The sequence below is a fragment of the Streptomyces sp. NBC_01306 genome, from assembly GCF_026340465.1.
GTDB lineage: Bacteria > Actinomycetota > Actinomycetes > Streptomycetales > Streptomycetaceae > Streptomyces.
Map to the genome: position 1 here is coordinate 1 of NZ_JAPEPC010000002.1, position 57462 is coordinate 57462.

The following is a 57462-nucleotide window of genomic DNA, read 5'->3' on the forward strand; positions in this document are numbered from 1 at the left end:
GCTGTCGTCCGCCTCACTGTTCGCCCCTGGCTGCCCGGCCCTCGTTGACGTAGGAGGCTTCGGGGTGGTGGTGGACGACGACGACGGCCGGTGCCTGGCGCAGGGCGTCTGTCCGTCGGCGCCGGGCCACGCTCATGACACGCGCGCCAGCTGCGCCTCAAGGGCACGGGCGGCGTCGCTGCCGTACGTCTGGTCGATGCGGGTGATCAGATCCGACGGGGACAGCTTGTACTCCTGGGTGCCGACCGATTCCAGCACGGTGGTGGCCAGGGCGCAGCCGAGCCGGGCCGCCTGTTCCTGCGGCCAGTTCCATGCGGTGCCGGCGAGGAAGCCGGACCGGAAGGCGTCTCCCGCCCCTGTGGGGTCGGCGATCTCGTCGGTGAGTACGGCCGGTATCCGCAGAGTGGGCGTATCCGAGCCGGCCAGTGACACCCCGGCCTCGCCCCGTGTGGTGATCCAGGTACCGACCCGGCCCAGGAGGTGTTCCTCGGTCCATCCGGTGCGTTCGAGCAGCAGGGCGGCCTCGTACTCATTGGTGAACAGCCACCGCGCCCCGTCGACGAGTTGTCGGGCCTGATTACGGTCGAGACGGGCGAGCTGCTGGGAGGGGTCGGCGGCAACGGGGATGGTCAGACGGTGGGCGGTGGCGGTGTGGCGCAGCATGGCGGCGGGGTCGTCGGCGCCGACCAGGACGAGTGCGGGCGCCCCGGTGCGTTCCGCGATCGCGGCCAGATCGATCCGGGAGGCCTCGGCCATGGCACCGGCGTAGAAGGTGGCGATCTGGTTCTGGTCCTCATCAGTGGTGCACACGAAGCGGGCGGTGTGCAGGTGGTCGCTCACCTGGACTGCGGTGGTGTCGACGCCGTTCGCCCGTAGCCAGGCATCGTATTCAGCGAAGTCGATGCCCGCGGCGCCGACCAGGATGGGGTCGAGACCGAACAAGCCGAGACCGAAGGCGATATTGGCGGCGACGCCACCTCTGCGTACCTCCAGCCGATCGGCGAGGAACGACAGGGATACCCGCTCCAGTTGCTCTTTGATCAGCTGCTCGGCGAAGCGTCCGGGGAACACCATCAGATGGTCGGTAGCTATCGATCCGGTCACGGCGATACGCACGGAAAAGCACTCCTTGGACCTGATGAGGGCGGGGTTGGGCGGGCGGAACGGCTCGGGTGGCGGCGCCACGCAGGGAAGCGGTGCGCGGTGCGGTGCGCGGCCATGGGAAAGGCCGCGCCCCGGCGGCGGGAGTGCCCGGGCAAGCCCTGGCACTCCTGCCGCCGGGGCTCGCTCCGGGCGCTCTGCTGTCAGCCCGCTGCCGCTGCCTTGCGCAGAGCGTCGGCGCGGTCGGTGCGCTCCCAGGTGAAGTCCGCCAGTTCGCGTCCGAAATGGCCGTAGGCGGCGGTCTCGGCGTAGATCGGGCGCAGCAGGTCCAGGTCACGGATGATCGCGGCCGGACGCAGGTCGAAGACCTCACTGACGGCATTCTCGATCTTCCCGACAGCGACCGTGTGGGTGCCGAAGGTCTCGACGAACAGGCCGACCGGTTCGGCCTTGCCGATGGCGTACGCGACCTGCACCTCGCAGCGCTCCGCCAGACCGGCCGCGACGACGTTCTTGGCCACCCAGCGCATCGCGTACGCCGCCGAACGGTCCACCTTCGACGGGTCCTTGCCGGAGAACGCGCCACCGCCGTGCCGGGCCATCCCCCCGTACGTATCGATGATGATCTTGCGACCGGTCAGACCCGCGTCACCCATCGGGCCACCGATCTCGAAACGGCCGGTCGGGTTCACCAGCAGCCGGTAGTCCTCGGTGTCCAACTTGATTCCGTCGTCGGCGAGTTGTGCCAGGACGTGTTCGACGACGTGCACCCGGATGTCGGGGGTGAGCAGGCTGTCCAGGTCGATGTCACTCGCGTGCTGCGAGGAAACGACGACGGTGTCCAGGCGGACCGGCCGGCTGCCCAGGTACTCGATGGTGACCTGGGTCTTTCCGTCGGGGCGCAGGTAGGGGACGGTCCCGTCCTTCCGGACTTCGGTCAGACGGCGTGAGAGGCGGTGCGCCAGCTCGATCGGCAGCGGCATCAGGGTGGGGGTCTCGGTGGCCGCGTAGCCGAACATCAGGCCCTGGTCGCCTGCTCCCTGCTGGTTCAGCTCGTCGGTCTCCCCGCCGCCGGCGGCGCCCTTGAGCCTGGACTCGTACGCTGTGTCGACGCCCTGGGCGATGTCCGGGGACTGCGCGCCGATCGATACCGACACGCCGCAGGAGGCGCCGTCGAAGCCCTTGGCCGAGGAGTCGTAGCCGATGTCGAGGATCTTCTCCCTCACCAGAGTGGGGATGTCGACGTAGGCGGAGGTCGTCGCCTCGCCCGCGATGTGGACCTGACCGGTGGTGATCAGGGTTTCGATCGCGACGCGCGATGCGGGGTCGTGACGCAGGAGTGCGTCGAGGATGGTGTCACTGATCTGGTCGGCGATCTTGTCGGGATGTCCCTCGGTCACTGATTCCGAGGTGAACAGGCTGCGGGACATGACACTCCAGGACAGTGGTGGGCGGACACGGGCTGGTGGGTGCGGAGTTGGTACGGGGTTGCGCGGGTGCGGAGTTGCGGGGTGCGCCCTTCGTATATACGTCTCGTGGTGTTCTGGTCGCGGCGTCATCCGAGTACAGCGGCACGCGTGTCACCGGTCGGCGTGCGGGCCCCTGGTGGGCGGGGCTGGACTTTCGTTGTCCCGGTGCCACCAGGGGTTCGCGCGTTCCTGACGCCGGGCCGGTCCGGGGCGGCCGCGCGGGCGGTGTTATGTCGCGTACCGCATGCGTCGCGCGTTGCCGGAAGGGCCTCGGCAGCAGGCCGCCCCGAGCAGAATCAGCGGTTCGTGCCCTTTACTGCCACTGCACTACTACTGCGCTGTTACTGCATCGCTACTGCGCCGGTCCTGTCTTACGGAAGACCCAGTAGTCGGCTCCCTCTTCCGCGATGTAGTTGGCGTCCTTCAGCTTGAATTCCAGGGAAGCCTGCTCGGTGACCTCCTTCGAGCGGGAGAAGTCCTCAAAGCCTGTTTCAGTGGCATAGCTGCCGCGGGTGGACACCAGGATCAGCCCATGGGGCCGGGCGTATTCGATGAGCGTGAGCAACGCCGTCGGGCGCACATGGCCGAGGGTGAACACGCCGCTGCTGACGACGATGTCGTACTGGTCCAGACGCTCATCGCGTACCGGTGTCGAGAGGTCCACGCCGCCGTAGACCTTCCGGTAGGCGTTGGTCTTGATGGCCTCGGCAGCCATGTTCTCCGACAGGTCGACGCCGTCGATCACGTACTTTCCCAGAGTGCTCAGGACACTGCCGACGAGGCCGGTGCCACAGCCGGCATCGAGAATGGTTGTTCCCGGCCTCCCGTAGGCGGAGGCGAGCAGGTGAACGAAGTTGGCCGCGACCCGCGGCGCCACCCACTTCTGATCCGCCAGGTCCACGTCGTACCGCGTCGCCCAGTCCTCGTAGTAGCTCTTCAGGCCAGAGGAATTGTCGAAGAACACGTGAGACTGCTTGATGTTCGCGAAGGAATTACTCATGGAATTGACTCCCTGTCAGGATAAGCCAACGATCATGACCGTTCTTTTCTTGTCCCGCTAAGTCACTGCGGGCACATCTGATGCGTCCGATCTTTCGGTCCCGGTGCCCCCGCTGTCCCCACTGTCCCCTGTGCCGCTCGACCGTGAATTCTTCACGTCGAACACCATGTAGACGGCGATGCCGGTGAGGACGAAGAGGGCCCCGCCGACCTCCGTCCAGGTAGGCATCCGCTGTTCCATCGGCAGACTCAGGATCGCGCCGAAAATCGTCTCCGTGGCGAGCAGCGGTCCTACCAGTGGTACCGGGATGCCCTGTGCCGCCTTCACCCAGATGTATGTCCCCCACCAGGATCCGATGACGCCCAGGAACACGCACCACGCGATGATCTTGAAGAGCGGATACGGATCGAATGTCGCATCCGGTGTGGAGGCAATGGCGAAGGGCAGCAGCACCATGGAGGCACCGCCTGCTCCCATCGCCACCAGAGCGGCCCAGATCGTGGGGTCCGGCTTCGTCTCCCAGGTCCGCTGCGACTGGGCATTACGAACCACGAAGTAGGACCAGGTCAGCATGGCCATGATGGCCAGGCCTATCCCGAAGAGCGAGTCGCTCGCGCCACCTGAATGCTTCCCCTGAAGGAGATCCGAGACACTGAGGAGGGTGAGACCGACGAGAATCAGGATGACCGGTGCGACGAGCTCACGCCACGACATGCGCTTTTCTGCGAAGTTACCGGCCACCGCGATCGTGATCGGTGACGATCCCACGACGACTGCGGTGATGAATCCGCCGCTCGTTGTGGCGGAGTACGAGACACAGATGTAGAAGACGAAGTACCCCACGAAGCCGATGTAGAGGCCGAAGAGGGTCCGCCGGACGGGCATCTGCCTGAGCTGGCTCCAGTTTCTGCACAGGACGTAGAGGCCGCACAGGCCGAACAAGGAGTACCGGCCGGTGACCAGGAGCAGTTCACTCGCGGGCTTGACGGCGGCCGGAGCGACGAAGGCGAAGGCCCAGAGCAGGGCGGCCGTGAGCGCGGCGGCAACATTTTTTCGTGTACTTCCCATTACAGGGTCGGTTCTGGTGAGTGAATCCGACGGGTATCAAAGCCGTTCTGCATAAGCCAATCCGGGTTGTAGATCTTCGAGATGTACTTGTTTCCGCTGTCCGGCAGGACGGTGACGATCGTTGCCGGTTTCGTGAACGAACGGGCAACTTGCACCGCGCCCCACACATTCGCCCCCGAGGTGCCGCCGCAGATGAGACCCTCGCGCGTTGCCAGGTGCCGGCACGTGGCGAAGGCCTCGGCGTCGGTGAACTGAATCACGTCATCGACGACGGAAAAGTCCATGCATTTCGCCAGGTGGTCCTCGCCGGCGCCCTCGACGAAATACGGCGCGATCTGCGAAGGGTCAACAACGCCCTCATGGAAGTAGCGGTGATAGATGGAACCGGCCGGATCGAGGAGGACAGACCGCACGGACGGGTTCTTCTGCTTCAGGAACCGCGAAGTTCCGGAGATGGTGCCGCCTGTACTCCCTGATGCGACGAACGCCGTCACCGACCGTCCGAGTGCCTCCCAGATCTCGGGGCCCGTCGAACGGAAATGCGCCTCCGCGTTGAGCGGGTTGTCATACTGATTGAGCATGAACGAGCCCGGCGTCTCGGCGTGGATGCGCCTCGCGCACGTCACATAGTGCTTTGCCGAGTCCGGCGGGGCGGAGGTGGGGCAGACAATCACCTCGGCCCCCATTGCGCGCAGCGCGTCCTGCTTTTCCTGGCTGACCTTGTCCGGCATGGTCAGAATCGCACGGTATCCGCGTGTTGCCGCCAGCATCGCGATCGCTGCACCGGTATTCCCGGAGGTGTTCTCCACGATTGTTGCGCCCGGCCCGAGGAGACCGCGACGCTCGGCATCATCGATGATGTACCGGACGATTCGGTCTTTGATGCTGCCCCCCGGATTTACGAATTCGACTTTGGCGAATATCCGAACATCGGCCGGAACGTCAAAGGTGTTCAGTTCGACGAGGGGTGTCTTGCCAATGAACGACTGGATATTCATGCCGGCTCCTTAGTACTGCGGGAGGAATGTAGCCAGGCGTGCGGACGACACGAAAGGGTACGAACAGGAAAGCGCGCGGACGGCAAGGGGGTTCGGACACGGTGGGGAGAGGACAGCATGTGACCGGGAGCCGGCAGAGACCGGTGAGAATCCGGCAGTGCGGTGCATCGGGCCGTACACGGTCAGGACATGCAGTTGCTTCATCGATGACCGCGTGTCAGGACCACACCGGTGGTTGCCGAATTCCTGCTTCACCGTGTCTCCGCCAACAGGCCGCTCCGAAAAGGCGGTGAAACCGTGTCAGAGAGCAGAGTCAGGAATCTTGACAGAGTCAAGAATCGCGACCGTGTGACCGACCTTTTGGCCCTTCTCGACCAGTGCCAGGGCATCCACCGCCGATATCTCGTACGGCGACAACTCCTTCTCCATCTGGAGAGCCTGCGCACCGGCTGCCGCGGGGGACATTCCCGCGAAGGCATCGCGCAGAACGCTCACCGGGTAGAAGTGGAACGGCCCCATCCCCTCCTTCTCCCACTGGGCATAGCCGCCGACCACCTCGTGCGGCTCGGACTGGATCTTCCACGTATAGGTCAGGATGCTGCCGTTGTAACCGGCGGCCCCGGCCAGAGACAGGATCTCGGACAACGGAATCCGCGCACCGATCGACGACAGCACCCGGCCACCGACCCGAAGGACCGGATGTGCCTGCTGCAGGGCCAGATAGTGCAGCGTCACAAGGTTCTTCTCCGCGAAGCCGGCAATCTCCTCAACGCGCTCCGCGATGAACGTCGAACTGGTCTGGCCATCAGCCAGATCACCGCTCCCCGCCATCGGGATATTGGGGAGGTTCTCGTAGATCACATCGACCTGCGACACCTTGCCGGCCAGCGGGGAGAGAATGTCCCCGGCGCCCCCGATCAGTTCGACATCCTGATCCAGGAGGTTGCTCTGAATGTTTTCCCGGGCGTGAGCGAGAACATCTTCGTGAAGGTCGGTGAAGCCAACGCTACGCGCCTGCAAAATCTCCACGGCCGCCAGGGCATCCAGTCCCGCACCCGTCCCGATCGTGCAGAACCGCGGAGCCAGGACACCCATCCGTGCAAGCGTCTTGAACGCCGGCACAGCAACACTGGCGACCCAGTCGGCGCGTGGCTCATCCGCCTTCGGCAGGTATGAATGGTCCGACAGCCTGAGCCCGATGGATGACTTGATCCGCTCCGGCTCCCCGACCTGGAAAAACTCGCTCGGCGACACAACCAGTTCGGCATAGTCGATGTGTGTACCCATCTCGGCCTCCTTCGACGTGGCGACAGCGCTGCTTCTACGAGAACTTCCGGCCCGCCCGGGCCAGCGGACAGCCGAAGGGCACACGAGGCGTCCTGCAACCGAAGGAACCAGCAGCAACCGGATCGCGCCCTTCACGAGGAACGGCGCCCCTGCGGCGGAAGTGACTTCACTATCGTCAACTCCCGCAAAGCTGTACAGGGTTGCCCTGTTGCCTCTCCCGAGGCAACAGCAACAGGACCATCCAGGGCCTGAAACCCGGAGCTGCCGCACAAGTCCCTTGACCCGGATGTGTTCACCGGTGACAGACCACGCCGAACGGCCGGTGGGCGAAGGGCCGTCAGGACACCTCGCGCAGGGCTGCAATGGCGGTGCGGCGGGAAGGGCAGCGCAGCGAGGACAGCGGCGCGGCCGGCCCGGCTGTCTGCCGCCCCCGCATGCACTGCACTTCGGACACCCTGCGAGCCAACGTGTGCCAGGGCTCGGCCGCGTGCTCCTTCACCAGTCAGCGCCAGGCCCCGGCTGCAGGCTCCCTCGCCCCCTCGGAGGAAACCACCCCCGTCACTTACCAGGCACGTCGGAAGGCTGCAACTGGAAGGGCCTTTCCAGCCACCCGGGAAGTGGGCCGTTGACACCGGGAAAATCAACTCCGTAGCATGTAACTATACCGGTTGGTATAGCTCACCGTTCCGCTCACGCGAAGGAGATGCACGCGTGTCGCTCCATCAGTCCGGCCAGGCGACTCCGGGGGCCCTGAACCTCCCCGGACCGCGCGCTGTTGATCCACCGCAACGGCACCAGGAAGGCAGCCGGTGCACGAGAACAGACCCGTCGCCCCGCGCAGGAGGAGAGGGCCTGTGAAACCCGTATGCATCAGCGAGGATGCCGAGCTGCAGCGTGAACACCTCTCGGCTGCCTGCCAGTCCCTGTACCGGCGCGGCTGGATGCCCGGAACGTTCGGCAGCGTCTCGGTCAGGTCGGGTGAAGCGGTCATGATCACCGCAGGCGACCTGAGCAAGAGGGTGATGACCGATCAGGACACGGTGATGGTCGACCCGTTCAAAGGGCTGCCGCTGCTCGGAGAGAGCGAATGGCCGCCCGCCGAAACCCCGGTACACCTCGCGCTCTACCGGCGGCTGCCCGGCTGCGGAGCAGTGATCCACGCACACGCACCGTGGTCCACAGCACTTGCCACCCGGACCGCCGGCGCCGACCGCACCGGCCAAGTGGTCTTCGAGGAAATGGAAATGGCGAAGAGCCTCGACGTACCGGACCCCCGCCTGGTCGTACTGCCCATCGTCGCGAACCACCTGGACGCGTCCCTCATCGCCGACGACGTGACGGCCCTCCTCGATGATCCGGCCGCCGACACCCCGCCTGCTCTGCTCATCGACCGCGACGGCATGTTCTCCTTCGGCCGCGACATCGACGAAGCGCGCAACAGGCTGGAGTGCGTCGAGGAACTCAGCCACCTGCTCCTGCTGACGGGCGCCGACGAGCCCGGCACGGCCAAGGTGAGTGCCCGGTGACGCTGCTGCAGATCATGCCGGAGGACGCACCGCAGACGATCACCGTGCACAGCGACGACCTGGACGTCATCCGCAAAGAACTGCTCAGAATCGGTGTGCGCTTCGCGCGATGGCACGCCGCCCGCCGGCTCCCCGCCGACGCGGACGACTCCACCATCATGAATGCCTACCGGAGCCACATCGATCACGTCAGCGCCGAGAGCAACCACCGGGTCGTCGACATCGCACGCATGACCCCCACCTCGCCCGGTCCCGGCCAGCCCCGGCACAAGGAGCACTTCCACGACGAGGACCTCGTGCGCTTCGTCGTAGCTGGAGCCGGCTGCTTCTACCTCCACGTCGCCGGTCAGGTACACGCGATGCTCTGCACAGCAGGAGATCTGCTGTCCATACCCAGCCGGACGAAGCACTGGTTCGACGCAGGGACACGACCGAACTACACCGCGGTCCGCTTCTTCCAGGATGACAACGGCTGCGCCGCCCGGTTCCTGCCGGACAGCATCGCCGCCCGGTTCCCGGCCTTCGACGAACTGACAGTCGCACCATGAGCGACACAGCCGCCCTCCCAGCCGTCCGATGTCCCAGCCCCGAGCGGCACGAGCAACGTGACAGGCCCGCGCCGCCACATGGACGACGCAGAACCGCATAGCGGAACGCAGAGGACGCAGAGGAACGTGGGCACGATGTTCCGTCCCGGCATCTGCGCGCCACAGATGTTACCGGCGGACAACTCCCGGCCCCTGGGGCGGGGCCCGGGCTCTGACAACGTCGTCATCCGGATACCCACCAGCACATCCGACGCCGAGTGCGCCGGTGGACACCTGGATACACATAGGCAGCCCCGCCCGAGCCAGTTCGCAACCACGACCTGGACCACCGAGCCTGCAGCCCCCGCCGCCTGCACCGAGCGGGTCGGGAGCCCAATCAGCATCTGAAGTACGCACGGCATCCCACCAACTCCGCTCCGGAGCTGGCCGCTCTAGACGATCTGTACGATTCTGGGGGCTTGAAGTGGTACGGGAACCAGCGCAGGGATCAACAACAACCCGGCCTTCCCACACGGATGCCGGCTACCCGCCGCGTACCGGCGGTCCCGCAACATTCGGGCAACTGCTCCGGGCCCACCGCACACAGCGAGGACTCTCCCTCACACAACTCGCCGCCCTCGTACACTTCAACCGGGGCCACGTCAGCAAGATCGAAACCGACAAACGACCTCCCTCGGTCAGCTTCGCAGAGGCCTGCGACCGGGAACTCGACGTCGGAAACACCTTCACCACCATCGCCTCAGCCCTCGAAGCCGCCTCCCGCCATCAGCAAGGATGGATCCAGCCCGCCCAACTTCCCCCGGCCAAAAAGAACTTCGTGGGACGGCGTGACCACCTGACCCGCCTCGAAAGGTTACTCCCCGGCGACCAGCACTCCCTTGCCTTACCCGTCGCACTCATCAGCGGACCACCGGGCGTCGGCAAAACCGCACTCGCAGTACAAGCGGCACACCGGGCCGTCAACGACGGCCACTTCACCGACGGGCAACTCTTCGTCAACCTCCAGGGCCCCGAGCCAGGAACCGCAGCAGCCCCCCACGACGTCCTCGAAGACCTGCTCCGCGCCGTGGGCGTACCGACCGACCGCATCCCCACAGACCTGGACCAAAGGGCCGCCACCTTCCGGTCCTTCCTCCACGGCCGCGAAATACTGCTCGTCCTGGACAACGCCGCCAACGCCCAGCAGATCTATCCCCTGCTGCCCGGCTCACCAGGATGCGCCGTCATAGTCACCAGCCGCTCACGCCTGCCGGGACTCATGTCCCGCGTCGACGCCACCACCCTCCCACTGGCAGAACTGTGCCAGCCCGAAGCCGCCATGCTGATCCGCGCGATCATAGGCGACACACGCGCCGACGCCGGCCCCAGCGCCGTAACCGTCCTGGCAGAACGCTGCGGACACCTCCCCCTCGCACTGGTCCTCGCCGCCGAACACATCGTCAGCCACCAACACCACAGCGCCGACACGCTCGCCACCGAACTCAAACCCGAACACGCCCGCCTCAACCTCGCCGAAGGCGACATCGCACTCCGCAACGCCTTCGACACCAGCTACAGAGCGCTCGACGAACAGAGCGCCCGTATGTTCCGCCTCCTAGGCATACTCCCCGGCCACCTCATCGACGCCACCACCACCGCCACACCCGCAGGCATCACCCACAATGAAGCCGCACGACTCCTCCACAGCCTCGCCAGCGCACACCTCATCCGAAGCCAGGACGAACACCACTACCACATGCACATCCTCCTACGAGCCTACGCAGCCGACCTCGCACGGAAACTCGACACCCAACCCCAACCCACGAAGGCAATACACCCCACAGCCAAACCAGCAGCCACACCCACCCAACCCTCCCTCGTCGCCTAAGGGCTGTCCTGTAAATAAGCTTTGGCTCACCTCGGGCGTGCTTGGCCGCCGTGTGTCCCGCTCGTTGTCCGGCGAGAGCGAGGTTGTGCAGGCGGGCGATGCCGCGCATGGCGTGGTGGACTCCGTCGCCTTTGAGGCGGCAGTCGCGGAGGATCTTCCAGGTCTTCATGCGGGCGAAGGTGTGCTCGACGCGGGCCCGGCCCTGCTTGTGGGACCAGTAAGCCGCGACCAGCAGCGCCCGCTCCTCCAAGGAAAGGCCCCACGGCCGACCCTTGCGGACCGTGGTCGCACCCTCGCGCCGCAGCACGGTCACCAGCTTTACGAAGGCGCGCGGGCTCATCCCGGTGAACGGGGCTGTCCTGGACGGCTCCCACGCCGTGATCACACCAGCCACGCCGGGATCATCGCACCGTAGCGTGCCCCGCCAGCAAGCCTCCCCACCTCAGCGGAACTCGTGGACCAACTGGATCTCGCCGACGATGTGGGCGTTGAAGTCGTCCAGCTCCTCGGCTGGAACCCAGAGCTCAAGGATCGTCTGCCCGCCGGCCTGCTGGATGGGATACCGGCTCAAGAACTCCGACTCGACCTCGAAACGAGTGACGAAGCCTGCGCCGTCGTGCTTCACGTTCCAGTCCCGGGCGATCCTGATCGCGTAGTCCTCGTTCAGGACCGGGTAGAAGATCGGCTGCTCGGGCAGCCGGGGTGGCCAGGCACGCCAGTTCAGCTCCCGAACCAGATCCAGCTCCTTGGGGCCGGTGGGGCGCCACAGGGTCGTCGTTGCTTGCCGGCTGGTCATGTGCATCGCTCTCTGAACGTAGACCGCTGGTATGGCGGGTCGAGAGACCGGACGATACCGGCACCGCGAACTCAGTAGCTACACAGTTTCCGCAGCGTGGGCAGCTCCGTGACCAGCAGTTACGGGACAGTCCTCAGAGCCCACGACAGACAAACAAACGAGTCATCCAGCTCGGGACACGGACCACCGGTCCGACAGCACAACAGCCGCCCGACAGCCCCCATCGGACGGCAGAACCACGTCCGGGCAGCGGAGCGGCTTTCGGACGGCAACGGCAGGACGGACGCGCTGAGCTGAACCCGCCGTAGCCCAGAACAAACAACAAGAGCAAACTGAACACAAGATCATTTCAGTGAAGGGACTGAGCCCTCCCCCGCCAAGTGGCCGTGTCTCCGGTGACCGGATACCCCGGCACTGCTGAGCCGTCACGGGTCACTCGGCAAGTGCCCTCTCGATCAGAACAGCTGCCACCTGCTCAGCACGGTCAACAGCGTTATCCACCGACCGCATCGAATCAGCGATACAAGCCCCCTCATGAAGGATCAACACCTGCGCCGCCAGCGCAGCAGGATCCTGGGCACGGGCCTGCGTCGCGAGATCCTCCAAGTACGCAAAGAGCCAAGCCTTCTGATCACGGGCAACCTCTCGGCCCGGATGATCCTCAGGCAACTCCACAGAAGCATTGATAAAGGCACACCCCCGCGAGTTCCGCTCACGCATCCAGTCACGCAAAGCACTGAACGTCGCGAGGATCTTCTCACCGGGGGGAGCATCATCATCGTTCGCGTGCTTCACCAACGTAGAACGCCACAGACCATCGCGAGCACGCAGATACGCGACGATCAGATCTTCCTTCGAGCCGAAGCAGTCATACAGGGTCTTCTTGGTGACACCCGCCTCGTCCGCGATCGCCTCCACGCCCACAGCGCGGATCCCCTGCTCGTAGAACAGCCGCGACGCGGTCTCAAGGACCCTCACACCAGCCGGCGTCAGGTGCCTCATACCCCGCCGCTTACCTCTCCGGCCCACGGTCTCACTGTTAATAGTCACCACCGAACGGTACACCCAACGGTATACTTACGACAGTTGTCGCACCGCCCCGGAATCCCGGCACCAATAACCGGGGCGCCGGACGGAACCCGCCCTGCCCGGCGCCCCGAAGCGACGGAACCACACCACTCCCTCTGCACCCCGGCACCGGGACAGCTACCCCATGCGCCATCCATGCGCAAACCAATGGAAATTGGACACCCACCCGTCGGCGGCGGACTCATTCCCGCCGACTCCCAGGGTGGCGACACGCCGCCGACGGTGTAATGCCGTTCCCCGACCGCCGGACCCGACCAGGCTGTACACGGTCACCGCTCTACCGGAATATCGCCGGGCACGACCACCTGGGCACAACTCACCAACACCGTGCCGCAGTAAAACACTTCGGGCCACACCACACCCGATATCCACAATCCCGAACACCACAATGGGGAGGCCCCATGGACCGGGCGAACAACATCGAAGCCATCGTCTTCGACGTCCTCGGCACCATGGTCGACGAACCGGGCAGCCTGCGAACAGCCATCCGCAACGCACTGCCCGCAGCCGACGACACGACCATCGACCAACTCCTCACCGTATGGCAGAACCACGTCGCCAACGAACAGCAACGCATCCACGAAGGGACCCGCCCCTACGCCAACTCCGACATCATCGACCGCGAAGCAGCCCACCACGTAGCCGCCCGCTCCGGCCTCACCGACCCCGACACCATCGAACAACTCGCGACAGCAGGCCAGCGCATGAAACCCTGGAACGACTCCCCCACCGCGCTCGCCAGCCTCGCCGCGAACTTCCCGGTACTCGCCCTCACCCACGCCAGCCGTGCATGCCTGCTGCGCCTCAACGCGCACGCCGGTCTCCGCTGGCACCAAGCCCTCTCAGCCGAAGACGCCCAGGCCTACAAACCCGCGCCCCAGGTGTACCAACTCGCGCTCAACGCCGCGCAATGCCCACCCCAACACGTCCTCATGGTTGCCGCACACGCCTGGGACCTGCGCGGAGCCCAGAGCCACGGAATACTGACCGCCTACATCCACCGACCCACCGGAAACCCCCCGAGCAAGACCGACACCTTCAACTGGCACACGAACAACCTCACCGAACTCACCCACGCCCTGGCCACACCATAGAAGCACCAGCACTCACCAGTCGTGAACGGAACCGTCTCGCAAGCTGTTGACCGGCAGGTACTTGCGCTCGTACGGGAACCTCGCAGCTGCTGTCTCGTCGAACTCGACGCCGATGCCGGGCTCGTCGCCGGGGTGCATCAGGCCGTCCTCGAACGTCCAGGAGGTGTGGAACACCTCCTCGTAGCCCGGCAGATGGGCCATGTACTCCTGCATGCCGAAGTTCGGGACGGACAGGTCGACGTGGAGTGCTGCGGCGAGCGAGGCCGGGGAGAGGTCACCCGCGCCGTGTGAGCCGGAGCGCACCCCGTACAGCTCGGCCAGAGAGAAGATCTTACGGAGGTGGGTGATGCCGCCCGCGTGGGAGACGGAGGTGCGGACGTAGTCGATCAGCCGGTTGGTGATCAGGTGCTGGCAGTCCCAGATGGAGTTGAAGATCTCGCCGACCGCGAGCGGCGTCGTGGTGTGCTGGCGGATCAGGCGGAACGCCTCCTGGTCCTCGGCCGGAGTCGGGTCCTCGATCCAGAAAAGGCGGTACGGCTCCAGGGACTTGCCGAGCCGGCCCGCCTCGATCGGGGTGAGCCGGTGGTGCACGTCGTGCAGGAGCTGGAAGCCGTAGCCGAACTCCTCGCGGACAGCGGCCATGTACGTCGGCACGAAGTCCACGTAGGCGCCCGTGTCCCAGACTTCCTCGGTGGGAAGAGCGCCATCGGCAGGCTCGTACGTCGCACCGTCTCCCTTACGCATGCCGTAGACCCGCTCCAGCCCCGGCACCGCCGCCTGCGCGCGCACCGCGCGGAAGCCCTTGTCGAGGAAGCGTCCTACGTCGTCGAGGAGTTCGGGGATCGTGTTGCCGCTGGCGTGGCCGTAGACGGTGACGCCATCACGGGCCGCGCCGCCGAGCAGCTGGTACACCGGCAGGCCCGCGACCTTGCCCTTGATGTCCCACAGGGCGACGTCGACGGCGGCGATGGCGGTCATGGTGACCGGGCCGCGCCGCCAGTAGGCACCCTTGTACAGGTACTGCCACAGGTGCTCGATACGCGCCGGGTCCTTGCCGACGAGGGTCGGGCAGACGTGGTCGCGCAGGTAGGAGGCGACGGACAGCTCACGGCCGTTGAGGGTGGCGTCGCCGATGCCGGTGACGCCGTCGGAAGTGGTGATCTTCAGGGTGACGTAGTTGCGGCCGGGGCAGGTGACAAAGACCTCGGCTGAGGTGATCGTGGCCATGGGGTGCCGTTCTTCTCGTTGGACGGGAAGGTCGCTTCGTAGGGAGGGAAGGTCGCTTCGTGGGGCGGGGTGAAAGTGCGGGTGATGCCGGCCGCCGCACGGGGCGGCGGTCGGCACCGGCTTCAGGTGCGGGCCCAGCGCAGGGCGGCTTCGACTCCATGTGTGTGCAGTGTCCGCGCAGTCTCCGTCACGGCGCTCGCGAACGCACCGTCCCGAGCTGCCTGTTGGGGCAGCAGTCCGCCCTCGGCGAGGATCAGTCTCGCCGCCTCGCCGGGTTCAGGAGCGCGCCGGGTCAGTTCGGCCAGGCGCACCCGTGCTGCGTCGTGGACCGTGCCGAGCACCTGCTCGTCGTAGGCGTCGGCGCAGCCGGTGACGATGCGCACGTACGCGGCAACGCCGAGGGCGAGCACGCGCGGCACACGCCCGGCGGCCAGCGACTCCTCGATGACACCCGCCCAGCGCACCGGGATCTTCAGTGAGCCGTCGGAGGCGACCTGGGCGGTGCGGTGGCCGAGGGCCGGGTTGGCGAAGCGTTCGAGGAGTTCGGCGATATACGCCTTGCCCGGCATGCCCTGCGGTTCGGTGACGGTCGGCAGGATCTCGTCCCGCATGGCCGCCTCGACTGCGGTGCCGATCAGGTCGTCGGTGACGGCCTGATCGATGGAGCGATGGCCGCGCAACAGGCCCAGGTAGGCGAGGAGCGAGTGCGCGCCGTTGAGCAGGCGCAGCTTCATCAGTTCGTACGGGGCCACGTCATCGGTGAAGACGGCGCCCGTGGCCTCCCAGGCGGGCCGGCCCGCACGGAAGTCGTCCTGCATCACCCACAGTCTGTACGGCTCGGCCGGCACCGGCACGGTGTCACGGACGCCGAACGCGCGGGCGACCAGGGCGCGGTGCTCGTCGGTGGTGGCGGGCGCGATCCGGTCGACCATGGTGCTCGGTGTGGACACGGACGTGTCGACGTACGCCTGGAGGTCTTCGCGTTCGGCGGCGGGCAGTGCGGCGATGAACTCGCTGATCAGGCGGCGGAGTTGGCTACCGTTGTCCATGAGGTTGTCGCAGCACAGGACCGTGACGGGTGCGGCGCCCGTGCGTAGCCGCTGCTGCAACCCGCGCACGGTGAGGCCGAGCGCGGTCCGGGGGGTGGTGCCTGTCAGGTCGGCGCGGACCAGTGGGTCGTCGAGGTCGAGATGTCCGTCGGGGCCGAAGGTGTAGCCTTTCTCGGTCACCGTGAGGGAGACGATGCGGGTCCTGGTGCTGCCGATCGCGGCGACGACATCGGCGCCCTGCCCGTCGGCGGCGAGGCCGGGGTGGTGCACACCGGGGACTTCGGCCGCGACGCCGCCGTCGCGGCGCAACGTCAACACCGTGTACAGGCCGCTCTGTTCGGCCATGCCGGTGAGTACCGGGCGGGTCCCGCGGCCGGGGCTCGTGGATACTCCGGTGATACCCCAGGGCCCGTCGGCGTGGCGCAGCGCGTCGGCGGTGTAGACGGCCTGGTGGGCGCGGTGGAAGTTGCCGAGACCCAGGTGGACGATGCCGGGCTCGGGCAGGCTCGGCGGCAGTGTGAGACCGGGGACGGGCAGGCACGTTCGGGAGAGGCGGGGCAGGGTGCGGATGTCCATGGTCAGACCTCGCCGCCCGGCTCGATCAGGACTTTGAGCTGTGTGCGGTCGGTGAGTGCGGTATCGAGGGCCTCAGCGGCCCGCTCCAACGGGAAGACGGCGGTGACCAGTTCGGCCGGCTGGATCCGGCCGGACGCGGCGAGCCGGACAGCGGCCGGGAAGTCCCCGGCCGCGTACCGGAAGGAGGTGACCAAGGACAGCTCCTGGCGCTGCATCCAGGCCAGCGGGAGGTCGGTGAGTGGCCGGTTCGGGTTGCCGACGACGACCGCGGTGCCGCCCGGGCGCAGGGCACGGATCCCTGACACCAGGGCGGGTCCGACGCCGGAGCAGTCCAGGACGAGGTCGTAGCCGTCCGGGTCGGCGAGGGCGTGCGCCCGCTCCGGGTCGGGGGTGAGGTCGGCGGCGTCCACGGTCGCCATGCCGTGCCGGGCGGCGAACTCCCGCCGGGCAGCGGCCACATCGGACACCGTAACGGATCCGGCTCCCGACGCGGCGGCGACCTGCGCGACCAGCACGCCGATCGGCCCGGCTCCGGTGACCAGGACCCGTGCGCCCGGTTGGAGCCCACTGCGCCGGACGGCATGCACGGCCACGGCGAGTGGCTCGACGAGCGCACCGAGCCGTATGTCCATGGTTGCGGGCAGCGGGTGCACGAAGTCTCCCGGAACGCATACGTACTCGGCGAGCGCGCCGTCGGTGGGCGGGGAGCCGAAGCAGGTGCCCAGGGGGCAGAGGTTGTAGCGTCCTGCGCGGCACAGGGCGCAGCGTCCGCAGGGGTGCGCGGGCTCGACCGCGACGGCCGTGCCGTGCGGCAGATCGACCGCGCCCGCGCCGCGCCCGACGACGACACCGGCAGGTTCGTGACCGGGCACGGTGGGTTGCCGCAGCACGTTCGGACCGTTCTCGCCGTGAGCGTAGTAGTGCAGGTCCGAGCCGCGCAGCCCGACCGCGCGGACGGCGACGAGGACCTCACCCGCCGTGGGCTCGGGCAGCGGCCGGTCTTCGATGCGCAGGTCCTTGGGTCCGTGCAGCACGGCGGCGCGGTGCGTGGTCCTGTCCACGGGGCGAGCCTTTCTGTCGTACGGGGTGGGGGCGGGCCGGAACTCCGGAACTAACGGGCCTGCAGCGGTTCGACGCTCTTGATCACGAACGCGTAGGTGAGGGCGCCGACGATCGAGAGAGCACCGGAGACGAGCAGCGGCACGAGGTAGGAGCCGCCGGACGACGCCAGCAGGTAGCCGGTGACGATCGGGCCGAGAGCGCCCGCCACGTTCGAGGCGAAGTTCTGGATGCCGGCGAGGGAAGCGACGTGCCCGGCGGTGGGTGCGACGTCGGCGGGCAGCGAGGCGACGGACGCGGTGGCGAAGGTCAGCGACGCGTAGCTGAGCGAGAGCAGCGCGAGGGCGCCGGCCGCGGTCGGCACGACGACCGCGAGGGCGATCACGGATGAGCAGAGCGTGCCGGAGACCAGGCAGGTCTTGCGGACCTTGGTGGTGGACCAGCCCTTGCGCAGGAGCCGGTCGGCGGTGAAGCCGCCGAGCAGCGAGCCGGCGATGGCTACCAGCCCCGGGACCGTCCCGAAGAAGCCGAGCTTGAGGAGATCGAAACCGCGCTCGTCGACGAGGTAGCTGGGGAACCAGGTGATGAAGAAGTAGACGACGTAGTTGAGGCAGAAGAAGCCGAGCATCATGCCCCAGACCGTCCGGTACCGGAACAGGTCGCGCCAGCGCACCTGTGCGGCGGCCGCGCTCTCGGCGGGGGTCTCCTCGACGCGGGCGCCACCCGCCTCGATGTAGGCGCGCTCCTCACCGGTGAGCTTCGGGTGGTCGGCAGGCTCGTGGTACAGCCGCCACCAGCCGATGATCCACAGGAAGCCGAGCAGACCGCAGGAGATGAAGGCGACGCGCCAGTGGAAGGCGGAGACGAGCAGGGTGACGAGCGGCAGCGCGATGGCGGTGCCGACCCGGGCACCGTTGTCCCAGACACTGTTGGCAAGGGTCCGCTCGTGCCGCGGGAACCAGCGCGAGACCGCTTTGGCGGGGGCCGGGTAGCCGGCGGCCTCACCCGCGCCGAGCAACAGGCGCGCCCCGACCAGTGTGCCGACGCCACGCACCAGGCCCATACCGACGGTAGCGACCGACCACCAGATGGCGCCGATGGCAAAGACCCTCTTGACGCCGAACCTGTCGAGCAGCGCACCGGCGGGCAGTTGGCACAGCGCGTAGGTGAGGAAGAAGGCGCTGAGGATGAAGCCCTGGGTCTCTGGTCCTATGTGCAGGTCCTTCGACATGGTGGGCAGCGCGACGCTGAGCGTGGAGCGGTCGAGGTAGTTGACCGCGAGACCGCCGAAGCACAGCAGGGCGATGCTCCAACGGACGTTCTTGCCACGGCCTCGGGGCCGGGTGGGGTGGGCCGTGCCTGGGGAGGCCTGTGTGGCCTCGGATTCGGTGACGGGGTGCGTCGTCATCGGGGACCTCCGGTCGCCATTGGCCGGTCGGAGGCGTCGTGGACATCGGGCACGGCGGCTCCTTCGTGCGGGGACGGGGTGTACGGGTGGGGTGGGCTGCGGCTCGCGAGACCGAAGGGGGTACGGGGACTCCCGACGACATTTTCTACCCTCTCGATGGCTTACATACAAGCCTTGTATGTAAGAATCTCCGCAGTTGAAAGTGAGAAGGTGACGTCATGGCAGCCCCGCAGCGATCCACAAGATCCACCCCGCGCCGCACTCCCGCCGCACCGGCCGCGCCGGCGAAGGAGTCGGTCCGCGTCCGCGTGCACGCACTCCTGCGGTCCCGGATCACTTCCCTGGAGCTGCTGCCGGGCACCCCGCTCTCCGAGAACGAGCTCGCGGCCGAGCTCGACGTCAGCCGCACCCCGGTGCGCGAGGCCCTGATCCTGCTCGGCGAGGAATCGCTGGTCGACGTCTTCCCGAAACTCGGTACGTTCGTCTCCCGCATCAGCGTCGACGCCGTACTGGAGGCCCAGTTCATGCGCGAGGCGCTCGAACTGGCCGCGCTGCGCGAGGCGGTGGGGCGCGCCGACGCCGAGGACATCGCGGCGCTGCGCGCCATCCTCGACGCCCAGCGCGCAGCGCTCACGACCGCGGACCCGGACGCGTTCTTCGAACAGGACGAGGCGTTCCACCGCCGCCTGATGGAAGCCAGCGGATACCGCACGCTGTGGCGCACGGTCACCACCGCCAAGGCCCACCTCGACCGGGCCAGGCGCCTCAGCCTCCCCCTCCCCCACCGCATCGAGAACCTCATCGCCGAACACACAGCGGTGGTTGACGCACTGGAGCAGCGTGACGCCGGGAGCGCAGAGAAGGCGTTGCGCGGACATCTCCAGGGGGTCTTCGAGGACACCGGGACGATCCAGGCGAACCGCCCGGAACTCTTCGCCGAGCCGCACGGCGGGACGGCGCCCGCCCGCCCCCGTGTCCATCCCGGACTGCGGACCTGACGACAGCCCCCCCCGGCCGGGGGGGGACACAGCGGGACTGACGTCCGCCGGGCACCCAGACCCGTCGGTCCGCCGTCAGGTCGGGGGGGACCGCCCTCAAGGTGGCGTAGAGCTTCTCGCCAGGCCGGTGGGAGCGCAGGGTCCCGGTCCGGCGGCGGAACTCTCACCACCGGTTGCCCGACGTCGCCCCGTTGCGCGTGCTGATCGGCTCCCCAGGCCATCGCAGGCCGTCGGTCAACTGCCGCTGGGGTCCGCGTCAACGAGCAGGGCGACCAGCCGCTTTGCCTGGTCCTGGGGGTCCAGCGTGCCGGACCAGCTGGTCATCAGGAGGTGGTGGACGGTACCGACGAGGGCAAGCGCGACCGAGGTGGTGTCGGTGCTGTCCGCGATGCGGCCGAGCCGCTGTTCGGCCTCCAGGTAGGCGTTGATCGCATCCTGGATCGCCGTGAATCCCGGCGCGCCGCCCGCCAGCGCCTGGCGAACCCGGAGGAACGTGGCGGGACGGGTCATGGTGACCCCGATGACCGCGGGATCCAGGGAGGTCAGAAGTGCGAGCGCGGCCGCGGTGAGGTTGTCGGACACAGTGGCATGCCCTGCTCGCTCCGGGAGTTCCCCGGCTTCTTGTGCAGTGCGCGCGAACCGGCTCAGGCACAGTTCGGCGACGAACTCGTCGAGCCCGTCGAAGTGAGCGTGCAACAGCCCCTTGGCGCAGCCCGCCTCGCCAGTGATCGCCCGGCTGGTCAGGGCCGCCGGGCCCTCGCGGGCCAGGACCCGCTCCGCAGCGTCGAAGAGCCGCTCACGAAGGTCGGGGATCGCCACTCCACGCGGTGACATAGGGCCTCTCCTGGTACGGGATGACGTCATGCGGCGCACCCCGGCGCACAAGGGGATTGCCAGTATGGGCGCACGCCCATACTGTTTGGGCGCATGCCCATTCTAGTCTCTGCAAGCGCATCATCCAGCAGGAGGTCCCGAATGCAGAACATCGCCAACACCGGTCAGTCGAAGGCGTGGAACGGTTACGAGGGCACTCACTGGGCCCAGAACCAGGATCGCTGGGACGCCGTGAACGGAGGTTTCAACGACCCCCTGCTCACCGCCGCCGCGATCGAGGAGGGCGACCACGTCCTGGACATCGGCTGCGGAGCCGGAAGTACCACCAGACTGGCCGCACGCCGAGCTCGGAGCGGCCAGGCCCTGGGGCTGGACCTGTCGGCGCCGATGCTGGCGCGAGCACGCGAGGCCGCACAACACGAAGGCCTCGGCAATGTGACCTTCGAGGAAGGGGACGCCCAGGTCCACGCCCTCGCACCAGGCGCATTCGACGTCGCGATCAGCCGCTTCGGGGTGATGTTCTTCGCTGATCCCGTCGCCGCCTTCGCCAACATCGGACGCGCTCTGCGCCCCGGTGGCCGCTTGGCGTTCGTCTGCGCCACAGCGGCCGACGGCAATGAATGGCTCCAGGCCATCGCGGCACTGCGCCACCTGCTGCCCGTGGGGGAGTTCGGTGCGCAGGGAAGCCCGGGAATGTTCTCCCTGGCGGACCCGGACCGTACCTGCGAAGTGATGGCCGCCGCCGGTTTCGAGCACATCGGCGCAGCGCACACGGAGGCGTTCGGGACATGGGGGCAGAACGCCGACGACGCGGCCGCCTTCCTGCTCGGTTCCGGCCCCGGACATCATCTGATCAGCCAGGTCGCGCCAGAGGTCCAGGAGCGCGCCCGTCAGACGCTCACGGACACTCTGCGCCGCCACGAGGAGGCCGGTGCGCTGCGACTGCGCAGCACCGCCTGGCTGGTCACCGCCGACCGGCCGAAGTAACGAGTCACCCTGCGAACGCTGTTGGGCCGACGGGGCAGAACGCAGGATGCCACATGGCAGTACGGGACCTGCGCGGCCTTCAGGCCCACGTGTTGCCTCGCCCGGTCTTCGGCCACGCGGGGTGGCTTCCTCCGTGGGGCCCTGCTCCTGCCCCCTACCCCCTACCCCACGGTCCAGCTGATGCCGCCGATACCGGTGCTGTAGAAGGCGCAGTGCCCGGACGACTCGCCCACCTGACCCGGCTGCACGGTCACGGAGTTCCCCGTCACGTCGGGGGCCATGCCACAGATGATGTTGGCGTGGAAGGTGACGGGGCCGGGTGCCGGCGCGCGGACCACGTGGCGACCCGGCCTGTAGCGGTCCGGGGGCGGCACCTACGCTTCACGGGGAAAGGGCTGTCGTGAACAGTGGCAGGAACAGCGCTGCACCGCACCGGCCGCAGAAGAAGGACCCATGCCCACGCTTGCCGCACTCGTCCGCACGCTCGGAACGGATCTCGCCCCGGTCCGCCCGGCGGTCCCGCCGCCGCGCGAGGTCACCGCAGTGCATGTCAGCGAACTCGCCGACCCGACACCCTATCTCTCGGGGGGCGAACTCCTCCTGACAACCGGGATGTGCTTGTCCGGCCGCACCGCCCAGGCACGCGCCTACACAACCCGGCTCGCGAGCCGGGGCGTTGCCGCTCTCGCCATCGGCCTCGGGCCCTCCCACCAGCGCGTGCCCGAGGCGCTGACCGAGGCCTGCGAGGCAGTCGGCCTGCCTTTGCTGGTCGTGCCGGGACCCACCCCCTTCCTGGTCGTTGCCCGCACCTACTGGTCCCTGGTCGCGGCCGCCGGTCAGGAGCAGCTGGCCTCAGCGCTGGTCTCGCACCGTGAGCTCGTGCGGGCGGCGGCCGGGCCCAACCCGGTGCCGACCGTCGTCCGCACGCTGGCCGGCGCAGTAGCAGGATGGGCTGCCCAACTGAGCGCGCAGGGAGAGGTGGTGGAGGTCTGGCCACGGGGGCGCCGGGCCAGCGCCCGCAAGACCAGCGCAGAGGTGGCCCGGCTCCGTGTCGCCGGTCCGCACTCCTCGGCCACGTTTCCGCTCGGGACCGATGACGTACTGCTCCAGCCCCTGACGAGCCGGGGTCGGCTCACCGGCTTCGTCGCCGTCGGCTGTCCAAGGCCCATGAACGGCCCCGACAGGCAGCTGACGCTGACCGCCTGCGCCCTGCTCGCCCTGCAGAGCGAGCAGCACCGACGCCTCGTGGCGGGCACCCGGGCGACCCGCGCTTGCGTGGGCCGGCTCCTGATGGCGGGATTCGTCGACGCGGCCCGGGCCCTGGCAGCGGAACTGGCTCTGCCGGCGATCGTTCCACGTATGCGGCCTCTCGTGCTGGCCATCGACACCGGCCCGGGCGGCGAGGAGGTCCTCGACTCCCTGGAGATGTCTGTGGCCAGGGAGAGGCGGCACTTCCCGGCCGTTGTGGAAGCGGACCGCATCTTGATCCTTATCGAGCCGTGCGACGCCCCAGCCGTCGCGGCCGCCGCACGGCCACTGCTGGCCGGCCGCGTGCGAGCGGTGCTGGGCACCGAGACCGACGTGGCCGAGCTGCACCGGCAACTGCCGGCCCTCAACCGCACGCTGGCGGGCGTTCCCGCCGGAACGCTCCGCGACCTGGCCGGCCAAGGCGTCGCCGCCGCGCCCACCCTGGAGCCCCTGCTCGCTTACCGCCACGCCGACCTTGTGGGGACTGTGGCCGCCTATCTGCGCCACCGCGGACAGTGGGAACGCGCGGCAGCCGACCTCGGAGTGCACCGCAATACGCTGCGCCACCGCATCGGCAGGGCCGCCACGCTGCTGGACGCCGACCTGGACGATCCCGATGTCGCCAGCCGGCTCTGGCTCACCCTGCGAGAAGACGGACTGGCCTGACCCGGACCGGGTGTGTTCGCCGTGTGCCCCATGCCGGGGCCCGTGCTTTCCGAAGAGCGCGCGGCTTCGGAAGGGGCCGGCCAAGATCCCGGCCGGGAGTGTCGAGCGTGGGCGCGGGCTCTCGCTGATCGCCGCACGCGTCCCGCATGTGGGCGTTCTGACCGCAGTCCAGGAATTCTTGTGCGGATCGTCCCATGATTTGCCGGCCCACCGGTGCCTAGGTTGACAGCCACCACACGGCCTCTGGCTTTCGGAAGGACCTCCCGTGACGACCGATGTCACCTCCCGGCCGCACCCCGCGGCCGGACTGCCAAGCGTTCCAAGTGCTCCAAGTGCCCCGCCCGTGCAGGGATTCGAACCGCGGCGCGGTCCGCTCTCCCCGCGCTCCTCTACGGGCGCGGTACGGAGGGTGTCATGACCGGCCCCCTGGAAGGTGTCCTGGTGGCGGACTTCAGCCGCGTGCTGGCCGGACCGCTGTGCACGATGACCCTGGCCGATCTGGGCGCCACCGTGGTCAAGGTGGAACGGCCCGGTTCCGGCGACGACACCCGTTCCTGGGGCCCGCCGTGGTCGGCGACGTCCAGCACCTACTTCGAGAGCGTCAACCGCTCCAAGCTCAGTGCCGCGCTCGACCTCTCGGACCCCGGCGACCTTGCCCTGGCACAGGAGCTGGCCCGGCGCGCCGACGTGCTGGTGGAGAACTTCCGTCCGGGAGCACTCGACCGCCTCGGTCTGGGCTACGAGCACGTCGCCGCGGCCAACCCAGGCGTCGTGTACTGCTCGGTGACCGGGTTCGGCAGCGGAGAGGGCTCCGACCTCCTCGGCTACGACTTCGTCGTGCAGGCTGTGGGCGGGCTGATGAGCATCACCGGTGAGGCCGACGGAGAGCCCACCAAGGCGGGTGTCGCCCTGGTGGACGTGCTCACCGGCAAGGACGCCGCCGTCGGCGTACTCGCCGCGCTGACGGAGCGCACCCGGACGGGTCGCGGTTGCCGGGTGGAGGTCAATCTCCTCTCCAGCCTGCTGGGGTCACTGGTCAACCAGGCGCAGAGCTGTCTGGAGACCGGCCGCTCTCCGGAGCGGATGGGAAACCGCCACCCTTCGATCGCCCCGTACGAAACGCTGCGCTGCCGGGACGGGCTGCTCGCGGTGGCGTGCGGCAACGACGGGCAGTTCACCCGTCTCGCGGCGGCTCTGGGCCGGCCGGAGCTGGCGGACGACGCCCGTTTCGCCACCAACGCGGCCCGGGTCGGCCACCGGGCCGAGCTGGTCACGGCACTGGAGAAGCTGCTCGCTGCCGACGAATCCGCCGTCTGGCAGCAACGCCTCACCGAGGCGGGAGTCCCCGCGGGGAAGGTCGGCACCGTGGCCGACGGCTTCGCACTCGCCGAGCGCCTGGGCCTCTCCCCCACGGTCACCCCGGCCGGCGGCACACCCGTACCGCGGCACGCCGCCACCTACTCCACCGGCCTGGTCCGGCCGCCGACACCACCCCCGGCACTCGGCGCCGACGATTCCGTGGTCCGGGCCTGGCTGTCCGAACCCGGCAGCCCGCCCCTCCACCGTCCCACGAACGAAAACGAGGTGACCTCATGACTCGATCGAACTCCCCGCGCACCAAGGCCGACCCGCTCGACCTGGCCGATATCGACGACCTGCTCAGTCCGGACGAGAAGGCCGTGCGCGCCGCCGTCCGACAGGTATGTGAGTCGTCGATCGACCCGTATGTCGCGGGGTGGTTCGAGGCGGGCGAGCTGCCCGCGATACGCGAACTCGCCAAGGAACTGGGCACCCTCGGTCTGCTCGGCATGCACCTCGACGGCTACGGCTGCGCGGGCATGAGCGCGGTCGACTACGGTCTCGCCTGCCTGGAGCTGGAGGCGAGCGACTCCGGAATCCGCTCGCTGGTCAGCGTGCAGGGATCGCTGGCGATGTACGCGATCCGGCGGTTCGGCAGCGAGGAGCACAAACAGCGGTGGCTGCCGCAGATGGCCTCCGGTGAGGCGATCGGCTGCTTCGGCCTCACCGAACCCGACCACGGCTCCGACCCCGGCAACATGCGCACGCGTGCCCGCCGCGACGGCGCCGACTGGGTGCTGGACGGCAGCAAGATGTGGATCACCAACGGCTCGGTCGCGGATGTCGCCGTGGTGTGGGCGCAGACCGGGGAAGGCGTACGCGGGTTCGTCGTGCCGACCGGCACGCCCGGCTTCTCCGCCCACACCATCAAGCACAAGATGTCGCTCCGCGCCTCGGTGACCAGTGAGCTGTCGCTGGACGGGGTCCGGTTGCCGGCGGCTGCCGCCTTCCCGGAGGTACGTGGTCTGCGCGGACCGCTGTCCTGCCTCAACGAGGCCCGCTACGGCATCATCTGGGGTGCCATGGGGGCAGCCCGCAGCGCCTTCCGGACGGCGTTGACCTATGCCGGGGAGCGTTCACAGTTCGGACGGCCGATCGGCGGCTTCCAGCTGACCCAGGCCAAGTTGGCCGATATGGCCGTGGAGCTCACCAACGGCACCCTGCTGGCCCTGCACCTGGGCCGCCGCAAGGACGGGGTGGGGCTGCGCCCGGAGCAGGTGAGCCTGGGCAAGCTCAACAACGTGAACAAGGCCCTGGAGATCTGCCGTACGGCGCGGACCGTTCTCGGCGCCAACGGGATCTCCTTGGAGTTCCCGGTGATCCGGCACATGAACAACCTGGAGTCCGTGCTGACTTACGAAGGCACTCCGGAGATGCACACCCTGGTCATCGGTCAGGCCCTGACCGGTCAGGCCGCCTTCCGCTGACGGCGCCACGGGACGCGCTCGCGGCGTAGCAGCGGGGCGGCGAGGTCGTCGGGCGGAAGGCCGACCACCCCGTCGCCCGGCCGTGGGCGCGAGGCATTCAGCAGACGTCAGGCGGACCGGGACGGTTCGGAAGCCTCCTGCTTCCCCGTACGGGCATGCTCGGTTCCGCCGGAAGCCGGGGGCCGCCCGGGCACCGACGGCGTCTCGATGCGCCAGGCGATGCGCTCTCGGTCCTGGACCAGACAGCGGTAGACGAAGAGCACGACGGAGAGCAGCAGGATGCCGACGCCCACCAGGGTCTCCGTGGCGCCGCCGTAGCCGGCGAGGGACGGGTGGGTGACGCCGGTCGCGAGGATCAGCAGATTGAAGGCGAGCAGCAGCCAGGCGACCGGGACCCAGATCCGTCCACGGCGGATGGGGCGGGGCCAGTGGGGGCGGTCCCGGCGCAGCAGCAGGAAGGCCGCGACAGCCAGCGTGATCGCCACCAGGTAGCCGAAGTTGCTGGCCACCAGGATGGCCAGGGGCTCCCCGAGCAGCAGTACGACCAGGCTGTTGATGACCGCGTCCAGGGTGAGAGCCCTCCCGGGCACGCCCCAGCGGTTGAGGTGATCGAGTTGGCGGAGCGTCATTTTCTCGCGGGCCAGGCCGTACAGGGCGCGGCCGCCGTCCGCGGTGGTGGAGACCATCCCGAAGAACATCGAGACGATCAGTACCAGCACCCCGAGCGTGGAAAAGCCGCCGAGCGCCCGTTCCAGAGCGACCGCGAAGGAGCCGACCGGGTCGGCGCGGAAGGCGTCCTCGCCGATGGAGCCGATCATGGACAGTGGCACGACGAAGAAGATTCCCAGGGCGACCAGTGAGGTCCAGCGCAGCGCCTTCGCGGTGTCGCGGACGGTGTCCTGGTACTCCGGTGCGAACGAGGCGCAGATCTCGGTGCCGTAGGTGGACCACGCGGTGACGTAGAACCAGACCGCGAGCGTCATCCAGTTGCCGCCGTGGTACCAGGTCAGGCGCTGGACGTGCCAGGTGCCCGGGTGCAGCAGCGGCGCCGCGGCGACCACCACGAGCGCGGCGATGACGATCGCGGCAATGACCTTGCTCGTACCGGCGGCCAGTCTCGCGCCGAAGAAGTTGCACGCCCACCCGCTGGCGATGGCGGCCACGGCGACGAGTTCGGAAACTCCCAGGGGGTGGCCGAGTACATGGGTCGTGCCGGAGTGCGGGAACCACTGGGTCCGCACCAGGGCGCCGATCGCCGCCGCGTTCACCGCGATGCTGAACGACCAGCCGATCCAGTAGCCGAACGAGGCGACCGCTCCGAGCGGAGCGAAGTACCGTTTCCATCCCTCGATGGCGTAGCGGCTGACGCCACCCGACATTCCGGGGAACATCGCGGCGGTCTCCGCGAACAGCATGTTCTGCAGCAGGCCGACGACCGCGCCGCCGACCCAGAGCGCGATGGCGGTCCAGCCGCCGACCGCACCGATTCCGTAACCGACCGTCAGCAGCAGGCCGTTGGGGACGACCAGTGCGATGGCGAAGCCGTCGCGCCAGGTGAGCGTCTTGCGCAGCTCTGTGGCGTCGTTCTGATCCTGGTGCACGCCGATCACCCGTTCCTAGGGAGCACATCATTGTGTCGCCCGTCACAATAATGCTTTATTATTGGCTGGGAAGAGCCCGGAGGGACTTCCGATCAGCGGGGAGCGGCATGGACGCACAACGGGAACGCATTCTGCAGGCGGCGGCGGAGGTACTGGCCGAACGCGGCTTCGACGCGGGCCGGTTGCGGGACGTCGCCACCACGGCCGGACTGTCCATCGGCTCCCTTCAGCACTATTTCGAGACGCGCGACGCCCTGTTCCTCGAAGCCTTCGCCTGGTCCATCGACGATCTGATCGAGCGCTGGAGGAGGGTCGCCGTCGAGGCCGGCAGCGCGTGGCGCCGCTTCGAGCTGCTGGTCCAGGCGCTCACCTCGGACCCGGACCTCACCCGGCGCTGTGCGACCTGGACCGAGTTCTGCGCCAGCGCCTCCCGGCGGGAGGAACTCCGGGACGGGGTGCGCCGGGTGCACGCCGAGTGGCAGACGCTGATGTCCGAGATCGTCCACACGGGCCTGCGCAGCGAGGAGTTCACCCCGGTGCTGCCGGTGGACCTCGCGATCGGGTCACTGGTGGTGATGGTCGACGGCTGCGAATTGGCCGTCGCGTCCGGGGGCGGGCTCACCGCAGAACGCTACGCCGAGCTGCTGCTCGGTACCGCGCGCGCCGTACTCGGCGTACGCGCCTAGGTCTCAGGGAGGACGTCCATGGCAGTGCAGTTCCCCCATCTGTTCAGCCCGCTGCGCATCGGCCCGGTGACGGTGCGCAATCGAATCCTGTCCTCGGGGCACGACACCGTACTGGTCCGGGACGGCGCGGTCACCGAGGACCTGATCGCCTACCACGAGGCGCGCGCCGCAGGCGGAACGGGCCTGATCGTGCTCCAGGTCTCCGGGGTGCACGAGTCGGCCCGCTACACCACCCACGTACTGATGGCCACGGAGGACGACTGCGTCCCTGCCTATGCCCGTCTCGCCCGGGCGGTGCACCAGCACGGGGCGAAGGTCTTCGGGCAGCTGTTCCACCCCGGCCGGGAGATCCTGGAGTCCAAGGACGGCAGCGCACCGGTCGCCTGGGCACCGTCCGCCACCCCGAGCGAGCGCTTCCATGTCATGCCGCGTGCCATGACCGGGGCCGAGATCGAGGAGGTACTGGACGGGTACGGTCAGGCGGCCCGCCGGCTGCGCGAGGCCGGGCTGGACGGTGTCGAGGTCGTCGCCAGCCACGGGTACCTGCCGGCGCAGTTCCTCAACCCCGAGGTCAACGTACGCAGCGACGGCTGGGGTGGCGACGACCAGGGCCGGCTGCGGTTCCTGCGTGAGTCGCTGCGCAGGGTACGGAAACAGGCCGGGCCCGGTTTCGTGGTCGGTCTGCGCATCTCCGGCGACGAGTTGAGCCACGACGGCCTCGGCGCCGAACTGGTCCTCGCGGCCGTCGCCGAACTCGACGCCGAAGGTCTGCTCGACTACGTATCGGTCTGCGCAGGCAGCTCGGCCAGCCTGTCCGGTGCGCAGCACATCGCCCCGCCCATGTTCCACGAGGCCGGCTACACGGCGCCGCTCGCGGCCAGGGTACGTGCCGTGGTCGGAGTTCCCGTCATGGTGGCCGGGCGGATCAACCAGCCCCAGGAGGCCGAGCAGATCATCGCGGGCGGGCAGGCCGACGCCTGCGCGATGACCAGGGCGCTGATCTGCGACCCGGAGCTGCCGGTCAAGGCAGCCGAGGACCGCACCGAGGAGATCCGCGCCTGCATCGGTTGCAACCAGGCCTGTATCGGGCATTTCCAGCTCGGGTACCCGATCTCGTGCATCCAGCACCCGGAGACCGGGCGCGAACGCCGCTTCGGAGTGCTGCCGACCATCACCCGACGGAAGAAGGTGCTGGTCGTGGGCGGCGGACCGGCCGGTCTCAAAGCGGCGGCGGTGGCCGCGGCGCGCGGCCACGAGGTGGAGCTGCACGAAGCGGGCCGGCGCGTCGGTGGCCAGGTGCTGCTCGCCGAACAGCTGCCAGGGCGGGCCGAGTTCGGTGGGGCGATCACCAACCTGGAGGGCGAGGCACGGCGTTCGGGAGTCCGCATCCTGGTGGGGTCGCGGGTGGATGCCGGGACCGTGGCCTCCGTGGCTCCGGACGCGGTGGTACTCGCGACGGGCGCACGCCCGCGCACGGCGAAGCTGGAGCTGATCGACGACCCGGTGGTACTGGACGCGTGGGAGGTGATCCGGGGCGGTGAGGTGCCGCGCGGGCGGATCGTGGTCGCGGACTGGCGCGGCGACTGGATCGGCATCGGGGTCGCACTCCGGCTCGCCGGCCAGGGCCGGAAGGTGACGCTCTGCGTGACGGGCTTCGCGGCGGGCGAGCACCTGCAGCAGTACGTCCGCTCCGCCATGCTGGGGCAGGCGGCGCGGGCGCGCATCGACATCGTGCCCAACGTGCGGCTGTACGGCGCGGATTCCGACACCGTCTACCTCCAGCACACTCTGACGGAGGAGCCTGTGCTGCTCGATGGCGTCGCGGCCGTGGTGCTCGCCCAGGGCCATGTGCCGGTCAACGAGGTCGATCCCGTGGCCGTCGGGATCGCGCCCGGACAGGTCTTCACCATCGGCGACTGTGTCACTCCGCGCACCGTCGAGGAAGCGGTGCTGGAGGGCCTCACCGTGGCAGCCGAGTTGTGACCCGGACTGTCACAGGCGGCAAGTAACCTCAGGATCATTCGTGCCCGAGGGGCACAGCGTGCGCGGCGGTCCGGCGTCGAGCGGGGCGGCGTACGCCTCCGGTACACCGTCGCGGGACGAGGTCCAGGCGAGCAGGGCGGCGTCCGGCGAGATGCAGAGGTGGCCGACTCGGGCCCGGTCGTCGGTCGGGCGCCGGGCTCGGACACCGGCTGCCGGGATGCTCCATACCTCGCTGTCGGCGTGAAGACCAAAGGGTGAAGCCGATCCCGCCCGGCGTTGGGACAATCGGACGCACTGCGCGGGACGCCAAGGGAGCACTCACCGGCGATCGGGCTGAACGGGCGGAACAGGCGGAACGGGGTGAACCGGCGGGGCGGGCTCGGCAGGTTGGGCGGGCCTGCCGGGCAGAGGTTCGTCAACGTCGATCCCTCCCGAGTGTTGCGCCGTCATGGACAGTGCAGGCAGGGCCGGTTCGGGCAGGGTTCGCAGGAGCAGCCAACTCACCACCGGAAGCACCACCAGCGGAGCCAGCGCCGTACGAAGGGATGTCGCGTCGGCGACAGCACCGATGAGCGGACTGGCGAGACCACCGATGCTCACGGTCAGGCCAAGAGTGATCCCGCTGGCCGTGCCGACCCGGGAGGGCAAGTAGTCCTGACCGAGGGTTACCTGGAGCGAGAACGGTACGTAGAGGCCGGCGGAAGCCAGCGCCACGAACAGGTAGAGCACCGGACCCGGGACGGTCACGATCCCGGCCACGGCGACCGCCGTCGCGAGATACGACCAGCGCGCCACGGTCACCCGGTCCCACCGGGTGGCCAGCTTGCCGCCCAGCACGGAACCCACCGCACCGCCCAGGTAGAGCACGAACAGTGCGGCGGTGCCCGCCGGCGTACTGCCTCCCATGCGCTGCCTGGCATAGAGCGAGATGAAGGTGCTCAGTCCGATGAAGACGATGGAACGGCAGACCACCACGAGTGAGAGCTTGACGAACGAAGTACGGTCATCACGCCCCGCCTTCGCCGCCGCACCGGCACGCCCCGCCCCGTTCCTCTCCAGCGCCCGCAATGCCGGCAGACAGAGCACACTGCCGACCACGGCCGGAATCACGAGCAGCGGCGAGAGCCGCAGGCCACCGGTCACCACGACGGCCGACACCATGAGCGGCGCCGCCGCAAACCCGAGGTTGCCGCCGAGAGAGAACCACGCCATACCGCTGTGGCTGCCGCCGCCGGCCAGCCGCGCGACCCGAGCCGACTCGGGGTGATAGGCCGCCACTCCGAGCCCGGACAGCGCGACGAACACCAACGTCAGCTTGTACGAGCCACTCACACCGCTGAGTGCGATCCCCACGCCGCCGAGCAAGGTGCTCACCGGCAGCAGCCACGGCATCGCCCACTTGTCGGTCAGCAGACCGAACACGGGCTGGGCCACCGATGACAGCAGTGACGCGGCGAGGACAATCCCGGACACGGCGGCATAGCTGTAGGCACGTTCGGCAACGAAGAACGGCACAAGCGCGGCCACCGCACCCTGGTACACATCCACGCAGGCGTGACCGACAGACAGCAGAGGGATCAACTTATTCCTGGACACACATCCATGCTCGGCATCCCGGGGCTGTCGCACTTCCAATATTCTGCCAACCAGTGCCGGAAAACCGCCACGCATCGGAGACGGCGTTCTGGAGGCGGCCGGCACATCCCTCCTGACGCGAGGGGAGCTCGGGGTCGCGCGCTTACCCGGGAGGTAATTGCCGAGCGCTCACGACGCCGCCGAGAATGGCGTTGTCCGCACCACCGCGATGCGGACCCCGTAGATACAGCTACAGAAGCCCGAAAAGACCCGGCGGAACACCGTAGTTGAGCAGTGGAGAGGAAACGCACGTGCCCACAACAACCACGCCCATGACCACCCGCACCCTGGTGGAGGAGCTGCTGCGCCGGATCGGTGAGGGCGACCCCGAGCGGATCGCCGAGCTGTACGCCGAGAAGGGCGACTGGAAGCTGGACTGGCCGGAGGCCGAGCACGGGCGCTCGGCCACACCGTGGATCCGCCACCGGTCCACCCGGGCCGATGCCGCCGCGCACTACCGCGAGTTGGCGGAGCACCATGTTCCCGGGCTCGCGGCCACCGAGATCGAGCGCATCCTCATCGACGGCAGCGACGCGGTCGTGCTCGGCGAGATCCGCCAGACCGCCCTGCCCACCGGACGCGCCTACCGGGCCCGGTTCGCACTGCACCTCACGGTCGAGGGCGGCCTCGTCACCCGGCACCACGTCTACGAGGACAGTCTCGCCGTCACCCAGGCGTTCGAGACCTCGTGATGCGCGACCGCCGGAATCCCCTTGGTGACACGCCAGTCCCGTGCCAGGATCTGGCGTATGTCAGTTCGATACCCGCGCCCCCCGCCGAACCGTCACCGCACCACGGGATGAGACGACTTCCGGGCCGAGCCGAAGGCGTGTACGTACCTGCTCGACGCCCCCGGCAGGTGGACGGACCAGGCTGGACGGCCGGGGCGATGTGGATATCGACGCACTCGGACCGCTGAACGTGCCGATCATCGCCGATGTCGAATGCGGTCATGTCCCGCCGTATATGCCGATCGTCAATGGCGCACGCGGCAGGGTCGTGCACACGTCGGACCGCAGCGAACTCACTCAGACACTGGACTGATGTTCGCACGTCCACCACTACGTCATCGGCGGGCGCCCGCCCGGGGGTACGGCCTTCGGAACCGGCAGTGTCCGTCCCACCCGGGCGAGCGGTGACAGGACCATCAGCAGCGGCGACACCATCATGCCGGCGGCTGTCACCAGGAGACTCGTGCGCAGCCCCCACTGCTGGACGAGACAGCCACCGAGCAGAGAGCCCAGCGGGGTCAGGCCCATGCCGGCGAACGTGATCGTCGCTGTGACGCGACCCTGCATCCCCTCCGGAGTAACGGCCTGCCGGAGAGACATGGCCGTGACGTTCACCAGCTGGCCGAAGGTGCCGAACACGAAGTTGACCGACAGGAGCGCGGCCATCGTCCCCCCTGAGGGACCGTGCAGCAGGGGCACACACAGCGTCGCCCCGTCCCCGAGCACCGCAGCGCCCACAAGCACGGCGCCATGACCGAACCGGCCCGGCAGCCGGGCGGCGAGCAGCGACCCCAGGAGCGCGCCCGGACCCGTCGCAGCAAGCGCCAGGCCGACGGCGGCCCCCGAAAGGTGCAGTTCCCTCGGCAGGAAGAGCAGATAGGCGGTCATCATGGCGGCGAAGGAGAACTGGAAGGCGGCCGAGGCGAGGCCCACGATCCGCAGCCAGGTATCGCCGACGACGAAGCGCAGACCCTGATGGATCCGCAGCCATACCCGAGGGGGTTCCGGATTCTCCGCCTTCACCGGGGTCGATGCGACCGACGAGGCCGACGGGACCGCTTCGCGGCGCCGGATCCGCCCGATCGACAGGACCGACAGCACGAAGAACCCAGCGCTGCACGCGGCCCCGACGGGCGCCGACAGAAGCGACACCATCGCACCCCCGAGTGCGGGGCCGCCCAGCTGAGCCGCTGACCGGCAGCCCTCCAGCGCGCTGTTGCCCCGTACCAGTTGATCGCGTCGTACCAGCCGTACGAGAGACGCCTGGTACGCCACATCGAAGTACACGGACAGGGTTCCGGCAACGAAGGCGACCACGAGCAGTGCCGGCAGGCCGAGTCCGCCCAGGAGGCCGGCCAGCGCGGCGCCGCCCAGCGCCAGTGCCCGGCCCGCGTCCGTCAGCACCATCACCGTGCGGGCCTGCCGTCTGTCGACCCAAGCGCCGGCGAAGAGCGAGAACAGCAGGATCGGCGCCTGCCCCACCGCGCGGAGGACGCCCAGCCGGCCGGCGTCCGTGTCGAGCGTCAGTACGGCGATCAGCGGCAGGACCACCAGGCTTGTCTGCTCGCCGATTTGGGAGGATGCCTGGCCGAGCCAGAGCCTTCGGAAGTCCCGGTCCCTCCACAGGCGGGACGGAACCGGCCGGCCGGCATCGGATACAGCTGAGGAATCGGACGACACAGTGTGCCCCTTGGGGGTACCGAGAACGAGGCCCGCCACCCGGCGCACGGCAGGTGCACCGGCGGTTCAGGGAGGGGAAGGCTCGCTGTGCCGCGGATCTGAGGCAGCACGCGATGACAGGCCGCTCAACGGCCTACGGCGTCAACGCGCGCTCGGGCGACCGGGCATGGGCTGGCTCCTCGTCGGTCTCGGTACCCGCACATTAGCCCGCGGCGGCCCGGCACGAAAGGCAGTCACGAAAGGCAGTGGGGAGTTGGTCGTCGACGAACCGGCGAGCGGAACACCGCAGCCGGATACGCGCGCATCCGGCACGGGGATACGGATGTGACCTGTCCCGCGATCCACGCGGTTCGGGAACCCCGGCGCGCCCTCGGCCATCTCCCTCACCGGACCGGGGCCCGGGGCGGGCAGCAATGCCCCTGCGGCTCCTCGTTATCCGGAGACGAGAATCTGATGAGCCTTACGGGGACACCCTTCTTCCTGACGTCGATCGTGCTGGTGGCGGCGGCACTCGCGTTTCCGCTGCTGTTCTGGGGGCGGATCCGCGGTCCCGGCGCGGTGCGGCACACCGCGCGACTGGCCATGCTGGTCGTCGTCCAGGCCACCGGGGTGCTCCTGGTGTTCGTGATCGTCAACAACTCCAACGGCCTCTACGACAACTGGGCCGACCTCCTCGGCACCGGCAACCACGTGCATGCCGCCGCCGATCTCGGCCCGGACGGAACCGGCGGCAAGTCAGTCAGGAGCGAGCCACGGATCAAGCAGAAGTTCCACCCGGCCGGCGACCCCCGGATGGGCCCCGGAGTGCAGGTGACCCAGCTCAAGGGCCGGATCTCCGGTGTTGAGGGCGAGGTCTACGTCTGGCTGCCGCCGCAGTACGGTCAACCGGCCTACCGGCACCGGAACTTCCCGGTGGTCGAAGTGCTCCCCGGCTACCCCGGTTCCGCACGGGCCTGGTTCGGGAGCCTGCACGTCAACACGCAGCTCGCACCGATGATGCAGCGCGGTGACGTGGCCCCGTACATCATCGTCGCGCCCCGGACGACGCTGCTGGGCAACGTCGACACCGGCTGCGCCAACATCCCCGGCAAGGTCAACGCCGACACCTGGCTCAGTGTTGACGTACACAAGATGGTGACGGACAACTTCCGGGCCGAGCGCCGGCCGGCCGGCTGGGCCGTCGCGGGCTACTCGGCCGGCGCGCACTGCGCGGTCGAACTGGCTGTCCGGCACCCGGACCGCTACCGTGCCGCGATCGGTCTGTCCGGCTACAACGACCCGGTCGGCGAACCTGCCTCGCTCACCGCTCGGACACTTCAGCTGCGTAACCGGAACAACCCGTGGAAAATCCTCCGGCACGACCGGGTTCCGCCCAGGGTGGCGCTGTTCGTCTCCGGTGCGTCCGGTGACGGCTACCAGGGTGCGGTGGCCCTCAGGCAGGCGGCCAGACGCCCGACGACCGTCCAGGCCGTGAGACTGCCCGCCGATGCGGGCGGGCACGCCACCGTGGTCTGGAGGCAACAGGTTCCGGAGGTTTTCCGCTGGCTGACGCACCAGGTGCCGATGCGCTGACAGGAAGCACCGACGAGCGCCCAGGCCGGCCCAGGTCGGCCCCGGCCAGTCCAAGTCGGTCCAAGCCGGCCCAGTCTGCTCAGGTCAAACGCGGTCGGCCAGTCCGACCGCGCATTCCCGGAAGACGGGAGCGTCCCGCCCAGTGCGGCGGGACGCTCCCGGGACCCGAGCCGCGCGGCTACAGAGTGCGCTCCAGGCGGTCGGCCAGCAGCTTGACGAAGCGCGACGGATCGCTCAGCTCGCCGCCCTCGGCCAGCAGCGCCATGCCGTGCAGAAGCTCCGCGGCCTCTTCGAGGCTGCTGCGGGCACTGTCGTCCGTCCCTTCCGCGTACGCCTTGTTCAATCCGGTCACCAGCGGGTGCCCCGGGTTGAGTTCGAGGATGCGCTTGACGTGCGGAACCTCCTGGCCCATGGCGCGGTACATGTTCTCCAGAGCCGGCGTCACATCATGCGTGTCCGAGACGATGCAGGCCGGCGAGACGGTGAGTCGCGAGGAGAGGCGCACCTCCTTGACGTTCTCGCTCAGCCGGTCCGTCATCCAGGTCAGCAGGGCCTCGAACTCCTGCTGCTGCTTCTCGCGTTCGGTCCCGGCCTCCTTCTTCTCCTCCTCGGTGCCGAGGTCGACTTCGCCCTTGGCAACGGACCTCAGTTGCTTCCCGTCGAACTCGGGAACCGCCTCGACCCACACCTCGTCGACGGGGTCGGTGAGCAGGAGTACCTCGATGCCCTTGGCCCGGAACGCCTCCATGTGCGGGGAGCTCTCGATGGCCTGGCGGGACTCGCCCGTCAGGTAGAAGATGTGCTCCTGGCCGTCCTTCATGCGTTCCACGTACTGCCGCAGGGTGGTCGGCTCGTCCTCGCTGTGGGTGGTGGCGAAGGAGGAGACACCGAGGATGGCGTCGCGGTTCTCGAAGTCGCTCAGCAGTCCTTCCTTGAGGACGCGGCCGAACTCCCGCCAGAACGTGGCGTAGCGCTCCGGCTCGCCGGACATCATGTCCTTGACCGTCGACAGGACCTTCTTCGCCAGGCGGCGGTGCATCAGCTGGATCTGCCGGTCCTGCTGGAGGATCTCGCGCGACACGTTGAGCGACAGGTCCTGCGCGTCGACGACACCCTTGACGAAGCGCAGATACGGCGGCATCAGTGCTTCGCAGTCGTCCATGATGAAGACGCGCTTCACGTACAGCTGGATTCCGCGCTGGTAGCCCTGCGTGAACAGGTCCTGCGGTGCGTGGGCGGGGATGAACAGCAGCGCCTGGTACTCGAAAGTGCCCTCCGCCTGCAGCCTGATGGTTTCGAGGGGGCTGTTCCAGTCGTGGCTGATGTGCTTGTACAGCTCGTGGTACTCGTCGTCCGTGACCTCGTCGCGCGACCGCGCCCAGAGGGCCTTCATCGAGTTCAGGGTCTCGGGCTCGGCGGGGGTGGCCTCGCCATCGGCCCCCTCAGCCCCTGTCTCCGTCTCCCCTTCCGTGCCGCTCGCGTCGGCGGCCGCGGAATCGGAGACGAGCCTGACGGGCCAGGTGATGAAGTCCGAGTAGCGCTTGACGATCTCCCGGATCTTCCACGGGGAGGCGTAGTCGTACAGCCGGTCCTCGGAGTCCTCCGGCTTGAGTCGGAGTGTGACCGCGGTGCCCTGGGGAGCGCCTTCGACGGTTTCGATGGTGTACGTACCCGCGCCGGTCGACACCCAGCGGGTGCCGTGGCTCTCGCCCGCACGGCGGGTCAGCAGGGTGACCTCGTCGGCCACCATGAAACTGGAGTAGAACCCGACTCCGAACTGACCGATCAGTCCGTCGGCAGCGGCGGCGCCCTCCGCTTCCTTCTCCTTGAGCTCCTGCAAGAACTTGGCCGTGCCCGAGTTGGCGATCGTGCCGATGAGCTGGACCACTTCGTCGTGCGACATACCGATGCCGTTGTCGCGCACGGTGAGCGTACGGGCCTTCTCGTCCGGCTCTATGGCGATGTGGAGATCGGACACGTCCGCACCGAGAGAGTCGTCGCGGAGGGCTTCGATACGAAGTTTGTCGAGCGCGTCGGAGGCGTTGGAGACCAGTTCGCGCAGGAACACGTCTTTGTTCGAGTAGATCGAGTGGATCATCATCTGGAGAAGCTGACGCGCTTCCACCTGAAACTCGAACGTCTCAGTCGGCATAATCCATGCTTCCTTCTCAGGTCATCAAGTGACGGGGACTGACCTGGGAACTCTAGAACAGCCGACGGCGGTTCAGGTCCCGATCGCCGTCCGGGGCACAGCCGCTCGCAGTGCGGGCAAGGGCCTTCGAACGGCACCGACCTCACTCGGCACAGACCCGCAGGTACGCCTTGCGCCATACCTTGCGACGTGATTCACTCCATAGGTACGAAGACAGTCGTACCAATCCACTGCGCACGGTCAACTTCAGGAGCCGCGTCATGAATCCGGAACGCAAAGTCGCCCTGGTCGTCGGGGCGAACGGAGTTGTCGGCCGCGACACCATCCAGCACCTCCGCGATCTCAACGACTGGGAGATCATCGGGGTTTCCCGGCGCGGAGGCACGGACACGGGCCGAGTGCGCTACATCGCCGTGGATCTGCTGGACGCCGATGACGCCCGCCAGAAGCTCGGCGGGCTGACCGAAGTGACGCACATCTTCTACGCGGCGTTCCAGGACCGGCCGACCTGGGCGGAGCTCGTACCCCCGAACCTCGCCATGCTGGTGAATTCCGTTGACGCCATCGAGCCGGTGGCGTCCGGTCTGCGGCACATCAGCCTGATGCAGGGCTACAAGGTCTACGGCGCGCACCTCGGCCCGTTCAAGACCCCGGCACGGGAGAGCGACGCGGGACACATGCCGCCGGAGTTCAACGTGGACCAGCAGTCCTTCCTGGAACGCCGGAGCCAGGGCAAGCCGTGGACGTGGTCGGCGATCCGCCCTTCGATGGTGGGCGGCGCCGCTCTCGGCAACCCGATGAATCTGGCCCTGGTCATCGCCGTGTACGCGTCCATCTCGAAGGAGCTCGGCCTGCCCCTGCGCTTCCCGGGCAAGCCCGGCGCCTACACCAGCCTCTTCGAGATGACGGACGCCGGCCTGCTCGCGAAGGCGACAGTCTGGGCGGCGACCGACGCGAACGGAGAGGGACAGGCCTTCAACATCGCCAACGGCGATCTGTTCCGGTGGGAGGAGATGTGGCCCAGGATCGCCGCGTACTTCGAGATGGATGTCGCCCCGCCTCTGCAGATGTCTCTCACCACCGTCATGGCGGACAAAGAGGCCCTGTGGAACGAGATGTCGGCCCGGTACGGTCTCGCGCACTCATACGAGGAAGTCTCCTGCTGGAACTTCGGCGACTTCGTGTTCGGACTCGACTACGACATGTTCGCCGACACATCGAAGTCACGGCGGGCAGGCTTCCACGAGTACGTCGAGACCGAGCAGATGTTCATCAGCATCTTCGAGGAATTCCGCAAGCGGAAGATTGTCCCGTAACTCCCCGGGAATCACTCACCATCGACCGCCATCACCCAGTGTTGCGGGACCCTGGGCCGTCGACCAGAATGCGGGCATGACGGGTGAACAGAGGCCAGCTGACGACTCTTCCGGGAACGGCACGACGCCCGCACTGCGGGCGTCCGACCGCGAGCGGGACCAGGTCGTCGAAATTCTGCAGGTGGCCGCGGGCGACGGCCGGCTCACCGCGGCCGAGCTGGACGAGCGCCTGGACGCCGCACTCTCCGCCCGCACCCTGGACCAACTGGCCGAGCTGACCGCCGATCTGCCCTCGGAAGGAATGCCCCCACAAGCCAGGGAACTGGTCCGCATCGACCAGCGTTTCGGCGATGTCACCCGCACCGGCCGCTGGCTGGTTCCGCGCCGCATGGAGATCCGGCTGATGTTCGGCGATGCGAAGCTGGACTTCACCGACGCGGTGATCACCCACAGCACCCTGCACATCGATGTCGATCTGCGCATCGGGGGAAACCTGACCCTGGTGACCCGGCCGGGCATCGTGGTCGACATTGACGACCTGGAGCGCAGCAGCGGCGACGTGAAGATCCGGCCGGCATCAGGCCCGGACGCTCCCGTCACCCTTCGTGTGCAGCTGTCCGGGCGGTCCCGCGGTGGCGACATCACCGCCCGGCCCCCATACCGCAAGCCCTCGGAGTGGCTGCGCCGCCGCACGCCGAAGAGTATCGGCCGCTGAACTCGGGGGCTCGGACACGACCCGGGCGACGGGATGCGTTCCGGGTCGGGCAGGGCGCCGGGGTGTTACGCCTGCGGACGGGCGGTCCCGGTATTCTGGGCGAGCAACTCCAGCAGGCCGGGGAACCGCTGCTCGACCTCCAGCCGCCTGAGTCGCACCCCGCGGCGGTTGCCGTAGTCCATATCCGTGACCAGCCCAGACTCGCGCAGCACCCGGAAGTGATGGGTACAAGTCGACTTCGAGACCGGCAGGTTGAAGGATGCGCAGGTGCGCTCCGCATCCCCCGGCTCGACGATCAGCTCCGTCACGACGCGGCGGCGCAGCGGATCGGAAAGGGCCGTCAGGACCTTACCCAGGTCCATTTCCTCAAGGCTCGGATGCCCCAGCTCGTCCGCCATGATCCCTCACCCTCGGATACGGATTGCTTCGTACCGCGTAGCCCGACCTGCCGCTGCAGGTATCACCGCCACCATACCTAAGACGGCAGGGATTCCATCCCGGGCGTGGGAACGACCCCGGCCTCCGGCGCTCGGCTCCTCGGGCCCGAGGAGCCGAGCGCGCGGATCGGCGGCTCAGCAGCTCACCGAATCCAGCGGATCAGAGATCAGGCCAGGATCAGGGCCAGGGATCAGGAGAAGACAACTGAGCGCAGCTTCAGCCGCTCCGAGGCGTGCCCTCCGTGGGGCCGGAGGGAGAAGTGGTCGCCCCGGCAGTCGGCGCCGGTGAAGACGGTGGCCGTGGCATCGGTGAAGTTGCGCGGACTGTGGGCGGAGGGCGTGAGCCACTCGTCCGCCACCTGAGGGAGCGTGATGCACTCCCGGCTCGGCGGATCGGTCAGGTGCCCGAGGTGCGGGGCGCCGCTCGGGTCATGGAATACGTAGGTGAAGTCGCCCTCCGCAGCCTGGGCGGAGCCGGAGAAGGTGAGCGTGAGGGCCGCCGCGCCGAGTGCGGCGGTGAAGATGCGGCGGAAGGTGCGGCGCGGACGGGGCTGAGCGTTCATATGGACTTCGAGTTCCCTTCATGACGGTGTGTGCGTGCGATCCCGATCTGCCCAGACGCACACAGCGTGATGCATCCGTCACTCCAAGGAGTGATCATGGAAGGGAGTGATACGGGAGTGACCTGGGAGCGCGCGGCCCCCTGAACACATCGACAGGTGCGGACACTTGGGTATTGACGCGTCGCCGCCTGGGTAGGGCAAGCTCCAGCAGCCGCCGACCCCGCGCGTTTCCCCAGGGCGCCATCCGGCGGCTTCCGCACCGGAGACAACCGGAGACAGCGGCGACCGATCCGCTCCGCACAGGATCCTGCCCCTCCCCCAGCCCCATGGCCTTCGCTTCGCGGACCATGTCCGGATTCGAGATGGAGAACTCCACCGTGGTCAACCCCGAGCCCGCCGCCCCCGAGCCCATCACCTTCGGGCCCATCACCTCCGGGCCCATCGTGCTCGACCCCACCGGAGCCGCATCCCACGCCGAACACCGGGAGCTACGCGCGCAGGGCGCCGCCGCCCGCGTCGACATCCTCGGCGTCACGGCGTGGGCCGTTACCGACCCCGCACTGCTGAAGAGGTTACTGACCAGCCCTGACGTCTCCAAGGACGCGCGGCAGCACTGGCCCGCGTTCCCCGGAGTCGTACAGACATGGCCACTCGCCCTGTGGATCGCCGTCGAGAACATGTTCACCGCCTACGGCAGCGAGCACCGCAGACTGCGGCGGCTGGTCGCCCCCGCCTTCAGCGCCCGGCGGATCACCGCACTGAAGCACCGCATCGAGGCCCTCACATCCGAGCTGATCGACGCCTTGGAAGAACGGGAAGAAGCGGAGGCCGGGGAACCGGTCGACCTCCGCACGCGTCTCGCACACCCGCTGCCCATCCGTGTCATCAGCCATCTGATGGGGCTGCCCAGTGACCGGAGCGAAGAGTTCCGGGCAGTTGTCAACGGTGTCTTCGACACAACCCTCTCGGTGGAGCAGGCCACCGCCAACACAGGCCTGCTCTACGAGGTTCTGGACGACCTCGTCGCCGCGAAGCGGACCCGGCCGGCCGACGACATGACGTCTCTGCTCATTGCCGCACGGGACGACGAGGGCGACGGGTCGGCGCTCACCGAACGGGAACTCCGCGACACACTGCTGCTGATGATCAGCGCCGGCTACGAGACGACCGTCAACCTGATCGACCAGGCCATCACCGCCCTGCTGACCGATCCCGCCCAACTCGCCCACGTCCGCTGCGGGAAGGCCTCCTGGCCCGACGTCGTCGAAGAGACACTGCGCATGGAACCCGCGGTCAAGCATCTGCCGCTGCGTTACGCCGTACGCGACATCACCCTGCCCGACGGCCGGACGATCGGCCGGGGCGAAGCGATCCTCGCCTCGTACGCGGCAGCCAACCGCCATCCCGCATGGCACGGCGAGGACGCCGACACCTTCGATGTCACCCGCATCGCACCGGAGCATCTCGCCTTCGGCCACGGCGTCCACTTCTGCCTCGGCGCACCACTGGCCCGCCTTGAGGTCGCGACCGCGCTCCAGCAGTTGTTCGAGCGGTTCCCCGATGTCGAACTCGCCGTACCAGCAGGGGACTTGAAGCCAGTTGCCTCACTGATCAGCAACGGCCACCAGGCGCTCCCGGTACGCCTCCGCCCGGTCGCTTCTTCAAGCTGAGACGCGGTGATGGACGCGCACGGCCTTCGTTCGAGGTGGCGAGCGATTCGCTGCCGCGAGCCGGAGAACACCCGCCCGGAGAGGCGGCACCCTGTTCATTGAATTGTTAACGCAGCTGCGTTAGATTCCATCTTATGGATAGTCAGAGCGCGTCGACCCGGCTCCATCTGATTGCGACCGCCGAGCGCCTCTTCGCGGAGCACGGCATCAACGCGGTCTCGATGCGGAAGATCGCCGCGGATGCGGGCCAGCGCAACGACAACGCGGTCCAGTACCACTTCGGCTCCAAACAGGGCCTGGTCGACGCGGTCTTCGAGCACCGGCAGGTCCCGATCGATGTGCGCAGGACCGCGCTCATCGACGGCTTCGACCGGGAGGGGCGGGGCAGCGATCCGTACGCGATCGCTGAGGCGTTCGTCCTGCCGCTGGCCGAGTTGCTGGAGGCCGCGCCGGGCGGCAGCTGGTACCTGCGGTTCTGCGTGCAGGCCACCTACACCCTCCATCCCGATGTCGCCACCCTCACGCTGAGCGACCTGGAGGCGCGGCCGGGGACGAACGGTCTGATGCGGCTGCACGAGCGTGCCCGCAAGGTGCTGGCCGGCGAGGGCCTGCCCGCACCGCTCGACCTGCAGCGATGGTGGCACTTCACCGGCTTCCTCACTCACTCGCTCGCCGACCGCGAGGCCCGGCTGCATTCCGACGGGCTGCGCGAGCTCGGCCCCGCGAAGCTGTTCATCTCCGGTCTGATCGACACCGGAGCAGCCGTCCTCACCGCGCCGTGCCGGCCGTCGACCCTGGCGCTCGCCGAGGGCGGGGCCGGCACCGCGGTACGCGCCAGCTGAACCGGCGTTCCCGCACACATCCCGCCCCGACCCGGCCCTGAAGTCCCCAGGAGGCCCAGTCATGAGCACATCCCTCACCGATACCGCACGCCGTGGTGACCGCCCGGTATTCGACAACGGCGTATCCGCCGTGCCTGTACGCGAGTTGACCCCCACCGGGAAGTTCACCCCCGGTCTGCCCTACGAGTTGTTCGGCCTCGCTCCGTGCAGCCCGGCCATCGGCGCCGAGATCTCCGGCGTGGACCTGGCCCGGCCGCTCACCCATGAGCTGCACCAGGAGCTGCACCGCGCGCTGCTGGAGTGGAAGGTGCTGTTCTTCCGCGACCAGCGCCTGACGCCGATTCAGCACCGTGATCTGGCCCGCTGGTGGGGTACCCCGGAGGTCCATCCGTTCCTGCCCAAGGCCGATCTGCCCGAGGTGGTCCGGCTCTCCCGGGGCGCCGACTCTCCGGCCGTGGAGAACGTCTGGCATTCCGACGCCTCCTTCGAGACCACGCCGCCGATGGGCTCCATCCTGCGCGCCGTGCACGTGCCCGACGTGGGCGGCGACACACTGTGGGCCGACATGGCCGCCGCCTATGACGGGCTGCCCGAAGATGTGAGGACGAGGCTGGAAGGCCTGTGCGCAGTCCATGACTTCACCCGAAGTTTCGGCCGTCGGCTCGGCCCCGACGACCTCGCGCGCATGCAGCAGAAGTACCCGGCGGTGACGCACCCCGTGGTCCGCACGCTTCCGGAGAGCGGCCGCAAGCTCATCTACGTCAACCGGATCTTCACCCAGCACATCGAGGGACTGTCCGGGCAGGAGGGCCGCGAACTCCTGGAGTTCCTGTACGACCAGGCCCGCCACCCCGAGTACCAGTGCCGCCTGCGCTGGCGTGCCGACACCGTCGCCTTCTGGGACAACCGTGCCACCCAGCACTACGCCAGCGGCGACTACTACCCCCATACCCGCATCATGGAGCGCGTGACCATCCTCGGGGACCGCCCCCAGTGACCGTGCCGGAGGCAGACGTGTCGACGGAACGGAGCCCGGCCCCGCCCCGGCACCGCCTTGTCCACGCCGCCTTCTGGGGCGCCGGCCTGTACTTCGGCTGGCGCTGGGCCTCGGAGAGCGGTCCGGCATGGCAGCACGCCCTGCAGTTGCTGGCCATCATGCCGGCCGCCATGAGCGCCGTGCAGTTGGTGCGCCGGTGGCGCGTGCGGCACCGGCGAGGAGACAGCGTTCTGGGCAGGCTCCCGGTGCGCGATCTGTTCCTCGCCAGGCTGCTGCTGATCGCCTCGGCACTCGCCCTCGAATACCTGCTCCAGTGCTGGATCCCTCCCCAGAGCGCCCAGATCATCGCCGGAGCCGGGCTGTGCGTGGCCTTCGCCACCATCGGGCCCGCCCTGCACAGGCGCCACAGCGACTCTCGCGCGCCCTGAGCACACACGGGGCTCGGCAGCGAACACCGTAGCGGCGGCCGCTCGTTCCGCAGAAATTAACGCACGCTCGTTAACAATTCGGCCCTGAGGCCTTAGCCTCGCCTCTCACCATGACGCTCAGAGAGGATGACCGATGGCCTCGCCGGCTCTCCACAACATCCCGCAGGTGCTCGGACCGGCGCGGCTCGGTCCGCTGTCCCTGCGCAACCGGATCATCAAGGCGGCGACGTTCGAGGGCGCCACGCCCGACGCACTGGTCACGGACCGGCTCATCGAGTATCACCGCGCTCCCGCGGCCGGCGGTGTGGGCATGACCACCGTGGCGTACCTGGCGGTCGCTCCGGAGGGCCGCACCGAGCGCAGGCAGATCTGGCTGCGCCCCGAGGCGGTCCCGGGGCTGCGCCGCCTGACCGAGGCGGTGCACGCGGAGGGCGCCGCGGTCTCGGCCCAGATCGGCCATGCCGGGCCCGTCGCCGATGGATCCTCCAACCGGAGTCCCGCGCTCGCCCCCACCCGCCGGTTCAACCCGCTCAGCATGAGATGGACCCGGGCCGCGACCCCGGCGGACATCACCCGGATCATCCGGGCCCACGGAGAGGCGGCGAAGTTCGCCGCCGACTCGGGCTTCGACGCCGTGGAGATCCACCTCGGGCACAACTACTTCGCCAGTGCGTTCCTCAGTCCTCGGCTCAACCGGCGCACGGACCGGTACGGCGGCAGCCTCGCCAACCGCGCCGAGGTGGCGCGCGGCATCGCCGGCGCGGTGCGCGAGGCGGTCGGCGACCGTTTGGCGGTGACCGCCAAGCTCAACATGGACGACGGCGTACCCGGAGGCAGTTGGCTCGACGAAAGCCTCCAGGTCGCCAGGTGGCTGCAGGATGACGGCTCGGTGGACGCGCTGGAGCTGACCGCGGGCAGCTCGCTGCTCAACCCCATGTACCTCTTCCGCGGCGCGGCCCCGGTCCCGCAGTTCGCCGCCGCCTTTCCGCAGCCGCAGCGGCTCGGCGTCGGGCTGCTCGGCAAGCGGTTCCTCATCGACTACGCCTACCGGGAGGCCTATCTGCTGGATTCGGCGCGGCAGTTCCGCGCCGCCCTGGAGCTGCCGCTGATCCTGCTCGGCGGGATCGCCGACCTCGCGACCGCCGAGCAGGCCATGACCGAGGGCTTCGACTTCGTGGCGATGGGGCGGGCGCTGCTGCGGGAGCCGGACCTGGTCAACCGGTATGCCGCCGGGGCGAGCACCACGTCGCTGTGTGTGCACTGCAACCGCTGTATGCCGACCATCTACAGCGGCACGCGCTGCGTGCTCGTCGAGCCGGAGTCGCCCGACCGGGCCTGAGAGGGTGAACGCGGACTTGCCGGCCGAGGGGCGAGAAGACAGCGGCAGGGGTACTCAGTGGCTCGCTGCCGCCCGGACCTTGCTGTTCAGATCGCGGTGGATGACACGGGAAGCGCCCTCGATGGTGTCGATGCCGTAGTCCATCGTCCGGTTTCCACTGGTGAGAACGGTCATGCCGTAGTCGTGGCCGTGCCCGGTGAAGAAGCCGACGCTGTGCACCCGCCATCCGCCGGTCGCACGGGACAGCCAGCCGTTCTTGACGTGCGTCGTGGCGGTGGCCGGTGAGCCCGCGGGCACACCCCACTTCTGGTCGGCCTCGACCTTGGCCATCAGACCCAGAGCGTAGCCGCGTGAGGTCTGGTTCAGCACGGAGTTCTTGGTCGTGAGGAGCTTCATGAGCGTGAGCTCGTCGGATGCGGTGATCTGGGTGAGGCCCCACGTTCCATCGGCGCCCGGGACGGTGTGCCGCATCTTCGCGAGATCGAGGAAGTGCTTGACGCGGGTCACTCCGAGCTGATTCCAGAGAGCGGACGTGGCGTCGTTGTCGGACTTCGTGATCATGGCCGTGGTCAGTTTCACCTCGCGCGCGGTCAGCTTGCGGTGCGACTCCTCGGCCTCGCGCAGCAGCGTTCCCAGCACCGTGACCTTCACCACACTCGCCGAGTCAAAATGCGCAGTGGCCTTGAACTCGCAGCTGGTCTTGGTCGTGCGGTCATAGACGGCCAGCGCCGACGCGTCCTTGCGTCCCTTGAGCGCGCCGGCGATGTCGTGCGACAGCTCCGGTGCCAGGCCGGGCTTCTTCGAGGTGCAGACGACCTTCGAGCCACCCACGGTGGCGCTCGCCGAGTCGGTCGTTTCCGTCGGCGCGCCGTCGGTGGCCGCCGAGGCCGCGGTCGCCCCGGCGAGCGGGGTGAGCAGCGCTCCGGCTGCCACGGAAGCGGCGAGTCCGCGGCGCGCGCAGGCCGGTATGCGTGAGCGGTGCATGAAGGTACGTCCTGTTCCCGCGGTGGGTCGAAGTCCGTCTCGTCCGACCTCGCACGACCGGGCCGGAAGGCCGGTCTACCGCTGCTTCGGTGGAGTTCCGCCCGGCGGGCCGACCTGCGGCGGACAGCCCGGACCGGGGTGTGGCGTGCAGAGAAAGTCGCCGGACGGGGGCCGGCCCACCGTGCGGGCCGGCTCGGATTCCCGTTCCTGGAGTCAGAACCACCGTAGAGGCACCCTCGGCGCGCACCTCGGACACACTGGGCGAATTGTCCGAATTTGAGTAGCTATGTCGGCGTGTGACATTCGCCAACCCGCGGGCACGGAATAGCACCGCCCGCGACAAGTCGAGCCGGGCCGCCCGTCGAGCCTGTAGCGACCGCGATCGGCGGCCGGGGCCGACATCCGCCGACACCGGCCCCTACCTCCGAGGCTCCGCACCCGAGACCCCACCCCCGAGGCCTGCCCGGCAGATGTCGGCAGCTCCCCCGCACGGGCCCCAAGGCCCCGGTCGGCGCGTGCAGTTGAAGCACGGAACCCAGGCCCCACCCCCATCCACCCACGCCTGCCTGTGACTTCGGAGTACAGCCTTGACAGCCCTCTTGGTCTAGTCCAATCTCATGTCTGCACGCCGTCAAGTTGTCGCCCGGCCGACCCCTTGCATCTCCGGCCGACTGCACCTTGATGACGCCCCCCACTGTCATCGAAAGGACCGGCCATGCGTCGACGTCCCCCCACCTCGTCCCGTCGAACGACCTCCGCCTCCCGGACCGCGGCCGTTGTCGCGGCGGCCGGGCTGGCCGTAGCCGGAGCCGCCCTGACCGCCGGCCCCGCTTCGGCGACACCGGTGAGCCCCAGGGCAGCCGGCAGCTTCGCGCCGTACACCGACATGTCCAATTCCCAGGAAGGGCTGCTGGACACCGCGATCACCCAGCACGGGGTCAAGACGTTCACCGCCGGATTCGTCATCGGCTCAGGCTGCAACCAGATCTGGGGGGACACGCTGCCGGTCGGCAACGACTCGTACACCGACCCGCTGATCAGCAAGGCCAAGTCCGAAGGCGCATCGGTCATCGTGTCCTCGGGCGGCGCCGCGGGGCTGCCGCTCGCCTGGAGCTGTACGGACCAGAGCGCCATCAACGCCGGGTACCAGAAGATCATCGACTCGTACGGGCCCAGCTCGCTCGACTTCGACATCGAGGGCGGCGCCATCGCGGACACCGCCGCTGCGGCACGCAACATGAGCGCGATGAAGACGCTCAAGGCGGCGAACCCCGGACTGACGTTCTCGGTCACACTGCCCGTCCTGCCCAACGGCCTCACAGCCGACGGCGTCAACATCCTCAAGGCCGCCAAGGACGCGGGCGTCAAGATCGACGTCGTGAACATCATGACGATGGATTACTACCAGGGCTCGCAGGACATGGGACAGGCCGCGATCAGCGCGGGGAAGGCCACCCTCGCCCAGATGCAGTCGGTCGACTCCAGCTACACGTACGCCAATCTCGGGATCACGCCCATGATCGGCGTGAACGACGACGGCTCGGTCTTCTCGACGGCCGACGCCTCGACGGTGAAGAGCTGGGCAGCCGGCAACGGCGTGGGGCGGCTGTCGTACTGGTCGGTCAACCGGGACCAGTCCTGCGGTTCGGTCACCACGGCCGCGTCGCCCACCTGCAGCGGTGTGTCACAGGGGCAGCTGGCCTTCGCGGACATCCTGGGCGGCTGACCACTGCGGGCTGAACCGGCCTCTCCTGCACAACAGAGTTCGAGCAGCCGGGTCCCCCCGGACCGGTGGGACCCGGCTGCCGCACCGTCCACGGCGCTGCACCCCTGTTTGGTACTGACGGCCCGGCCTGGTGAGGATGGGGGCATGAACCAGATCCAGACGCTCTCTGCCGCCGATGTCGCCGCCGCCGCGGACCGAATCCGCCCCCATGTCCGCCGTACGCCGGTGCTGGACCTGGAGATCGACGGACGCCGCGTCATCCTGAAGCTGGAATACCTGCAGCACAGCGGTTCGTTCAAACTGCGCGGGGCCGTCAACGCCATGCTGGACTCGGCATCGGACGACCACGTCGTCGCCGCTTCCGGTGGCAATCACGGCCTCGCGGTCGCCACCGCAGCCGCACTCCTCGGCCTCCCGGCGACCGTGTATCTCCCCGAGACGGCCCCCGAGGCGAAGGCCCGGCGCATCGAGGAGGCCGACGCGCGGCTCGTACGGCACGGCGCCACCTTCGCCGAGGCCGCATCGGCAGCACAGAAAGTCGCCACACAGCCCGGCTACCGCTTCCTCCACCCGTACGACGATCCGGCGGTCGTCGCGGGGCAGGGAACGCTGGCGGCCGAAGTGGTGGCCGACATTCCCGGGACGGACGCTTTCGCCGTCGCGGCGGGCGGCGGTGGGCTCACCGCCGGTACGGCGCTCGCCGCGGGCGGCCGTCAGGTGGCGGCGGTCGAACCGGAGGGCTGCCGCTCCCTGCACGACGCGCTCGCGGCGGGGAAGCCGGTGAACTCCCCGGTGGACTCGGTCGCTTCGTCCGCGCTGGGTGCTTCGCAGATCGGTGCGGTGGCGTTCGGCATCGTGGCTCAGTACGGCGTGGAGTCGGTACTCGTCAGCGACGCGGAGATCCTGCGTGCCCGTGCCCGCCTGTGGGAGGAGTGCCGTATCGCCGTGGAGCCCGCGGCTGCGGCGCCCTTCGCCGCGTGGCTGGCGGGCCGAGTGCCCGGAGAGCTGCCGTGCGTGGTGCTGTGCGGCGCGAACGCCGACTGGACGGCCGGCTGAGCGCCGTCACGCGCCCGGTACCGGTACCCGTGCGAGTTCCCGTACCGCGTGGTCCTGGCGAAAAGGATCTCCCTAGGCTGACGCCATGCCCACCACACCCGCATTCGACATCGTCGCCACCGATCTGGACGGCACCCTGCTGCGCCGCGGTGACACCGTGAGCCCCCGTTCCCGTGCCGCCCTGGCCCTGGCCGCAGCCGCCGGGGCCAGACATCTGATCGTCACCGGGCGTTCCCTCCCCGGCGTACTGGAGCTGCTCGGGACTCTGGATTACCGCGGTCCTGTCGTCTGCGGGCAGGGGACGCAGCTGTACGACGCCGGGTCGGCCCGGATGCTGAGCTCCGTGACACTGGACCGCGAACTGGCCGAAACGGCGCTCGGCAAGATCGAGGCGGAGACAGGGCCGGTCTTCGCCGCAGTGGATCAGGACGGGCCCGACGGCCGGACGCTGGCCGAGCCGGGGTATCTGATGCCTCACCCAGCACTGCCCGTCCTGCGGGTCGGGCCGCGGCCGGAACTCTGGGCCAGGCCGGTCATCAAAGTCCTCATACGTCACCCGGAGCTCTCGGACGACACGCTGGCGGCCGTGGCCCGTTCCGTCGTGGGCGACCTGGCCACCGTCACGATGGCGGGGCCCGGAACAGTGGAACTCGCGCCGTACGGTGTGGACAAGGGCACCGGAATCGCCCTGGCCGCCGAGGTGTTGGGCCATGAACCGGCGCGGCTGGTCGCGTTCGGCGACATGCCCAATGACCTGCCGATGTTCCGTCGCGCCGGACACGGGGTGGCCATGGCCAACGCCCATCCGGAACTCATCGCCGCCGCGGACGAGGTGACCCTGTCGAACGAGGACGACGGCATAGCGGTCGTCCTGGAGCGCCTGTTCGCCTGAACCGGCGCTCCAGGACCGCAGCGGTGTCTCAGATCTTCGTCAGGAACGTGTCCGCGATGGCCTGGTACCCGGTGTCATTGGCATGGATGTCGCCGCGCGCCATATTGGTCCACTGCAGGATGCGCGCCACGTTCAGCGGGACCTGCTTTCCGTCCAGCGGCGCGAGCGGGAGGAAGGAGTTGGTGCGGAACGCCGATGCCACGTCGGCCGTCGGCACTCCGTGAGCGGCGTCGATGAGCCCGATCGTGGCGTTGAGTGTGTCGGCGAGGGGTACGGAGAGAGTGGCTGCGGTCTTTCCCTGAGTGCCCGTCAACCATGCGGCAAGAAAGGGATCGTAGAGGTTCATGCCGATGATCCGGGTCTGCGGGCCGGCCGCTGCCTTGAGCCGGTCCAGGATGGTGTTGAGCCCTGAACCCACTTTCCCGACACCCGACACGGCGCACTTGATGTCGACGTTTCCGTCGGTAAGGCAGCCGTCGACGTCGTTGGCACCGATGTCCAGCGTCACGACCACCCGGTCGTCGTGGTGGAGCCGGAGGAAGTGCTCGGCCTCCGCCAACTGGGAGCCGGTGTACGGGTGCGGGTACGGGCAGGGCCCGTCGATCATGGAACCGGTGGTCTCGCCAGGACACCCGAGCCCGACGAAGTCGAAGGGCCGCCCGGCGTCGGCCGCGCGCGCCGACAGCGTGCGGGCTATGTCCTGGGCGTAACCACGGCCGGTGACATGGCCGCCGCCGGGCAGCGTCTGGTATCCGGCGGCCAGCGAGTCACCGAGCGCCAGGTAGTAGCGCGGAGCCGAGGCTCCCGTGGCGGAGGCCGGAGCGGAGAAGCCGAGCAGTGCGACGGCGGCGAGCAGCCCCGCCGTCAGAGCGAGCCTGGCGGGTCTGAGCAGGGAAACACGCATGGAGCCTCCAACAGTGAGGGCGGAGAACTCCGTTGAGGCTACTGTCTGGTAGGGCGGCTGAGTAGGCCCGGAACAGGACTCGCGACAGCGGCCGCCCTATCCGACGCTCGCCCCGGTCGGCTCCCGTACGGCAGTCCCGCCCCACTCTCCGCGTGCCGAGGCCAGTGCGGTGCGGTAGGCGGCGTAGCCGTCCTCGTAGACCTCGCGGATTCCCTCCCTCGGCTCCACGGTGTGGAACAACTGCGCTTGCCTACCGGCCGGTTCGCCGAGGAAGCGACGTGCCACCCGTACCGCGCCGAGTGCCCCCACCTCGTTCTCCACCGGGACCCGGATCTCCCGTCCGAGGATGTCGGCGAAGAGCTGTGTCCACGGCCCGGACCGGGTGCCGCCTCCGCAGGCGGCGAGCGTGCCGGAGAGGCCGGCGGCCTCCAGGCAGTGGCGCGCGGCGTAACCGATGGCCTCACACATCGCGCGGACCACGTCGGCCCGGGTGTGCGCGAGAGTGAGTCCGTCCAGTCGGCCGCGGGCCTGCGGGTCGACGAAGGGTGCGCGCTCCCCCGCGTCGGAGAGGAAGGGCAGCGCCGTGACACCGCCGGCGCCCGGCCGGCTGTCGGCGAGCAGGGCCCCGAGGTCGGCGGTGGCTGTGCCGGTGAGGGTGAGGATCCATTCGAGGGCGGCGGTACCGACCATGGCGGGCATGGAGCGCAGCCAGCGGCCGGGGTCGGGGGTGCAGAGCGACATGCCGGCCGGTTCGGCGCAACTGTCCGTGCGGGCACGGTCGGTGAGGACCTGGCAGGCGAGAGTGGTGCCGACGATCAGCAGGCCGTCGCCCACCTCCCGTACGCCACTGCCGATGGCGCAGGCGGGCAGATCGTACGGCCCCGAGGTGAGCGGCAGCCCCTCGGGCAGGTCCAGGAGCGCGGCTCCCCGGGCGTCGAGGCTCAGGACGGTGCCGGGGGCCGCGGGGGCGGCCAGCAGATGGGCCTGGCTCTCGATTCCGCAGGCGGCGAGCGCCTCGTGTGCGTACGTGCGGTTGACCGGGTCGAGGAACGGCAGTGTCGCGTCGGACGCGTCCACGCTGATCCGGCCGGTGAGGCGCTGGGCGACGGCGTCCACGCAGTAGCCGGCGACGGCCGCGTCACGGAGGCTCCGCGGTTCGTGTTCCTGCAGGTGGGCGAGGAGCGGGGCATGGCAGCCGGGGAACATTCCGGAGCCGGTCCGCGCGTACACCTGCTGCACGGTGCCATCCGCCAGCCACTGCGCGACGCGGTCGGCGGCGCGCCCGTCCATCCAGGAGATGGCCGGGCGGACCGCACGGCCCTGGTCGTCGCGCAGCCACAGGCCGTCGCCCTGGCCGGTGAGGGCGACGGCGGTGGGTGGCGCGGGCAGTGCGGCGGCGGTCTCCCTGACGACCTCGGCGACCGTACGGACGACGTCGTCGAGATCCTGCTCGACGCGGCCGCCGGGCAGTCGTTCCAGATGGCTGCGGCGGGTCGCGGTGGCCAGTGGCTGTCCCTCGCTGTCGAAGGCGACGGCCTTGGTGACGGAGGTACCGATGTCCACGCCGATGATCGCGCTCATGGCCGCGCGGCCTCCTGGACCTCGGGGTTGGCGGGATGGGCGAGCTTCTCTCCGCGTACAAAGCGGCCCGCCTCGGCGGCTGTGATCGCGGCGGCACGGTGCGCGGTCTGCCGGGTCGCCCCGGCCAGGTGCGGGGCGGTGACGACGTTCGGCGCGCTGTGCAACTCCCAGTCGGCGGGCGGCGGTTCGATGTCGTAGACGTCGAGGCCGAGGGCTCCGATACGGCCGCTCCTCAGCAGTCCGGGCAGCGGGGCGTAATCGAGGAGTCCGCCGCGGGCGGAGTTGACGAGCACCGCGCCTTCGGGGAGCAGCTTGAGCTTCTCGGCGTCGATGAGGTGGCGGGTCTCGGGGGTGAGCCGGGCGTGCAGGCTCACCACACTGCTGCGCGTCAGGAGTTGGTCGAGGGAGACCGGCTCGACGCCGTCGGCGCGGGCCGCTACGGGGTCGGTGTACGGGTCGGCGACCAGGACATGGGCACCGAAGGCGCGCAGGACCCGGGCGACGATGCGGCCGATCGCCCCGTATCCGACGAGGCCGACGGTCGCGCCGTCGAGTTCGGTGCCCGCTTCGTCGTACGCGTAGAAGTCACCGCGCCACGTCCCGCGTTTCAGCTCGGCGTCGGCCGTGGTGATCCGGCGCATGGCGGTCAGCATCAGGCCGACGGCGAACTCCGCTGCCGCCGGGGCGTTGCGGCCCGGTGCGAAGGAGACGGCGACGCCGTGCCGGGTGGCGGCGGCGAGGTCGACGTTGACCGGGCCGCCCCGGGAGACGGCCACCATCCGGAGCTCCGGGCAGGCGGCGAAGACCCTCTCCGTGAACGGAGCCATCTGGGTGACGCAGAGGGCGGCGCCATCGAGCGCCGCGATCATCTGCTCCTCGGTGCCGCTGGCCTCGTGTACATCGCCGACCGGGCCGAAGGGCTCGTGCGGCCAGGGCAGGGTGAGTTCACCGATCTCCACCGCGCCACCGGGCTCCTCCGCGGTGCCGAGCTCTTCACGCAGGGCGGTACGGAGCAGACCGGGGAGGACGAAGTGGTCACCGGCGGCGAGGATGCGCATGGGCTGGGCCCTTCTTCGGGTCACGGGTGCACGGTGCGTCAGCGGTGCCGCACCTGCCCGGCCGCCGCATCACTATCATGGGCGTTGATAGATTTAACATCATCGTTTTGAAGAATCAATGGGCCGACACGGACCCGGGCGGCATCGTCACCCGGGCCGGTGGCGGCCCGCTGCGAAGGAGCGCGATCCGATGGAGGCCCGGCTGCTGCTCGTCCGGCACGGCGAGACGCAATGGCATACGGAGAACCGGTACGCGGGGGTCTCCGACGTACCGCTGACCGCGAAGGGCCTGGAGCAGGCACAGGAGCTCGCGGACTGGGCCCGGCTGCGCGGCGTCGACGCGGTGGCCAGCTCACCGGTCAGCCGGGCACTGCTCACCGCCGGCCCGGCCGCGCGGGCGCTCGGCGCCGAGCCCGAGGTCGTCGATGCGCTGCGTGAGGTGGACTTCGGCTGGGGCGAGGGCCGCACCATCGCGGAGATGACTGCCGAGGACCCCGAGGCGGTGCGGCGGTTCCACGAGGACGCGGAGTCCGGCGCCTTTCCCGGTTCCGAGGCGCCGTCGGCCGCGGCGGCCCGCGCATCGGATGCGCTGCGCGGCCTGGCCCGTCGCCATCGGGGAGCCACGGTCCTGGTGGTCGCGCACAACACGCTGCTCCGGATGGCGCTGTGCTCGATGCTGGGCATTGCGGTGGGCCGCTACCGGCTGGTGTTTCCCCGGCTGGACAACGCGGCGGTGACGGAGATCGAGGTGAGCGGTGACCGCACCGCCCTGCGCTCGCTGAACGTCCCCACCCGGCCGGCCCCTGCGGGCGGTGCGCGAAACTTGGCCGTATGACGACAACCGGCGCCCAGGCCCGCAGGCAGATCATCACGGAGCACGTCCTGGCGAACGGGACCGCGAGCGGCTCCGAGCTCGCGGAGCTCACCGGCGTGAGTCTGATGACCGTGCACCGGGACCTGGACGAACTGGCCAGGCGCGGGGTGCTGCGCCGTTTCAGGGGCGGGGTGTCCGCGCTGCCGTCGACCGTGTTCGAGTCCAATCTCGACTACCGGCTCGGGGTGAACACCGCCGAGAAGGACGCCATCGCGAAGACCGCGGCCGAGCTGGTCGAACCGGGGATGTCGGTGATGCTGGACGACTCCACCACCGCGCTCGCGCTGGCCGCGCTGCTGGTGGAGCTGGCTCCGCTGACGGTGGTGACCAACGCCCGGCGGGTCATCGACCTGTTCGCGGGCCGGGACGGGATACGCCTGATCTCACTGGGCGGGGAGTACTCACACCCGCATGATTCCTTCCTGGGCGTCGCCTGCCTGGAGGCCGTCGAAGCACTCTCGGTGGACATGGTGCTGGTCTCCACCTCGGCGATGGACGCCCGGATGACGTACCACCAGGAGCAGGACGTGGTGCTGGTCAAGCGGGCGATGCTGGCTTCGGGCACCCGGAAGGTCCTGCTGATGGACCGTACGAAGCTGGCCAGGACCGCGCTCCACCGGCTGGGCCCGGTGGAGGACTTCGACCACCTGGTGGTGGACGACCGGGTGGACGCCGCACTGTTGGCTGCGCTGCAGGAGCGGACGGATGTCAGAGTCGCGGCCACGGGCTGATAACACGGCTTCTTAAAGTATTGCGTGTTAATTTCACAGAGGTCATGATGCGTTCTCGTCGGGGCTGTACGCCCGTGGGCCGATGACACACTGTGGAGGCACGAGCTATGCGCAGCACCGCCGCGAGCACCGCCGCACCTGCGGGAACGGTCTGGGACCGCGCCGGTATCCCCCGGCCGCTCCTGTTCGGCTTCATCGGGGTGCTGATCTTCATGATCGGCGACGGGGTCGAGTCCGGGTTCATCGCTCCGTTCATCAAGGCCAACGGCGCCGGCAGCGAAGTCCGTGCGAGCTATGTGATCACGGCGTACGGCGTGACCGTCATGCTCGCCTCCTGGCTTTCGGGCGCGCTGTCCGAGCTGTGGGGGCCGCGGCGGGTGATGCAGATCGGGCTGACCGTCTGGATCGTCTTCGATGTGCTGTTCCTCTCGCTCGGCGCCGCGCAGGGCAACTACCCGCTGATGCTGGTCTTCTACGGGCTGCGTGGCTTCGGCTATCCGCTCTTCGCGTTCTCGTTCCTGGTGTGGGTGACAGCGACCGCGCCGGTGGCCAGGCTGGGTGCGGCCGTCGGCTGGTTCTACTTCGCCTTCACGGGCGGGCTGCCGACGCTCGGCTCGCTCACCGCGTC

The 57462-nt window shown here is 68.8% G+C and carries 50 protein-coding genes and 2 pseudogenes (1 of these 52 only partly in view); 27 read left to right on the plus strand and 25 right to left on the minus strand.

Annotated elements, in window-relative coordinates; genetic code table 11:
• Window positions 1–13 precede the first annotated feature (13 nt).
• The 7 genes from OG385_RS33255 to OG385_RS33285 form a co-directional block, all read right to left on the minus strand.
• Entirely contained in the window at window positions 14–136 is a 123-nt protein-coding gene (locus OG385_RS33255; protein ID WP_266861401.1) for a hypothetical protein, read from the minus strand.
• Window positions 133–1116, minus strand: a complete 984-nt coding sequence (locus OG385_RS33260) for a carbohydrate kinase family protein (RefSeq protein WP_266861403.1) — start codon at window positions 1114–1116, stop codon at window positions 133–135. The genes OG385_RS33255 and OG385_RS33260 overlap by 4 nt, the downstream gene beginning before the upstream one ends.
• A gap of 188 nt (window positions 1117–1304) precedes the next feature.
• On the minus strand, window positions 1305–2531 hold the full coding sequence (gene metK / locus OG385_RS33265; protein WP_266861405.1) for a methionine adenosyltransferase: 1227 nt from the start codon (window positions 2529–2531) through the stop codon (window positions 1305–1307).
• 391 nt (window positions 2532–2922) lie between these two features.
• Entirely contained in the window at window positions 2923–3570 is a 648-nt protein-coding gene (locus OG385_RS33270) for a class I SAM-dependent methyltransferase (protein WP_266861407.1), read from the minus strand.
• A gap of 57 nt (window positions 3571–3627) precedes the next feature.
• Complete coding sequence (locus tag OG385_RS33275; RefSeq protein ID WP_266861409.1) at window positions 3628–4638, minus strand: DMT family transporter; 1011 nt, start codon at window positions 4636–4638, stop codon at window positions 3628–3630.
• Complete coding sequence (locus OG385_RS33280) at window positions 4638–5636, minus strand: PLP-dependent cysteine synthase family protein (protein WP_266861411.1); 999 nt, start codon at window positions 5634–5636, stop codon at window positions 4638–4640. The genes OG385_RS33275 and OG385_RS33280 overlap by 1 nt, the downstream gene beginning before the upstream one ends.
• A gap of 300 nt (window positions 5637–5936) precedes the next feature.
• Window positions 5937–6923: a class I SAM-dependent methyltransferase gene (locus OG385_RS33285; protein ID WP_266861413.1), complete on the minus strand. Its 987-nt coding sequence runs from the start codon at window positions 6921–6923 to the stop codon at window positions 5937–5939.
• An 854-nt stretch (window positions 6924–7777) separates the two neighbouring features.
• Between OG385_RS33285 and OG385_RS33290 the strand changes: the two genes are divergently transcribed.
• The 3 genes from OG385_RS33290 to OG385_RS33300 all read left to right on the plus strand — a co-directional run bounded on the left by OG385_RS33290 (window position 7778) and on the right by OG385_RS33300 (window position 10864).
• Window positions 7778–8449 (plus strand): class II aldolase/adducin family protein, encoded by a 672-nt coding sequence (locus tag OG385_RS33290; protein WP_266861415.1) that lies wholly within the window; start codon window positions 7778–7780, stop codon window positions 8447–8449.
• Window positions 8446–8997 carry a cupin gene (locus tag OG385_RS33295; RefSeq protein ID WP_266861417.1) on the plus strand — a complete coding sequence of 184 codons (552 nt, stop codon included), beginning with the start codon at window positions 8446–8448 and terminating at the stop codon, window positions 8995–8997. The genes OG385_RS33290 and OG385_RS33295 overlap by 4 nt, the downstream gene beginning before the upstream one ends.
• Before the next feature lie 463 nt (window positions 8998–9460).
• On the plus strand, window positions 9461–10864 hold the full coding sequence (locus OG385_RS33300) for a helix-turn-helix domain-containing protein (protein ID WP_266861419.1): 1404 nt from the start codon (window positions 9461–9463) through the stop codon (window positions 10862–10864).
• Between the two features lie 67 nt (window positions 10865–10931).
• On the opposite strand, the pseudogene OG385_RS33305 reads toward OG385_RS33300, so the two are convergent.
• From OG385_RS33305 to OG385_RS33315, 3 genes and pseudogenes are all read right to left on the minus strand, one after another.
• A pseudogene (locus OG385_RS33305) lies at window positions 10932–11258 on the minus strand (transposase); the annotation flags it as partial.
• Window positions 11259–11306: 48 nt separating this feature from the next.
• Window positions 11307–11666, minus strand: coding sequence for a hypothetical protein (locus OG385_RS33310; RefSeq protein ID WP_266861421.1), 360 nt, complete (start codon window positions 11664–11666; stop codon window positions 11307–11309).
• Between the two features lie 426 nt (window positions 11667–12092).
• Entirely contained in the window at window positions 12093–12662 is a 570-nt protein-coding gene (locus OG385_RS33315) for a TetR/AcrR family transcriptional regulator (protein ID WP_266861423.1), read from the minus strand.
• A 488-nt stretch (window positions 12663–13150) separates the two neighbouring features.
• On the opposite strand from OG385_RS33315, the gene OG385_RS33320 reads away from it, so the two are divergent.
• Window positions 13151–13843 (plus strand): haloacid dehalogenase type II, encoded by a 693-nt coding sequence (locus OG385_RS33320; protein WP_266861425.1) that lies wholly within the window; start codon window positions 13151–13153, stop codon window positions 13841–13843.
• A 12-nt stretch (window positions 13844–13855) separates the two neighbouring features.
• Here the strand turns inward: OG385_RS33320 and manD are convergent, their stop codons facing one another.
• From manD to OG385_RS33340, 4 genes are all read right to left on the minus strand, one after another.
• Window positions 13856–15070: a D-mannonate dehydratase ManD gene (manD, locus tag OG385_RS33325; protein ID WP_266861427.1), complete on the minus strand. Its 1215-nt coding sequence runs from the start codon at window positions 15068–15070 to the stop codon at window positions 13856–13858.
• A 122-nt stretch (window positions 15071–15192) separates the two neighbouring features.
• Window positions 15193–16695, minus strand: a complete 1503-nt coding sequence (locus OG385_RS33330) for a mannitol dehydrogenase family protein (protein ID WP_266861429.1) — start codon at window positions 16693–16695, stop codon at window positions 15193–15195.
• A gap of 2 nt (window positions 16696–16697) precedes the next feature.
• Entirely contained in the window at window positions 16698–17756 is a 1059-nt protein-coding gene (locus OG385_RS33335) for an NAD(P)-dependent alcohol dehydrogenase (RefSeq protein ID WP_266861431.1), read from the minus strand.
• A gap of 50 nt (window positions 17757–17806) precedes the next feature.
• The gene (locus OG385_RS33340; protein WP_266861433.1) at window positions 17807–19162 is read right to left on the minus strand and encodes an MFS transporter; all 1356 of its coding nucleotides are present in this window, start codon (window positions 19160–19162) and stop codon (window positions 17807–17809) included.
• Window positions 19163–19380: 218 nt separating this feature from the next.
• Between OG385_RS33340 and OG385_RS33345 the strand changes: the two genes are divergently transcribed.
• Window positions 19381–20160 carry a GntR family transcriptional regulator gene (locus tag OG385_RS33345; RefSeq protein WP_266861435.1) on the plus strand — a complete coding sequence of 260 codons (780 nt, stop codon included), beginning with the start codon at window positions 19381–19383 and terminating at the stop codon, window positions 20158–20160.
• Between the two features lie 234 nt (window positions 20161–20394).
• On the opposite strand, the gene OG385_RS33350 is transcribed toward OG385_RS33345, so the two are convergent.
• Window positions 20395–20994 (minus strand): TetR/AcrR family transcriptional regulator, encoded by a 600-nt coding sequence (locus OG385_RS33350; RefSeq protein ID WP_266861437.1) that lies wholly within the window; start codon window positions 20992–20994, stop codon window positions 20395–20397.
• Window positions 20995–21135: 141 nt separating this feature from the next.
• Here OG385_RS33350 and OG385_RS33355 point away from each other — a divergent pair, with 141 nt between their 5' ends.
• The 4 genes from OG385_RS33355 to OG385_RS33370 all read left to right on the plus strand — a co-directional run bounded on the left by OG385_RS33355 (window position 21136) and on the right by OG385_RS33370 (window position 26681).
• Window positions 21136–21981: a class I SAM-dependent methyltransferase gene (locus tag OG385_RS33355; RefSeq protein WP_266861439.1), complete on the plus strand. Its 846-nt coding sequence runs from the start codon at window positions 21136–21138 to the stop codon at window positions 21979–21981.
• Window positions 21982–22434: 453 nt separating this feature from the next.
• Entirely contained in the window at window positions 22435–23895 is a 1461-nt protein-coding gene (locus OG385_RS33360; RefSeq protein WP_266861440.1) for a PucR family transcriptional regulator, read from the plus strand.
• 414 nt (window positions 23896–24309) lie between these two features.
• Complete coding sequence (locus OG385_RS33365; protein ID WP_266861441.1) at window positions 24310–25491, plus strand: CaiB/BaiF CoA-transferase family protein; 1182 nt, start codon at window positions 24310–24312, stop codon at window positions 25489–25491.
• Complete coding sequence (locus OG385_RS33370) at window positions 25488–26681, plus strand: acyl-CoA dehydrogenase family protein (protein ID WP_266861442.1); 1194 nt, start codon at window positions 25488–25490, stop codon at window positions 26679–26681. Before OG385_RS33365 ends, OG385_RS33370 begins: the two co-directional genes overlap by 4 nt.
• Before the next feature lie 107 nt (window positions 26682–26788).
• Here the strand turns inward: OG385_RS33370 and OG385_RS33375 are convergent, their stop codons facing one another.
• On the minus strand, window positions 26789–28282 hold the full coding sequence (locus OG385_RS33375) for an APC family permease (protein ID WP_266861444.1): 1494 nt from the start codon (window positions 28280–28282) through the stop codon (window positions 26789–26791).
• 107 nt (window positions 28283–28389) lie between these two features.
• Here OG385_RS33375 and OG385_RS33380 point away from each other — a divergent pair, with 107 nt between their 5' ends.
• Together OG385_RS33380 and OG385_RS33385 are read left to right on the plus strand one after the other, a co-directional pair.
• On the plus strand, window positions 28390–28968 hold the full coding sequence (locus OG385_RS33380) for a TetR/AcrR family transcriptional regulator (protein WP_266861446.1): 579 nt from the start codon (window positions 28390–28392) through the stop codon (window positions 28966–28968).
• Window positions 28969–28986: 18 nt separating this feature from the next.
• Window positions 28987–30951: an FAD-dependent oxidoreductase gene (locus OG385_RS33385; RefSeq protein WP_266861447.1), complete on the plus strand. Its 1965-nt coding sequence runs from the start codon at window positions 28987–28989 to the stop codon at window positions 30949–30951.
• 318 nt (window positions 30952–31269) lie between these two features.
• Here OG385_RS33385 and OG385_RS33390 read toward each other — a convergent pair whose 3' ends face one another.
• Window positions 31270–32547, minus strand: coding sequence for an MFS transporter (locus OG385_RS33390; RefSeq protein WP_266862151.1), 1278 nt, complete (start codon window positions 32545–32547; stop codon window positions 31270–31272).
• Window positions 32548–32858: 311 nt separating this feature from the next.
• Between OG385_RS33390 and OG385_RS33395 the strand changes: the two genes are divergently transcribed.
• Both OG385_RS33395 and OG385_RS33400 read left to right on the plus strand, forming a co-directional pair.
• Window positions 32859–33278, plus strand: a complete 420-nt coding sequence (locus OG385_RS33395; protein ID WP_266861448.1) for a nuclear transport factor 2 family protein — start codon at window positions 32859–32861, stop codon at window positions 33276–33278.
• Between the two features lie 66 nt (window positions 33279–33344).
• A pseudogene (locus OG385_RS33400) lies at window positions 33345–33630 on the plus strand (hypothetical protein); the annotation flags it as partial.
• A 17-nt stretch (window positions 33631–33647) separates the two neighbouring features.
• Here the strand turns inward: OG385_RS33400 and OG385_RS33405 are convergent.
• On the minus strand, window positions 33648–34997 hold the full coding sequence (locus OG385_RS33405; RefSeq protein WP_323183953.1) for an MFS transporter: 1350 nt from the start codon (window positions 34995–34997) through the stop codon (window positions 33648–33650).
• Between the two features lie 453 nt (window positions 34998–35450).
• Here OG385_RS33405 and OG385_RS33410 point away from each other — a divergent pair, with 453 nt between their 5' ends.
• Window positions 35451–36569 carry an esterase family protein gene (locus OG385_RS33410; RefSeq protein ID WP_266861450.1) on the plus strand — a complete coding sequence of 373 codons (1119 nt, stop codon included), beginning with the start codon at window positions 35451–35453 and terminating at the stop codon, window positions 36567–36569.
• 178 nt (window positions 36570–36747) lie between these two features.
• Here OG385_RS33410 and htpG read toward each other — a convergent pair whose 3' ends face one another.
• Window positions 36748–38721 (minus strand): molecular chaperone HtpG, encoded by a 1974-nt coding sequence (htpG, locus tag OG385_RS33415; RefSeq protein WP_266861452.1) that lies wholly within the window; start codon window positions 38719–38721, stop codon window positions 36748–36750.
• Window positions 38722–38981: 260 nt separating this feature from the next.
• Here htpG and OG385_RS33420 point away from each other — a divergent pair, with 260 nt between their 5' ends.
• Together OG385_RS33420 and OG385_RS33425 are read left to right on the plus strand one after the other, a co-directional pair.
• On the plus strand, window positions 38982–40037 hold the full coding sequence (locus tag OG385_RS33420; protein WP_266861454.1) for an SDR family oxidoreductase: 1056 nt from the start codon (window positions 38982–38984) through the stop codon (window positions 40035–40037).
• A gap of 76 nt (window positions 40038–40113) precedes the next feature.
• The gene (locus tag OG385_RS33425) at window positions 40114–40752 is read left to right on the plus strand and encodes a DUF1707 domain-containing protein (protein ID WP_266861455.1); all 639 of its coding nucleotides are present in this window, start codon (window positions 40114–40116) and stop codon (window positions 40750–40752) included.
• Between the two features lie 65 nt (window positions 40753–40817).
• On the opposite strand, the gene OG385_RS33430 is transcribed toward OG385_RS33425, so the two are convergent.
• Both OG385_RS33430 and OG385_RS33435 read right to left on the minus strand, forming a co-directional pair.
• On the minus strand, window positions 40818–41150 hold the full coding sequence (locus OG385_RS33430) for a helix-turn-helix transcriptional regulator (RefSeq protein WP_266861456.1): 333 nt from the start codon (window positions 41148–41150) through the stop codon (window positions 40818–40820).
• Window positions 41151–41380: 230 nt separating this feature from the next.
• Complete coding sequence (locus OG385_RS33435) at window positions 41381–41752, minus strand: hypothetical protein (protein ID WP_266861458.1); 372 nt, start codon at window positions 41750–41752, stop codon at window positions 41381–41383.
• Between the two features lie 425 nt (window positions 41753–42177).
• Here OG385_RS33435 and OG385_RS33440 point away from each other — a divergent pair, with 425 nt between their 5' ends.
• The 5 genes from OG385_RS33440 to OG385_RS33460 all read left to right on the plus strand — a co-directional run bounded on the left by OG385_RS33440 (window position 42178) and on the right by OG385_RS33460 (window position 47028).
• Window positions 42178–43422: a cytochrome P450 gene (locus OG385_RS33440; protein ID WP_266862155.1), complete on the plus strand. Its 1245-nt coding sequence runs from the start codon at window positions 42178–42180 to the stop codon at window positions 43420–43422.
• Window positions 43423–43556: 134 nt separating this feature from the next.
• Complete coding sequence (locus OG385_RS33445; RefSeq protein WP_266861460.1) at window positions 43557–44264, plus strand: TetR/AcrR family transcriptional regulator; 708 nt, start codon at window positions 43557–43559, stop codon at window positions 44262–44264.
• A gap of 61 nt (window positions 44265–44325) precedes the next feature.
• Window positions 44326–45261 carry a TauD/TfdA family dioxygenase gene (locus OG385_RS33450; RefSeq protein WP_266861461.1) on the plus strand — a complete coding sequence of 312 codons (936 nt, stop codon included), beginning with the start codon at window positions 44326–44328 and terminating at the stop codon, window positions 45259–45261.
• A gap of 17 nt (window positions 45262–45278) precedes the next feature.
• Window positions 45279–45689, plus strand: coding sequence for a hypothetical protein (locus OG385_RS33455; protein WP_266861463.1), 411 nt, complete (start codon window positions 45279–45281; stop codon window positions 45687–45689).
• 133 nt (window positions 45690–45822) lie between these two features.
• Window positions 45823–47028, plus strand: a complete 1206-nt coding sequence (locus OG385_RS33460; protein ID WP_266861476.1) for an NADH:flavin oxidoreductase — start codon at window positions 45823–45825, stop codon at window positions 47026–47028.
• Window positions 47029–47082: 54 nt separating this feature from the next.
• Here OG385_RS33460 and OG385_RS33465 read toward each other — a convergent pair whose 3' ends face one another.
• Window positions 47083–48012, minus strand: a complete 930-nt coding sequence (locus OG385_RS33465; protein ID WP_266861478.1) for a serine hydrolase — start codon at window positions 48010–48012, stop codon at window positions 47083–47085.
• Window positions 48013–48727: 715 nt separating this feature from the next.
• Here OG385_RS33465 and OG385_RS33470 point away from each other — a divergent pair.
• From OG385_RS33470 to OG385_RS33480, 3 genes are all read left to right on the plus strand, one after another.
• Window positions 48728–49738 carry a chitinase gene (locus tag OG385_RS33470; protein WP_266861480.1) on the plus strand — a complete coding sequence of 337 codons (1011 nt, stop codon included), beginning with the start codon at window positions 48728–48730 and terminating at the stop codon, window positions 49736–49738.
• Window positions 49739–49882: 144 nt separating this feature from the next.
• Complete coding sequence (locus OG385_RS33475) at window positions 49883–50794, plus strand: serine/threonine dehydratase (RefSeq protein WP_266861482.1); 912 nt, start codon at window positions 49883–49885, stop codon at window positions 50792–50794.
• A gap of 85 nt (window positions 50795–50879) precedes the next feature.
• Window positions 50880–51686 (plus strand): HAD family hydrolase, encoded by an 807-nt coding sequence (locus OG385_RS33480; RefSeq protein ID WP_266861483.1) that lies wholly within the window; start codon window positions 50880–50882, stop codon window positions 51684–51686.
• 28 nt (window positions 51687–51714) lie between these two features.
• Here OG385_RS33480 and OG385_RS33485 read toward each other — a convergent pair whose 3' ends face one another.
• The 3 genes from OG385_RS33485 to OG385_RS33495 all read right to left on the minus strand — a co-directional run bounded on the left by OG385_RS33485 (window position 51715) and on the right by OG385_RS33495 (window position 55229).
• Window positions 51715–52590 carry an SGNH/GDSL hydrolase family protein gene (locus OG385_RS33485; RefSeq protein WP_266861485.1) on the minus strand — a complete coding sequence of 292 codons (876 nt, stop codon included), beginning with the start codon at window positions 52588–52590 and terminating at the stop codon, window positions 51715–51717.
• 96 nt (window positions 52591–52686) lie between these two features.
• The gene (locus tag OG385_RS33490; protein ID WP_266861487.1) at window positions 52687–54171 is read right to left on the minus strand and encodes an FGGY-family carbohydrate kinase; all 1485 of its coding nucleotides are present in this window, start codon (window positions 54169–54171) and stop codon (window positions 52687–52689) included.
• On the minus strand, window positions 54168–55229 hold the full coding sequence (locus OG385_RS33495) for a 2-hydroxyacid dehydrogenase (protein ID WP_266862157.1): 1062 nt from the start codon (window positions 55227–55229) through the stop codon (window positions 54168–54170). The genes OG385_RS33490 and OG385_RS33495 overlap by 4 nt, the downstream gene beginning before the upstream one ends.
• A gap of 190 nt (window positions 55230–55419) precedes the next feature.
• Between OG385_RS33495 and OG385_RS33500 the strand changes: the two genes are divergently transcribed.
• From OG385_RS33500 to OG385_RS33510, 3 genes are all read left to right on the plus strand, one after another.
• On the plus strand, window positions 55420–56064 hold the full coding sequence (locus OG385_RS33500) for a histidine phosphatase family protein (protein WP_266861489.1): 645 nt from the start codon (window positions 55420–55422) through the stop codon (window positions 56062–56064).
• Window positions 56061–56834, plus strand: coding sequence for a DeoR/GlpR family DNA-binding transcription regulator (locus tag OG385_RS33505; protein WP_266861491.1), 774 nt, complete (start codon window positions 56061–56063; stop codon window positions 56832–56834). The genes OG385_RS33500 and OG385_RS33505 overlap by 4 nt, the downstream gene beginning before the upstream one ends.
• Before the next feature lie 107 nt (window positions 56835–56941).
• Window positions 56942–57462 carry the beginning of an MFS transporter gene (locus OG385_RS33510; protein ID WP_266861493.1) on the plus strand. It continues 814 nt past the right edge of the window, so 521 of the gene's 1335 nt are visible here — the first part of the coding sequence; its start codon is at window positions 56942–56944; its stop codon lies beyond the right edge, outside the window.

Bases quoted from the DNA above. Each gene is read 5' to 3' on its own strand.
- OG385_RS33490 (WP_266861487.1), bottom strand. From the start codon at position 54,171: ATGAGCGCGATCATCGGCGTGGACATCGGTACCTCCGTCACCAAGGCC.
- OG385_RS33425 (WP_266861455.1), top strand. From the start codon at position 40,114: ATGACGGGTGAACAGAGGCCAGCTGACGACTCTTCCGGGAACGGCACG.
- OG385_RS33435 (WP_266861458.1), bottom strand. From the start codon at position 41,752: ATGAACGCTCAGCCCCGTCCGCGCCGCACCTTCCGCCGCATCTTCACC.
- OG385_RS33445 (WP_266861460.1), top strand. From the start codon at position 43,557: ATGGATAGTCAGAGCGCGTCGACCCGGCTCCATCTGATTGCGACCGCC.
- OG385_RS33480 (WP_266861483.1), top strand. From the start codon at position 50,880: ATGCCCACCACACCCGCATTCGACATCGTCGCCACCGATCTGGACGGC.
- OG385_RS33340 (WP_266861433.1), bottom strand. From the start codon at position 19,162: ATGACGACGCACCCCGTCACCGAATCCGAGGCCACACAGGCCTCCCCA.
- OG385_RS33280 (WP_266861411.1), bottom strand. From the start codon at position 5,636: ATGAATATCCAGTCGTTCATTGGCAAGACACCCCTCGTCGAACTGAAC.
- OG385_RS33255 (WP_266861401.1), bottom strand. From the start codon at position 136: ATGAGCGTGGCCCGGCGCCGACGGACAGACGCCCTGCGCCAGGCACCG.
- OG385_RS33500 (WP_266861489.1), top strand. From the start codon at position 55,420: ATGGAGGCCCGGCTGCTGCTCGTCCGGCACGGCGAGACGCAATGGCAT.
- OG385_RS33485 (WP_266861485.1), bottom strand. From the start codon at position 52,590: ATGCGTGTTTCCCTGCTCAGACCCGCCAGGCTCGCTCTGACGGCGGGG.
- OG385_RS33330 (WP_266861429.1), bottom strand. From the start codon at position 16,695: ATGGACATCCGCACCCTGCCCCGCCTCTCCCGAACGTGCCTGCCCGTC.
- OG385_RS33275 (WP_266861409.1), bottom strand. From the start codon at position 4,638: ATGGGAAGTACACGAAAAAATGTTGCCGCCGCGCTCACGGCCGCCCTG.
- OG385_RS33320 (WP_266861425.1), top strand. From the start codon at position 13,151: ATGGACCGGGCGAACAACATCGAAGCCATCGTCTTCGACGTCCTCGGC.
- OG385_RS33465 (WP_266861478.1), bottom strand. From the start codon at position 48,012: ATGCACCGCTCACGCATACCGGCCTGCGCGCGCCGCGGACTCGCCGCT.
- OG385_RS33450 (WP_266861461.1), top strand. From the start codon at position 44,326: ATGAGCACATCCCTCACCGATACCGCACGCCGTGGTGACCGCCCGGTA.
- OG385_RS33385 (WP_266861447.1), top strand. From the start codon at position 28,987: ATGGCAGTGCAGTTCCCCCATCTGTTCAGCCCGCTGCGCATCGGCCCG.
- htpG (WP_266861452.1), bottom strand. From the start codon at position 38,721: ATGCCGACTGAGACGTTCGAGTTTCAGGTGGAAGCGCGTCAGCTTCTC.
- OG385_RS33310 (WP_266861421.1), bottom strand. From the start codon at position 11,666: ATGCACATGACCAGCCGGCAAGCAACGACGACCCTGTGGCGCCCCACC.
- OG385_RS33270 (WP_266861407.1), bottom strand. From the start codon at position 3,570: ATGAGTAATTCCTTCGCGAACATCAAGCAGTCTCACGTGTTCTTCGAC.
- OG385_RS33505 (WP_266861491.1), top strand. From the start codon at position 56,061: ATGACGACAACCGGCGCCCAGGCCCGCAGGCAGATCATCACGGAGCAC.
- OG385_RS33365 (WP_266861441.1), top strand. From the start codon at position 24,310: ATGACCGGCCCCCTGGAAGGTGTCCTGGTGGCGGACTTCAGCCGCGTG.
- OG385_RS33315 (WP_266861423.1), bottom strand. From the start codon at position 12,662: ATGAGGCACCTGACGCCGGCTGGTGTGAGGGTCCTTGAGACCGCGTCG.
- OG385_RS33380 (WP_266861446.1), top strand. From the start codon at position 28,390: ATGGACGCACAACGGGAACGCATTCTGCAGGCGGCGGCGGAGGTACTG.
- OG385_RS33285 (WP_266861413.1), bottom strand. From the start codon at position 6,923: ATGGGTACACACATCGACTATGCCGAACTGGTTGTGTCGCCGAGCGAG.
- OG385_RS33420 (WP_266861454.1), top strand. From the start codon at position 38,982: ATGAATCCGGAACGCAAAGTCGCCCTGGTCGTCGGGGCGAACGGAGTT.
- OG385_RS33355 (WP_266861439.1), top strand. From the start codon at position 21,136: ATGCAGAACATCGCCAACACCGGTCAGTCGAAGGCGTGGAACGGTTAC.
- OG385_RS33360 (WP_266861440.1), top strand. From the start codon at position 22,435: ATGCCCACGCTTGCCGCACTCGTCCGCACGCTCGGAACGGATCTCGCC.
- OG385_RS33395 (WP_266861448.1), top strand. From the start codon at position 32,859: ATGACCACCCGCACCCTGGTGGAGGAGCTGCTGCGCCGGATCGGTGAG.
- OG385_RS33460 (WP_266861476.1), top strand. From the start codon at position 45,823: ATGGCCTCGCCGGCTCTCCACAACATCCCGCAGGTGCTCGGACCGGCG.
- OG385_RS33475 (WP_266861482.1), top strand. From the start codon at position 49,883: ATGAACCAGATCCAGACGCTCTCTGCCGCCGATGTCGCCGCCGCCGCG.
- manD (WP_266861427.1), bottom strand. From the start codon at position 15,070: ATGGCCACGATCACCTCAGCCGAGGTCTTTGTCACCTGCCCCGGCCGC.
- OG385_RS33495 (WP_266862157.1), bottom strand. From the start codon at position 55,229: ATGCGCATCCTCGCCGCCGGTGACCACTTCGTCCTCCCCGGTCTGCTC.
- OG385_RS33410 (WP_266861450.1), top strand. From the start codon at position 35,451: ATGAGCCTTACGGGGACACCCTTCTTCCTGACGTCGATCGTGCTGGTG.
- OG385_RS33370 (WP_266861442.1), top strand. From the start codon at position 25,488: ATGACTCGATCGAACTCCCCGCGCACCAAGGCCGACCCGCTCGACCTG.
- metK (WP_266861405.1), bottom strand. From the start codon at position 2,531: ATGTCCCGCAGCCTGTTCACCTCGGAATCAGTGACCGAGGGACATCCC.
- OG385_RS33345 (WP_266861435.1), top strand. From the start codon at position 19,381: ATGGCAGCCCCGCAGCGATCCACAAGATCCACCCCGCGCCGCACTCCC.
- OG385_RS33470 (WP_266861480.1), top strand. From the start codon at position 48,728: ATGCGTCGACGTCCCCCCACCTCGTCCCGTCGAACGACCTCCGCCTCC.
- OG385_RS33430 (WP_266861456.1), bottom strand. From the start codon at position 41,150: ATGGCGGACGAGCTGGGGCATCCGAGCCTTGAGGAAATGGACCTGGGT.
- OG385_RS33350 (WP_266861437.1), bottom strand. From the start codon at position 20,994: ATGTCACCGCGTGGAGTGGCGATCCCCGACCTTCGTGAGCGGCTCTTC.